Raw genomic sequence first — 57,476 nt, forward strand, 5'->3', positions numbered from 1 at the left:
GGCCATCCACCAGCCGGGCAACGGAGAGACCGGCGGCACGCCGGACGTGACTCTGCTCGAAAGGGTGCTCAGTGGACTTCGCAAGCTCTAGCGGCGGCGCGGCCCGTTCAACCACCAGCGCGAAGATCGTGGTGGCGGGTGGCTTCGGCGTGGGCAAGACCACGTTCGTGGGCGCCGTCTCGGAGATCAACCCGCTGCGTACCGAAGCCGTCATGACGTCGGCCTCGGCGGGCATCGACGACCTCACGCACACCGGTGGCAAGACGACGACGACCGTCGCCATGGACTTCGGCCGCATCACCCTGGACCAGGACCTGATCCTGTACCTGTTCGGTACGCCGGGGCAGGACCGGTTCTGGTTCATGTGGGACGACCTGGTCCGCGGCGCCATCGGCGCCGTCGTCCTCGTCGACACCCGTCGTCTCGCCGACTGCTTCCCGGCGGTCGACTACTTCGAGAACTCGGGCCTGCCCTTCGTCATCGCCCTCAACGGCTTCGACGGGGCCCAGCCGTACCAGCCGGAGGAGGTCCGCGAGGCCCTCCAGATCGGCCCGGACACCCCCATCATCACCACCGACGCCCGCCACCGTGCCGACGCCAAGAGCGCGCTCATCACGCTCGTCGAGCACGCCCTCATGGCCCGGCTCAAGTAGCGGGGTCGGTCCGGGCGGTGTCATATGCCGCTGCCAGGGGCGGTCTGTGTCCTTCGACACGGCCGCCCGGGGGTTCATAACGTTTCGACAGAGAATTGGAGCGTCCTGGACACACGACGCATCCGATCGGTGTCACTGCGCTCACATGAGCCCCGCCATTTGGCGGGGCTCGCTCTTTATGCCCGTTTTATGTGCGGCATGGACCACTGAGGGGGGCCGTATCCCACTGTTTGGAACGGACCCCCATCACGTGCTGCAATTCATGAACTCCCGAGTAGTACGGCCCTGAACGAAACACCGGCACAACGTAGGTGCCGACGCCGAGAGGTTGTTGGTCGAGTGAGGCGAAGCAAGGAAAGCTCCGCGGAGCAGGACACGCGGGGCGCGCGGGGCAACTTCACGCCGCCGTCGCGTACTGCCGTGTCGCCCGCGGACGTGCCCGTGACACCGCCGCCGACCGCGGCCGAGGCCAAGGGAAGCTCCAGCAAGCTGTCGCCCCGCAACTGGCGGGTGCCCACCCGGCTGAACGCGATCCTCCTCATACCCGTGCTCGTCGGCCTCGTCATGGGCGGCTTCCAGGTCAAGGGCGCGATCGACACCTGGCAGGAGGCGCAGGACGCCGAGAAGACGGCGCTCATCGTGCGCGCCGCCTCGGAGTACAGCACCGCCCTGCTCAACGAGCGCGACCTCACCGCCGGTCCGCTGCTCGCCGCGAAGAGCGCCGAGGACCGCAAGAGCGACGAGGTCACGCGGGCGTACGCCGCGACCGACGCCGCCCGGGTCAAGTTCGACGAGGCCGCCAAGAACCTGCCCTCGGGCCAGGGCCTGGAGCGCCGCCTGCGCCTCTTCAAGGACGAGGAGCCGAAGCTCGACGCGCTGCGCAAGGCCGCGTACACCCGCTCCCTCGACCCGGTGAACACCCAGCTCGGGTACACCGGCGTCCAGCACTACCTCACCGAGTTCTCCAACGAGCTCGGTCTCGGCACCGGCAACGTCACGGCCTACGGCCGCAGCGTCTACGCCGTCCAGCTGGCCAAGGGCGCCGAGTCCCTCCAGCGCTCGATCGGCACCCAGCTCCTGGTCCGGCCCAGCCGCCAGGAGGCCGTCTTCGCCCAGCAGTCCGTGGCGTTCAACTCGTACAACTACCTGGAGCAGATCGCCCTCGGCGAGTACGCCTCCGGCGGTATGCCCGAGGACGTCGAACTGCTCAAGAAGGTCATGGCCGGCAAGGCCGCCGAGGGCGCCAAGCAGATGCAGGCCGCCGGCGTCGAACTGCCCAAGGGCAAGGACGGCTCCGTCTACTCCGGCGTGGCCTCCGCGATCGGCACCGCCAAGAACCCCGACGCGCTCGCGGCCCTGAAGTCCAAGGGCATCACGGCCGAGTCCTGGATGGCCGTCGCCACCGCCAAGTTCGAGGGCTACTCCGAGGTCGAGAAGGTCCTCGTCGACAAGGCCGTGAACGAGGCCGTGAAGATCTCCGACGAGGCCAAGACGGACGCCTGGGTCATCGGCGGCATCGTCGTCGTCGCCCTGCTCGCCGCGTTCATCCTCGCCGGGATGATGGCCCGCCAGATGAGCCGCTCGATGCAGCAGCTCCGCACCGCCGCCTTCGGCATCGCCGAGCAGCGCCTGCCGATGCTGGTCGACCAGCTCTCCCGCACCGAGCCGGGCCGCGTCGACACCCGCGTCCAGCCCATCCCGATCGACACGCAGGACGAGATCGGCGAGGTCGCCCGCGCCTTCGACCAGGTCCACCGCGAGGCCGTCCGGCTCGCCGCCGAGCAGGCCATGCTCCGGGGCAACGTCAACGCGATCTTCACCAACCTGTCGCGCCGCAACCAGTCGCTGATCGAGGGCCAGCTGACCCTGATCACGGACCTGGAGAACAACGAGGCCGACCCGGACCAGCTGGAGAACCTCTTCAAGCTGGACCACCTGGCCACCCGTATGCGCCGCAACGGCGAGAACCTCCTCGTCCTCGCCGGCGAGGAGCCCGGCCGCCGCTGGGACCAGCCGGTCCCGCTGGTCGACGTCATGCGCGCCGCCTCCTCCGAGGTGGAGCAGTACGAGCGCATCGAGCTCGCGGGCGTCCCGGAGGCCGAGATCCACGGCCAGGCCGTGACCGACCTCGTCCACCTGCTCGCCGAGCTCCTGGAGAACGCCACCACGTTCTCCTCCCCGCAGACCAAGGTCCGCGTCACCGCGACCCGTCTCCCCGACGGCCGCGTGATGGTCGAGATCCACGACAAGGGCATCGGTCTCACCGCCGAGGACTTCGCGGACATCAACCACAAGCTGGCCAACCCGCCGACCGTCGACGCGGCCGTCTCGCAGCGCATGGGCCTGTTCGTGGTCGGCCGCCTCGCCGACCGCCACGGCATCCGGGTCCAGCTCCGCCCCTCGGGCGAGCAGGCCGGCACCACCTCGCTCGTGATGCTGCCGGACGCGATCACCCACGGCGGTGGCGGCGAGCAGCCGCTCCAGGACGACTTCACCGTCTCCCAGATCATTCCGCAGCAGCAGCAGAACGCGTTCGAGAGCGCGCCGCAGCAGCAGCCGATGCTGACCGCCGCCGACCTCGGCTTCGACGACTCGCGCTACGAGCAGCAGGCCGAGGAGGAGCGCCCGATCGACCCGGTCGACCGCTCGCTGAAGCGCGAGGGGCGGCGTGCCGCCCTGGAGGCCCAGGCGCAGGGCGGCGAGCGCCCGCTCTACCGCGACGAGGCCGAGCAGGCCGAGCAGCCGGAGCAGGCGGACGCGTACGGGCACCAGGGCCAGGAGTACGGCCAGGGCCAGGAGTACGGGCAGCAGCAGGCCCAGGAGTACACGGCCGAGCAGTACGCCCCGGCGCAGGAGTACGGGCAGCAGCAGCCCCAGCAGACGCAGGGGTACGGCCAGGAGTACGCGGGCGGCTACGCCCCGCAGGACCCGGCCGGTCTCCCGCAGCAGGACGGCTACGCGTACCCGCAGCAGGGTTATGAGACGTACCAGCAGCCCGGCTATGCGGAAGCCTCGTACGAGGCCCCGGAGGCCGAACACCAGCAGTACGGCAATACGTTCGATCCCCAGTCCCAGCAGGCGGAGTGGCAGGATCAGAACACTTACGACAACGGCTGGCAGCAGCAGTACGGAGCGGAAACGGAATCTGCTCCGCGCGCTCCCGAACAGGCCCCCGAGCGCGTAGGCTTCGACCGTCCGGGTCCGACCCCGAGTGCCGCCCCGGACGCCGGTCACGCGCTGACCGATGCCGGACTGCCGCGCCGCGGCAGCGTCGCCTCGCAGAGCCAGCAGGTGCCGCAGCAGCAGGCACCGCAGCAGGCGAAGCCCGCGCAGCCGGCGCAGGAGCAGCAGCAGAACGAAGCCGACGGCCCCGAGGCGTGGCGCTCGACCAACGACGAGCGCTGGCAGCGGGCCGGGAAGCTCAAGGACCCGAAGGCGGGCGGGGTCACCTCCTCCGGTCTCCCCCGCCGGGTCCCGAAGGCCAACCTGGTCGAGGGCACGGCTGAGCAGACCCCGCAGGGCGGCCCCCAGGTCTCCCGCGCCCCTGAGGACGTACGGGGCAGGTTGAGCAACCTGCGCCGGGGCGTCCAGCAGGGACGCAGCGCGGGAACGGACACGAACGGATCGGGCCTCGGCCCGGGCAGTACCTACAACCAGGAGCGTTAGTGTGAGCATGAGCCAGGCGGCGCAGAATCTGAACTGGTTGATCACCAACTTCGTGGACAACACCCCCGGGGTGTCGCACACGGTGGTGGTCTCCGCCGACGGACTCCTGCTGGCGATGTCCGAGGGGTTCCCCCGGGACCGCGCCGACCAGCTGGCGGCCGTCGCCTCCGGACTGACCTCGCTGACCGCGGGCGCGTCCCGGATCTTCGAGGGCGGTGCGGTCAACCAGACCGTGGTGGAGATGGAGCGCGGCTTCCTCTTCATCATGTCGATCTCGGACGGCTCCTCGCTGGCCGTGCTGGCCCACCCCGAGGCCGACATCGGTCTCGTGGGCTACGAGATGGCCCTGCTCGTGGACCGCGCGGGCACCGTACTGACTCCTGACCTCCGGGCGGAGCTTCAGGGAAGTCTTCTCAACTAACAGACAGACAGTGCGTTTCGCGCCACCGCCCCGTAGGGTGCGGTGGCGCGGTTCCACGGGACATGGACCGCGAGGCAGTCGAGGAGGAGAACGTGGGAACACCACCGGGCGCAAGCCCCTACAACGGTTATGACGCGCACCAGGCGCCGCTCGGCGACACCGCGCAGAACCGGTTCAACTTTCCCTCCACACCGAGCAGACAGGGTGCGTCGCAGCCCTACCGGCAGCCTCAGGGTCCTTCCGCGGGCGCGCACGGCGCCTCGCGCGCTCCGTCCGCCGCCGCTTCCGGCGGCTCGGGCGGTTCCGGCGGGCACAACCCGCTGGTGCGTCCGTACGCGATGACCGGCGGCCGGACCCGGCCGCGCTACCAGCTCGCCATCGAGGCACTGGTCAGCACGACGGCCGACCCGTCCCGGCTGCAGGGGCAGTTGCCCGAGCACCAGCGGATCTGCCGGCTCTGCTTCGAGATCAAGTCGGTCGCGGAGATCTCGGCCCTTCTCTCCATCCCCCTCGGCGTCGCCCGAATCCTCGTCGCCGACCTGGCCGAGGCCGGACTCGTCGCCATCCACCAGCCGGGCGGCGACGCAGCCGCCGGCGGCCAGCCAGACGTGACACTGCTCGAAAGGGTGCTCAGTGGACTTCGCAAGCTCTAGCGGCGGCGCGGCCCGTTCAACCACCAGCGCGAAGATCGTGGTGGCGGGTGGCTTCGGCGTGGGCAAGACCACGTTCGTAGGCGCCGTCTCGGAGATCAACCCGCTGCGTACCGAAGCCGTCATGACCTCCGCCTCGGCGGGCATCGACGACCTCACGCACACCGGCGACAAGACGACGACGACCGTCGCCATGGACTTCGGCCGCATCACCCTGGACCAGGACCTGATCCTCTACCTGTTCGGCACCCCCGGACAGGACCGGTTCTGGTTCATGTGGGACGACCTGGTCCGCGGCGCCATCGGCGCCGTCGTCCTCGTCGACACCCGTCGTCTCGCCGACTGCTTCCCGGCGGTCGACTACTTCGAGAACTCGGGCCTGCCCTTCGTCATCGCCCTCAACGGCTTCGACGGAAACCAGCCGTACCAGCCGGAGGAGGTCCGCGAGGCCCTCCAGATCGGCCCGGACACCCCCATCATCACCACCGACGCCCGCCACCGCGCGGACGCCAAGAGCGCGCTCATCACGCTCGTCGAGCACGCCCTCATGGCCCGACTGCGGTAGTCCCGGCAGGCGTCCCACGGATGTGACAGGCCCCGCGCACCCCACCGGTGCTCGGGGCCTCGTCGTGCCGCCGGTGCGTTCCCGTGGCGTCCGGGCATGCCGAAGGCCCCCGCTCCGGTGGAGGAGCGGGGGCCTTCGGTACGGGCGGGGTCAGCGCCAGCTGTGCGGGGCGCGGAAGCCGTGCTCGCGCTCCAGGCGGCGCCAGCCGGCCGCGGTGCGGCCGTGGTGCTCGGTCTGCTCGGGCTGGGCGGCCGCGCGGGCGAGCAGCACCGCCGTGATGGCGGCGAGCTCCTCGGGGTCGGCGTGGCCCTTCTCGACGCGGAGAAGGTTGGCAGGGGTGGTCACGTGGATGACTCCTCTTACTGAGGCGGGTTGCCGTGCTTGCGGGACGGCAGGTCGGCGTGCTTGGTGCGGAGCATCGCGAGGGACCGGATGAGCACCTGGCGGGTGTCGGCGGGGTCGATGACGTCATCGACCAGGCCGCGCTCCGCGGCGTAGTACGGGTGCATCAGCTCGGCCTTGTACTCCTTGACCATGCGCGTCCGCATGGCCTCGGGGTCCTCGGCGTCCGCGATCTGCTTGCGGAAGATCACGTTGGCGGCTCCCTCGGCGCCCATGACCGCGATTTCGTTGGTGGGCCAGGCGTACGTCAGGTCGGCGCCGATGGACTGGGAGTCCATGACGATGTACGCGCCGCCGTAGGCCTTGCGCAGGATCAGCGAGATCCGGGGCACGGTCGCGTTGCAGTAGGCGTAGAGCAGCTTGGCGCCGTGCCTGATGATTCCACCGTGCTCCTGGTCGACGCCCGGGAGGAAGCCGGGGACGTCCAGAAGGGTGATGATCGGGATGTTGAAGGCGTCGCACATCTGCACGAAGCGGGCGGCCTTCTCGGAGGCCTCGATGTCGAGGACACCGGCCAGCGTCTGGGGCTGGTTGGCGACGAGACCGACGACCTGGCCGTCGAGCCGGGCGAGGGCGCAGATGATGTTGCGGGCCCAGCGCTCGTGGATCTCCAGGTAGTCGCCGTCGTCGACGAGCTCCTCGATGACCTTGTGCATGTCGTACGGGCGGTTGCCGTCGGCCGGCACCAGGTCCAGCAGGACCTCGGAGCGGCGGTCGGCCGGGTCCTCGGAGGCGACGGACGGCGGGTTCTCGCGGTTGTTCTGCGGGAGCATCGACAGGAGGTAGCGGACCTCCGCGATGCAGGTCTCCTCGTCGTCGTAGGCGAAGTGGGAGACACCGGAGACGCCCGCGTGGACGTCGGCGCCGCCGAGGCCGTTCTGGGTGATCTCCTCGCCGGTGACCGCCTTGACGACGTCGGGGCCGGTGATGAACATCTGCGAGGTCTCGCGGACCATGAAGACGAAGTCGGTCAGCGCCGGGCTGTAGGCGGCGCCGCCCGCGCACGGGCCGAGCATCACCGAGATCTGCGGGATGACACCGGAGGCGCGCGTGTTGCGCTGGAAGATGCCGCCGTAGCCGGCGAGCGCCGAGACGCCCTCCTGGATGCGGGCGCCCGCGCCGTCGTTCAGCGAGACCAGCGGGGCACCGGCCGCGATGGCCATGTCCATGATCTTGTGGATCTTCGTCGCGTGGGCCTCGCCCAGCGCGCCGCCGAAGATCCGGAAGTCGTGCGCGTAGACGAAGACCGTCCGGCCCTCGACCGTGCCCCAGCCGGTGATGACACCGTCGGTGTAGGGCTTCTTCGCCTCCAGGCCGAAGCCGGAGGCGCGGTGGCGGCGGAGCTGCTCCACCTCGCTGAAGGAACCAGGGTCGAGCAGCAGCTCGATGCGCTCGCGCGCGGTCAGCTTGCCCTTCGCGTGCTGGGCCTCGGTCGCGCGGTCGCTCGGGCCGCGGAGAGCCTGCTCGCGCAGGACGTGCAGCTCGGCCACACGGCCTCGGGCGTCAGCGGGCTCGCTCGGGATCTGGTCCACAACGGTCATGTACCGACCCTACGAAGTCGGACAAGAAAACCCCGCCGTCCACTCCGAACAGTCTCCCGTGTCGAATCCTGGCGAGGCTGGACAGAACACGGACCCGTCCAGCCCGAGTCAACAGTGAGACACCCCCCGTGTTTGTAGGGGTTCGACATAGACCTCGCCGGGCCTAGAGGAGGACCTCGCACCGGTGGGTGGCGCACGCCGTCCCCGGGGTGATCCGCAGCCGCAGCGTCCGGCCGGTCCCGAGCACCTCCACCGAGGGGTCGTGCGAGAGCACCCGGCGGACCGGTCCGTTCCAGACCACTTCGAGCGGCTGCCCGGTGCGGAGCGGTTCGGAGACCCTCAGATCGAGGACGGAACGGCGGCGCCGGACGAGGACGCTCACCGGCGCGGAGACGGTGAGGGGTCCCACCGTACCGGCCTGCCAGAGGTTCGCGGCGGTCAGTCCGAGAGACGGGACGGCTATCGCCTGCCGGTCGGCCGTGTTGTCGAGAACGCGCAGCCAGCCGGGGTCGGCGGCGCGGGCCGCGAGGGTACGCCGGGAGGCGCCCGGCATCAGGAGGTACGCGTACGAGGCGGCGACCGGGTCGGTGCCGTGATCCAGCCAGAGGGTCTGGTAGCGGCGGGTGCGGCGTTCGGTGGAGCTGGTCGTGTTGATGTCGCTCCAGGCGCCGGTGCGGTCCTCGCGGAGCGTGCGGAGATCTCCGGTGCCCCGCGGGAAGACCCAGCCGCCGTGCCCCTCCAGGTGGGCCCAGCCCCGGCCGGTGGTGAACGCCTGGGTGCCGCCCTCGCCGAGGAGCCGGTTGTCGACGACCGTCTCGACGGGCACGCCGTCGGTCGCGGTGATCCCGGCCCCGAGGCAGATGACGGCGTCCGCCGCGCAGAACCAGGACTTGCGGGCCTCCAGGGTGGAGCCGAGGCCCTTCAGATGCTGGCCGACGGCCGCGTACTCGCCGTCGGTGGCCCCGCCGACCCAGCGCACCGCCGGCCTGGGCGCCCCCCACTCGCCGCCCGCCCGGTCGGCGAGGCGCCTGGTGGAGACGGTGGTGCCGGGGAGGCGGTACGGGTCGACGGTGGGCCAGAACCAGTCGGTGTACTGGTCGCCGAGGTCCGGGGTCCACCAGGAGAGCATTCCGGCGCCGGTGTGCCAGCCGCGCGGGTTCTCGCCGTTGCCGCACTCGTAGAACGAGATCCGGTCCGAGGCCATGGCGATGCCGGCGGCCCACCCCGGTCGGCGGTGCACGGCCCGGTCCATGGCGGCGAAGAGGCGGTGGCCGGTGGGTTCGGGGGCGGCGGGGACGGGGGCGGCGGCCACGGCGTGCAGCCGGGCGAGGTCGGCGACGCCGAACTGACGGGCGGACAGGATCGGCGAGACGGTGTCGCGTTCGATCCAGCCCTTCACGCGCGCGTGCCAGCGGTCCCGCTCGGCGGCGGAGGCCCCGCCCGCGAGGAGGGCGATGGCGGCGATGACGCCCTGGCCGTGGAAGTGGTCGGAGCGCATGATCCGGCGGTCGTCGTTCCTCAGGTACCCGCGGCTGATGGCGCGGCCGTTGACGCTGTCCATCATCAGGCCGTCGAGGATGAGCGGCGCGTAGGCCTTCTCGACGCTGTCGAGGACGATCTGCCGGTTCGGGTCGGTGACGGCCCAGGTGGATCCGGCGAGGAGCGAGAAGAGCCGGCCGAGGCCGTCGAGCATGACCTGCCCGTAGGTGCCGGAGTAGGCGACCCAGGTGTGCTGGACGAAGGAGCCGTCGGCGTAGAGGCCGTCGCCCTCGGTCACGTACGGGAAGACGGGCGAGAGCGCGTCACGGGCGAGGGCGATCTTGGCCGGGTTCGCACCGACGACTCCGCGCAGGGCGACCGAGCGGCAGAGGTCGACGCGGTTGGCGCCGGTGGAGGTGCCGGTGTACCGCGTGAGCACCGAGTCGGGGACGAAGTGGTCGACGGCGGCGCACGCGGCGGCGATCCGCTCGGCGCCGAGGTGCGGGTGGAGCGCGGCCACGATGTCCATGAGGAGGCGCGGGCTGCCGATCTGCCACTCCCACCAGTTGCCGTACCGCGGGGCGCCGGCCCGGTAGACGGTGGCGGAGAGGTGGTCCAGGCCGCGCAGCACGTCGGCGAGGAGGCCCGCGTCGCCGGTGAGGCCGGTGCCGGGCTGTACGTACGCCTGGGTCATGGTCCACAGGCGGCTGTAGCCCTGGGTGATGCCGGCCGGCGGGTCGAACGGGGCGTCGGGCCAGAGGGAGCCCGCGGCCGGGGCCATGGCCGAGCGGAAGGCACGCGCGAGCGTGCCCGTCTCGGCGAGGCGTGAGGCGTAGGGCTCGGCCCCGGCGTCGAAGCCGGAGCCGAGCTGGAGGTCGAGCCAGCGCAGCCGCAGCGTCTCGAACTCGTTCTCCTCCGCCGCATGGGCGGCGGAGGGAAGTCCGAGGGCGGCCGCGGCTGCGGACGCGGAGATCAGGAAGGAGCGGCGGGACCAGGCGGAGACGGGCACGGGAGCCTCCCGGGGGAAGTGGTGGAGACCGTTCTGCGCCTGGTGTAGCACCGGTTTTCGGACGCAATCAATGAGCACGGCACGGACCCGGTGAAAGCGCTTTCCGCCGGGTCCGCGCGCCGTCAGCCTCCGCAGCGGAAGCGGGCGTCGCCCCAGTCCGCGTGGTCGTTGCCGTTGCCGTCGCCGCCGTCGTCGGCCACCAGGTCGACGTAGGAGGCTCCGGTGACGTCCGCGGTGAGCGACCAGGCCGGGTCCGTGGCCTTGAGGACCGGGGACTTCACCTTCTCGGCACCGTCCGCGAGCACGCTGAACCGGACGCTGCCCCGGGTGGCCTGGACGTCGTCCACACCGACCTGGGCGGTGAGGGTGGTGCAGCGGCCGCCCAGGTAGTAGCGGACCTTGGCGGGGGCGTGGCTGCCGAGACCCTTGGCGTACGTCACGCCCCCGATCCGCAGCGGGGAGCCGTCGCCGGTGCCCGTCTCGCCGTTGGAGAGGTCGCGCTCGACGGGCCCCCAGCCGTTGGTGGCCGAGGTCCAGTCCAGGTCGCTGGCCCAGCTGTCGGCGGTGGGCGGCGGGGGCAGGGTGCGGGCGGTGGTGGCGGCGGTGAGCTTCCGCTCCTCTCCCCCGAGGTCGTACGTGAGGGACGCGCCGAGGGTGTACGGCCGGTAGGGCGCGTCGACCGGCGGGGTCACCTGCCAGGTGGCGGTGGCGCTGCCGCCCGCCGCGACCGTGCCCAGGGTGACGGGGGCGGCCGGTTCGGCGGTCCAGCCCGCCGGGAGGGCGAGGACGGCCCGGGCGCCGGTGACCCCGGCGGTCTCGTCGTTGCCGAAGGTGGCCGTGACCCGGTTCGGGCGGCCGGGCTCCAGGGTGTCGGGCGCGGTGACGGTGAGCGTGCCGCAGGCGGCGCGCTCGGCGGCCGGGCCGAGGTCGGTGACGGTGAAGCCGTCGAGGACGAAGTCGGCGCCGTCGGGGGCGTCCCCGCGCTTGCGCAGTCCGGTCCAGGTGTCGCCGCAGCCCGCGGTGACGGTCTCGGAGAAGTGGCCGCTGGTCCTCTGCTGCCCGAGCGGGGTGCGCCGGGTCTCCACTGAGGTGCCGTCCGCGCGGTCGTAGCCGGTGATCCACTCGTACGCGCCCGCGTGGCTGGACTGGTAGGCGTACTCCACGCGGTAGCTGTGGCCGTCCTTCATCGGGACGGTCCAGGGCGCGGTGCGGTAGACGAGTCCGCTGTTCTCGTCGTGGGACTTGAGGGATTCGGCGCCGCCGATGACGTCGTCGATCAGCTTCCCGTTCCAGCCGGCCTGGGTGTACGGGGCGTGGAGCTGGGCGATGTGGGTGCGCGGGTCGGTCGTACCGCCGGAGTCGCCCTTGAGGAAGGGGCCCCAGCCCTGGTCGACGGCCTCGAAGTCCTCGTACACCAGGGTTCCGGCCTTGGTGGCGGGGGCGTTGGCGACGATCCGCACGTCGTCGATCCGGACGGTGGCGGCGCTGCCGCCCGCGGCCTGGATCCTCAGCGGGGTCGTGCCGCCGGCGGGTGCGGTGAAGGTGACCTTGGCGCGCTGGAAGCGGGTGCCGTGCCAGTCGGAGGCGGCGACCCGGTCCTGGAGCGTGGACCGTTCGACGGTGACGGAACGGCCGCCCGCGGAGAGGGTGGTGGGCCTGCTCGCGCCCGGCTGCACCTCGATCAGGGCGGAGGCGGTGTACCGGGCGCCGGGGGTGAGGCCGGTGATCCACCGGCCCACGGAGGCGGTGGCGGTGCCGGAGAGCTTCGCGCTGTTGCGGCCCTGGGCGTCGGTGTCACGGGTGACGGTGCCGGCCTTGGTCCAGCCGGAGAGCCGCGCGTCGTTGAAGCCGGGGTCCTCGACCGGGGTGCCCTGGCCCCACTGCGGGGCGCGCGGTGCGGGCGCGCGGTCGGGGTGGAGCACGTAGGGCTGGCCGGCGACGGCGTCGAGGGTGATCTTCCCGTCGACGGGCCGCACGGTCGCGGTCCGCACGCGCCCGTTGTCGGTGAGCTTGTACACGGAGTACGAGCCGGAGCCGGCCGGGACGGCCCAACTGGTCCTGCCACCGGACTTGTTGTAGTGGTAGAGCTTCTTTCCGCCGTCCCAGGGCAGCAGGTAGTCCTCGCCGTCGAGGACCTTGCGGCCGTGGTCGTAGAAGGTGCGGCGGCCGTTCTCGACGGTGCCCCGGACCTGGCCGGTGAAGGTGAGGTCGTCACCGTTCCAGCGGGTGATCCGCTGCTGCTGGAGGTACTTGGCGGGGAGGTTCCGCTGCCAGATGTTGGCGGTGAAGTCGTTCCAGTCGGTCTCGCCGGTCCAGCCCTCGAAGTCGACGAGCGCGGTCTGGCCGAGGACCGGGTGGTTGTTCCAGATGTCCTTCTCGCCGTTGCGGATGAAGCGGATGATCTGCGAGTTGAGGCCCTTGTTGGTGGCGCCGCCGTAGTCGAGGTCGTTGGCCCAGTGGGACCAGAGGGAGGACCGCTCGAACTTGTCGGACCACTCGGTGGCGACGTTCCAGCCCTGGGCCCGCACGGCCCGCGCCGTCTCGTCGGCGATCCAGCCGTGGGTGTAGTAGACGTCGATGTAGAGCGTGGAGAGGTTCCGGTCGGTTTCGTCGCGGAGCTGCTGGAAACGGCGGGCGAGGTCACCGCTGTTGATGTCCCGGCGCTGGTCGATGTAGTAGCTCTGGTTGAGCCAGTTCCAGCCGGGCCTGGTCTTGTCGACGAGGGTCTCGCTGAAGTTCTTCGCCTCGGGGTACGCCTCGGTTGCGTTGACGTGGACGCCGAAGTCGGCGCCCCACTTCCCGCCCTCGCGCAGGAGGACGTTGAGATCGGCGAGGCCGCCGGCCCGCTTGTTGTAGTTGCCGCCGTAGTCGGGGTGGGCGGAGTCGTGGCCCTCGGAGCCGTACCCCTTGAGCAGGGCGAACTGGCCGAGTCCGTCGGTGGAGAGCGAGATCCGCTTGACGTCGTCGAGGGTGCGCAGGAAGGGGTGGGTGGCCTGGGAGGCGAAGTTGAACGGGATGTGGGCGACGACCCGGTCGGGGGTCTTCTCGCTGCCGGGGGCCTTGATCCCGATCGTCCGGAAGGCGACGGCGCCGTCCTGCCAGTCGGTGGTGCCGTCGGCGTTGGCGTCGGGGGTGACGACGACCTTGGCCCAGGGCAGGCCGTCGCCGTCGGCGGGCTTCGGCGCGCCCTCGCCGCGGTAGGTCCACTGGCCGGACCAGACGCCGACGCGGGTCTCGGTGCCGTTCGTGCGGGCCTGGTGCCAGAAGCGGGCGCCGTCGCGTGCGGACGCGCCCGAGGGCTTGTCGTAGCTGGAGTTGGACTCGACGGCGGCGGCGAGCCGGCCGGTGTTGACGAGGGCGTAGGTCGCGCCCACGGGGGCGGCCTCGGCCGCGGTCGCGTCGGTGATCCGCGCGAAGACGTCGGCGGTGCGGGTGGAGTCCGGGTCGAGCCGGGTGAAGGCGGTCGCGGCGCCGGGGTCGGAGGATCCGACGGAGACCAGGTCGTGGCCGGGTATGTCGATGGTGCCGACCCGGAAGCCCTCGGTGTCGCGGACCGCGGTCACCCGGAAGGTGGTGGTCCGCCCCTCGACGCCGAGGCGCGCGTCGATCTCGACGCCGGGCAGTTCGGGGAAGGTGAGGGTGTACGCGGCGGAGGTCGCGGTCAGGACGGGGGCGCCCTTGGCCTGGACGGCGCGGGCGGTGCCGTTGAGCACGACCCGTGTGACCGGGGCCGTACTGCCGAGGAGGCGGGCGCCGCTGGCGCGGTCGGTGTACGAGAGGACGCGGGGGAAGTCCTCGGCGACGGCGACGGACAGCTGGGCGGAGGTGATGACCGGGGTGGCGGCCGCGGCGGTCCCGGCGAGCGGCCCGGGGCCCGCGTCGCTCTCCGCCAGGGCGGGCCCGGCCAGGGCGAACACGGCGGACGAGGCTGCGACGAGCGCGCAGGCGGCACGGATTCTTCGCGAACGGGAGAGGGGCATGCGCCTAGTTGGCCCCGCCCCGTCGGCACCGTCAACGAGATCGCGCCGCGCGGGCCCCTCCAGTCCAAGAACCCCCTTCGGTTAGTCCAAGTGACCACCGGAGGGGGCTTCTCGGGCGCGGTGGGCGGTCAGCAGCCGCCGCAGTTGTAGAAGGTCACGTCCCAGTGGTTGCCCTCGTCGGCGTAGACGTTGCCGGCGCCGGACTTCCACTGCGGGGCTCCGTCACCGCGGACCCCGATGTAGGTGAAGGTGTTCTTGATGTAGTTGCCGAGGCACGTGTACTTGCTGAAGTCGAGCTTGTAGCCGTTCCAGTGGGAGTACGTACCGCTCGCGTGACCGGTCTCGGTGCCGCCGGTGATGTTGAGGGCGCAGCCGCTGGCGCTCTTGAGGGTCTGGGCGCCCTGGGCGGTGGCGAGGTTGAGCTGCTCGAAGGACGTGCAGGTGGGGTTGGAGCGGGTGGAGCAGCCGCCGGAGGAGGACCAGGTGATTCCGGAGGACCGGAACATCGAGGTCGCGGTGGCGTGGCTGATCTTGGTGACCGCGTGGGCCTCGCCTGCGGCGGTGAGGGCGCCGAAGCCGGGCGCGAAGAGCGCGCCGAGGACGAGGGCGAGGGCCGTGAGGACGGAGCGGAGCTTCATCGGGAGTGCCTCCTGCTGGTGACCGTGACGGGGGGTGGTCCTGGGGGTGCAGGTGGTTCTGGTGCGCGTCTCGCACCGGGATGATGCCGCAGTTCTACGCGCGTCCGCCAGAGGGCGGGGCGTCCCTCGTGCCACCGCGTGGGTGAACATCTCCCGGAGATGTTGAATGTTGAACGGAATAGGGCTACAGTCATTCTCGTTGAAGCTTCAACAACAGCGCTTCGACCCACACCGACAAGGAGCACGTCATGGGCATCTTCACCCGCAGGAGCAACGAGTCCGCCGTCGCCGTCGCCACCCTCCCGGTCGACCCGGCCCTGGCTGCCCTGACCGGCGACTACACCATCGACCCCGCGCACAGCAGCATCGGCTTCACCGTCCGTCACGCCATGGTCACCAACGTGCGCGGCACGTTCGCCGAGCACGAGGGCGCGCTGCGGCTCGACGGCGCGAACCCGGCCGCCTCCTCCGCCTCCATCGACGTCAGGATCGCCTCCATCGACACGGGCATCGCCGACCGCGACGGCCACCTCCGCAGCGGCGACTTCTTCGACGCCGAGCAGTTCCCGCTGATGAGCTTCCGCTCGACGGAGGCCGAGCAGCTGGGCGGCGACAAGTACCGGATCACCGGCGAACTGACCATCAAGGACGTCACCAAGCCGCTCTCCATCGACCTGGAGTTCAACGGCAGCGCCACGGACGTCTACGGCAACGAGCGCGTCGGCTTCGAGGGCTCCGCCGAGATCCTGCGCTCCGCGTGGGGCCTGACCTGGAACGCGGCCCTGGAGACCGGCGGCGTGATGGTCAGCGACAAGGTCAAGCTGAACTTCGACATCTCCGCGATCAAGAACGCCGCCTGACACCGGCCTCCTCGCGGGAGCATGGGGCCGCCTGGCTTCCGCCCCTCCTTCCGGGACCCTGGGGCCGCCTGACCCCAGCCCCCCTTTCGGGACCCGACGCCGTCCGGCCTCGTCCCTCCCCCGGCACACACGAGCGCGCCCGCCCTCCGCAGCAGCAGCGGAAGGCGGGCGCTCGGCGTTCACGCGGGCGGCGCGGCCGCCGGCGTTCACGCGGGCGGCGCGGCCGGGGACGGCTGGTCGGCCCCGACCCGGCCCCGACCCGGCCCGGCGCGGTCTCAGCGCCCGTTCGCGGCCGCCTCGACGACCACCGGGATCAGCCGGGCGTTCTCGGCGGCGCCGGGGCCGCCGGCGAAGGCGAAGCGACGGCGGGCGTAGCTGTAGGCGAGCCCGGTCGCCGGGTCGGCGAAGGACTGCGTGCCGGGGGCCCCGCTGTGCCCGACGGCGGCCGCGCTCAGGGCCGGGTAGCGGGTGGCGAGCGGGACGAAGCCGAGCCCGAAGGCGTTCTCCTCGCCCGTCACCAGGTCCACGCCCCGGGAGTGGATCCGGGCCACCTCGGCCAGGGTGTCCGGCTTCAGGAGCGGGGCGCGCCCGTCGAGCTCGCCGGCGACCGCCGCGTACATCCGCGAGAGGCCGCGCGCGGAGCCGACGCCACCGGCCGAGACCGGCGCCTGGGCCCGGACCGCCCGCGAGTTGGCGTACGCGACGATGTCGAACGGCGGGTCCGCGTGGAAGTTGAACGCGACGCCCATGAGGCTGTCCGGCGCGATCGGGTTCTCGGCGAGGAGCGCCTGCTCGGCGGGCGTGGGCAGCATCGGCAGGGCCGTACGGAAGCGGGGCTCCAGCTCTTCCGGCAGGCCCAGGTAGTAGTCGAGCGCGTACGGGGCGCGGACCCGCTCCTCGAACAGGTCCCGGATCGTCCGGCCGGTGGCCCGCAGGACCACCTCACCGACCAGGGCGCCGATGACCAGGGCGTGGTAGCCGTGGCCGGTGCCCGGCTCCCAGTAGGGGCGCTGCCCCGCGAGCCGGGCGGCGATGGCCCGGTCGTCCGCGAGTTCCTCGGCGCTGAAGCCGCCGTCGACGCCGATCGCACCGGACCGGTGGGCCAGCAGCTGGCGCAGGGTCACCTCGCCCTTGCCCTCGGCGGCGAACTCGGGCCACCAGGAGGCGACGGTGCGGTCCAGGTCGAGGACGCCGTCCTGGACCAGGAGGGCGGTGACCAGGGCCATGGCGCCCTTGGACGAGGAGTAGAGGCCGAGGAGCGAGTCCCCGTCCACCCCGTCGCCGCCCCAGAGGTCCACGACGAGCCGGCCGTGGTGGTGGACGGCGAGCTGCGCGCCTCCGTCGCGCGCCTCGTTCGCCACGACGGTGGCGAACTCCTCTCGTACGGATTCGAATCCTGGCTCCACCGTGCCGTGGACGTCACTCATGGCGCTACTCCCCCTGCAGGTCTCTGACGCGGTCGGAGACTGGAACGATCAGGCCGTCACTTCCCTTCCCGCACGGGCGAATTCGCCACGGGGCGCCTGGAATCGCTGGTCGACGGCGTTGTCAGTGGCGGCGGCTAGCGTCGGCGGCATGGAATTCCGTATCGACAGCGGCGTGTTGACCGACGCCGTGACCTGGGCCGCGCGCGTCCTTCCGGCCCGCTCCCCCATGCCCGTCCTCGGCGGCCTGCTCCTGGAGGCCGCGGGCGGGCGCCTGCGGGTCTCCGGTCTCGACCACGAGGCCTCCGCCCGCATCGAGGTCGAGGCCGACACGGACGTCGAGGGGCGGGCGCTGGTCCTCGGGCGGCGGCTGCTCGACATCTGCAAGGTGCTGCCCCGGGGCCTCACGGAGCTCGCCGTGGAGGGCGCCCGGCTCTCGGTGACCTCCGGCGACGCCCGCTTCGGCCTCTCCCTGCTGCCGCTCGACGACTACCCGGCCCCGCCCGCGCTGCCCGAGGTCCGCGGCCTGGTGGACGGGGACGCCTTCGCCGCGGCGGTCGGGCAGGTGGCGGTGGCGGCGGGCCGGGACGACTCGCTGCCGGTCCTCACCGGGATACGGCTCGCCCTGGACGGGACGACCATGACGCTGGCGGCCACCGACCGCTACCGCTACGCCGTCCGCACCCTGGAGTGGAAGCCGGAGGCCGCCGCCCCGGGGGAGGACGCGGATGTCGTCGTGCCCGCCCGGCGCCTCACCGAGATCGCCCGCTCCCTCGCGGACGCCGGTCCCGCGCGGCTCGCCCTCGACGGCGGCTCGATCGGCTTCGAGAGCGGCGGCCTGCGCACCACCACCCGACTGCTGGACGGGCGCCTCCCCCGCCACGACAAGCTCTTCGCGCTCGGCGACCCGGCCCTCGCGGTCACCGAACGGGCCCCGCTGGCCGAGGCCGTCAAGCGGGTCGCGGTCGTCGCCGAGGGCGACAGCCCGGTCCAGCTGACCTTCACCCCCACCGCCCTCCACCTCCAGGCGGGGTACGAGGACGACATCGCCTCCCAGCACCTGCCGTCCGCCCTCACGGGCACGGACACCCTGACGGTCGCCTTCAACCCGGGGTACCTCCTGGACGCCCTCGCCTCGCTGGACTCCCCCGAGGTCCACTTCCATCTCCTGGGCCCCGGGCAGCGCGCCCTCCTCACCGACGGGCCGGGAGCGGCCCACCGCCATCTCCTGATGTCGGTGAAGCCGCTGGTCTAGAACCCGCCCCCGCCGTCGAAGCCTCCGCCTCCGCCGAAGTCACCCCCGCCGAAGCCGCCCGAGTCGCCGCCCCCGAAGTCGCTCGATCCGAAGTCGCCGGAGTTGAAGTCGCCGCCCGAGAAGTCACCGCCTCCGAACTCGCCGCCGCCGTACTCGCCGGCGTAGGCCGGGGTGGCGAGCATCGAGCCGAGGAGCGTGCCCATCAGGAGGCCGGGGAGGATGCCGCCGCCGAAGTAGCCGCCGGCCCAGGGGCCGTAGGCCGGGCCCGCCTCCCAGTAGGGGCGGCGCACGCCGTCCGCGTCGACCGTGCGGGCCATCGGGTCGCGGCCGTCGTCGAGGCGGGCCGCGTCGGCGGCGCAGACCGGGACCTGGCGGGCGGCGCCGCCGGCCGGGGTCCAGGTGCGGTCCTCGGTGGAGGGCCCGTGGCGCGGGTCGAAGAAGCAGGGGACGCGGCGCTCGGGGAGCGGGCGGGACTCGCGGCGGGCGGCGAGGACGGCGAGGGAGTAGCGGCCGTCCTCCAGCGCCTGGGTGACCGCGCGGACGTCATGGGGGCGCGCGGCGGCGGCCATGAGGGACTTGGCCTTGTCGTACGAGTCGAGGGCGCGTTCGTAGTCGCCGCGCATGGCGTCGTCGGCGCCGGGCTCGGCGGGGTGGAAGTCGAGACGTTCGAGCTCTTCGCCGAAGGCGGTGATGTCCTCGTCGACGACGACCCGCAGGGCGTCGAGGGCCGCGCGCTCCTCGGCCTCCTTGCGCATCCGGTTGCGGCGGACGACCGCGTAGGCGCCCGCGCCTCCGACCGCGGCGACGGCGCCGAGGGTGACGAGTCCGGCGACGGGGACACCGGAGTCGGTGCCGACGGAGCCCCAGGTCGAGGGGGCGGAACCGCGCAGGGCGGGCAGGGCCTGGTCGACGAAGTTGTCGAGTTCCGTGGCGGCGTCGACGCCCGGCTGCCGTACGGAGGTGACGAGGTCGTCCACGGTGCCGGGGGACATCACGGAGCGGTCCGCCTGGGCGTCGAAGCCGCCGCCGAGCCTGATGGCGTAGAGGCCGGTGATTCCCGTCTGGGCCCGCAGGTCCGGGAAGAGGCGCTCGGGCGGGAAGGCGGCGTTCGCCGGCAGGACCGCGACGAAGAGCGGCTTGTCCGCGTCCTTGATCTTCTGGGCGAGGGCGTCGGCCTGGGCCTTCGACAGCTGGTCGGCGGCGCCCGGATCGACGTACACCGGGCCCTGTTTCAGGGCGGCGGCCGCGTCGGGGATCCCCGTGGCCCTGGCGCCCGAGGAGGGGGCCAGGGCCAGGAGCAGGAGCAGAATCAGCCCGGCGAGGGCCGACAGTACGGAGAGCGGCCTGGTCCTCATGGTTCGACGCTACCCGAACGACGCCGAACAGGACATAGCCGGACCGTTCGGGACCATCCGGGCTTGGCGACCGGTCCGGGGAACCCCTACTCGGACGGGTCGACGCCCGCCCGGAGCACCCCGTACGTGAAGGCGTCCTCCAGGGCCTGCCAGGAGGCGGCGATCACGTTCTCGCCGACGCCGACCGTCGACCACTCGCCGTTGCCGTCGCTGGTGGTGATCAGGACGCGGGTCGTGGACTCGGTGCCGTGACGGCCCTCCAGGATGCGGACCTTGTAGTCGACCAGCTCGAACTTGGCGAGCTGCGGGTAGATCCGCTCCAGGGCGAGCCGCATGGCGCGGTCCAGCGCGTTGACGGGGCCGTTGCCCTCGGCGGTGGCGACGATCCGCTCGCCCTTGGCCCAGAGCTTGACGGTGGCCTCGTTGGCGTGGGTGCCGTCGGGGCGGTCCTCGACGATCGCGCGCCAGGACTCCGTACGGAAGTAGCGGCGGGCGCGGCCCTCGACCTCCTCGCGCAGGAGCAGCTCGAAGGAGGCGTCGGCCGCCTCGTACGTGTAGCCCTGGAGCTCGCGCTCCTTGACCCGCTCGACGACCCGCGCGACGAGCTCGCGGTCGCCGCCGAGGTCGACGCCGAGTTCCTTCCCCTTGAGCTCGATGGAGGCGCGGCCGGCCATGTCGGAGACGAGCATCCGCATGGTGTTGCCGACCAGCTCGGGGTCGATGTGCTGGTAGAGGTCGGGGTCGACCTTGATCGCGGAGGCGTGGAGCCCGGCCTTGTGGGCGAAGGCGGAGACACCGACGTACGGCTGGTGGGTGGAGGGGGTGAGGTTGACGACCTCGGCGATGGCGTGCGAGATGCGGGTCATCTCGGCCAGGGCGCCGTCGGGCAGCACCTTCTTGCCGTACTTGAGCTCCAGGGCCGCGACGACGGGGAAGAGGTTGGCGTTGCCGACCCGCTCGCCGTAGCCGTTGGCTGTGCACTGGACGTGGGTGGCGCCGGCGTCGACGGCGGCGAGGGTGTTGGCGACGGCGCAGCCGGTGTCGTCCTGGGCGTGGATGCCGAGGCGGGCGCCGGTGTCGGCGAGGACGGTGGCGACGACGGCCTGGATCTGGGCGGGCAGCATGCCGCCGTTGGTGTCGCAGAGGATGACGACGTCGGCGCCGGCCTCGTGCGCGGCGCGGACGACGGCCTTGGCGTAGTCGGGGTTGGCCTTGTAGCCGTCGAAGAAGTGCTCGCAGTCGACGAAGACGCGGCGGCCCTGGGAGCGCAGATGGGCGACGGTGTCGCGGACCATCTCCAGGTTCTCGTCGAGGGTGGTGCGCAGGGCGAGCTCGACGTGCCGGTCGTGCGACTTGGCGACCAGCGTGATGACCGGGGCGCCGGAGTCCAGGAGGGCCTTGACCTGCGGGTCCTCGGCGGCGTCGCCGCCCGCCCTGCGGGTGGCGCCGAACGCGACGAGCTGCGCGTTCTTGAACGCGATCTCCTGCGTGGCGCGGGCGAAGAACTCCGTGTCGCGGGGGTTGGCGCCGGGCCAGCCGCCCTCGATGAAGCCCACACCGAACTCGTCGAGGTGCCGGGCGATGGTCAGCTTGTCCGCGACGGTGAGGTTGATGCCTTCACGCTGCGCCCCGTCGCGCAGCGTCGTGTCGAAGACATGGAAGCTGTCGTCGAGGCGCGAGCTCTCGGCGTTCTCCGTGGTCATGACTGTGATGGCTCCTGTCGGATGTGGCTCCGGAAGGTCTGGATCCACTTGCCCCCATTCTCACGCGTCGTCCGCTTCCGCCATGGGTGGGGCCGGAAAACGAAAAAACCCCTCGCGGGTGCGAGAGGTCTGCGCGCGGGTCTGGGGCACGGTGTCCACTGCCGCGGGGGTTGTGCCGCGGTTCAGTGGCCACTGCGGACCGGCGCGCTGCTGCCGATAATCATCGTGGTAGCAAGCACGCCGGAAGTCTGACACAGCCGCGCGAGTGACAGCAGCACAGTCTCAGGATGCGGGCGGTGCGCCGGTGGTACGGATCATCCGCGTGACCACACCACCGCCTGCCGGGCCGCCTTCGGGACCGCCTTCCGGACCTCCCTCGGGCCCGCCGTCCGGACCGCTCCGCCCGCCCTCGCCGGAACCCGACCCCGAGCGCGGCCCCGGGTCCGGGTCCGGGGCCGGCCGCGGCACGCCCCCGGGCTCCGGCTCCACCGCGCAGCCCCCGCCCTCCCCCGGAGGGGACGGCCGCCGCCGCGTCGTCCTGATCGCCGTCGGCGGAGTGCTGGTGGCGGCGGCGCTGGGCATCGGTCTGGTCGCCCTCCTCGGCGGCGACGACGACAGCCCCACGACGGCGAGCCCGACGAGCCCCGCGGCGTCCAGCCCGCCCGCCGACTCCTCGTCCTCCCGGGCACGGGCGCACGCCCTCGCCGAGCGCGTGGCCATGGCGCCGGAGGACTGGGGGCCCGGCTACACGAAGGGCGACCCGTACGAGCGGGACCCGGCGGGCGAGTACGAGGTGGGGCAGGACTGCAAGGGCTTCGAGCAGGCGGCCAGGTCGGGCACCCTTGCCTCGGTCAGCCGTACCGTGAACAGCACCGGGTCGCATCTCCCCTCGACGACCGAGGTCCGGGTCTTCGCGGACGCGGAGACGGCCCAGGCGTTCGTCGAAAGCTCCGAGGACACCACGCGCCGCTGCCCGACACAGCAGTCGGGCGAGCTGCGCTGGTCCTCGGTCCGCCAGGCCGCGGCGCCGGATGTGACCGGACTCGATCAGGTGATGGCCGAGGAGGGCACCCAGACGGCGGACGCCGCCGGCACCAGAACCGATTACCCCTACGTCCTGTACACCGGCCGGACCGGCGACACCGTGGTGAGCGTGTTGGCCTACGAGACCCGTGCCGACGTCGCGGCCCTGGGCCCGCGCGCCCGGGGCGTCCTCCAGAAGCTCCAGCAGCGGGTGGAGAGCGCCCGCGCGAGCGCGCGCCCGTGAGCGGGGGCGGTCAGACGGCGGGGGCCGATGTCTTCTCCGGTTCGCCGGCCCGTTCCGGCCCGCCCGTGCCGCCCACCCGGCGCAGGTCGATGTCCCGGGTCTCGCGCATCGTGAGGTAGACGACCAGGGAGACGGCCGCGCAGCCCGCCACGTACCAGAAGAAGCCCGACTCGATGCCGGCGTCCTTGAACCACAGCGCCACGTACTCGGCGGTGCCGCCGAAGAGGGCGTTGGCGACGGCGTACGGCAGCGCGACGCCGAGGGCCCGGATGCCGGTGGGGAAGAGCTCGGCCTTCACGCAGGCGTTGATCGAGGTGTAGCCGGTGATCACGACCAGCGCCAGCAGGGAGAGCCCGAGCGCCGGCCAGAAGGAGCCCGCGTGCCGCAGCATCGTCATGATCGGCACGGTGAGCAGCGTCGACCCCACGGCGAAGGTGATGAGGAGCGGTCGGCGGCCGATCCGGTCGGAGAGGTGCCCGGCCAGCGGCTGGAGGCAGGCGAAGACGATCAGGGCGCAGAAGGAGACCAGGGTCGCGGTCTGCTTGGGGAGTCCGGCGGAGTTGGAAAGGTACTTGGTGAGGTAGGTCGTGTACGTGTAGTAGGCCACGGTCCCGCCCATGGTGAGCGCGACGACGAGGAAGGCCTCGCGCCGGTGCGCCCAGAGCGCCGTGAGGGTGCCCTTCCGGTCGCCCGCGACCGCGTCGTCGGCGGTCTCCTCGTACACCTCGGTCTCCAGCATGGTGCGGCGCAGGTAGAAGACGACGGCCGCGCCGAGGGCGCCGATGACGAAGGGGATGCGCCAGCCCCAGTCGTGCAGGGCCTCGGTGGTGAGGGTGTGCTGGAGGACGAGCAGCAGGCCGAGGCCGAGGATCTGGCCCGCGGTCATCGAGACGTACTGGAAGCTGGAGGCGAAGCCGCGGTGCTCGGGGTCGGAGGCCTCGGTGAGGTAGGTGGCGCTGGCGGCGTACTCGCCGCCGACGGAGAGTCCCTGGAGGAGGCGGGCGACCAGGAGGACGGCGGCGCCGCCGTATCCCGCGACGGCGTAGGTGGGCGCGACCGCGATGAGGAGCGCGGACGCGGACATCAGGGTGACGGTGAGGGTGAGGGCGGCCTTGCGCCCCTTGCGGTCACCGACGCGGCCGAGGAGCCAGCCGCCGACGGGCCGCATGAAGAACCCGACGGCGAAGATGCCGGCGGTGTTCATGAGTTTGGCGGTGTCGTTGCCCTCGGGGAAGAACGCGCCCGCGAAGTAGGTGGCGAAGCTCGCGTACACGAACCAGTCGAACCACTCGACCATGTTGCCGGCCGAGCCTACCCAGATCTTCTTCCAGTGCTCTCGTCCCATGGTCCGGAACCGTGCCCGAGGGACGGTGCAGGACTCAAGGCCGCAGGCCGCAACGATCCTGTGTACTTACGTGCGTTGCGGTCGCGGCCCCCGCACGTCAGTCGCGCGGCAGCAGGTCCTGGTCGATGAACTCCCGCACGTGCTCCAGGACCTGCTCCCGCCCGGTGCCCGGGATGCCGACGGCGACGTGCACGCTGAAGCCGTCGAGCAGGGCCCGCATCCGGGCCGCGAACCGGTCGGGGTCGACCGGCCGGAACTCCCCGCGCGAGACGCCCTCGGCGAGGATGGCGACCAGGTCCCGGTGCCAGGCGCCCTCGATGGCGGCCTGCCGGGCGCGGGCGTCGTCGTCGGCGTTCTGCGACCGGTTCCAGACCTCCAGCCACAGCGTCCAGTGCGGGTCGCGCGGCCCGTCGGGCACGTACACGTCGACGTACCCGTCGAGCCGCTCGCGCGCGGTCCCCGGGCCGGAGAGCAGGGCGCTCCGCTCGGCCCCGAGCCGCCCCTCGCTCCACTCCAGGGTCCGGAGCAGCAGCTCGTCCTTGGTGCGGAAGTAGTAGAGGAGGTGGCCGCTGCTCATGCCGACCTGCCGCCCGAGGCCGGCCATCGTCAGCCCGTCGAGCCCCCGCTCGGCGATGGTGCCCATGGCGGCGGCGAGCACGTCCTCGCGGGGCGGGGCGGCCTGGTTGCGCCGGCGGGGGTGGGGCGGTGGGCTGCTGCTCTGACTCACTCGTACGTTCTACCGTATGACCGCCGGCGCTCAGACCCTCGGCTGCTGCTGGGTGATGCAGTGGATGCCGCCCCCACCTGCGAAGATCGTCCGCGCGTCGACGAGGACGACCTCGCGCTCGGGGAAGAGGCGGCGGAAGATCTCGGCGGCGAGCTCGTCGTGGGGGTCGTCGAAGGCGCAGAGGACCACGCCGTCGTTGCACAGGTAGTGGTTGATGTACGAGTAGTCGACCCAGTCGCCCTCCTCGTCCGTGAGGACGGTCGGGGCGGGGATCTCGACGACCTCCAGCGGGCGGCCCTGGGCGTCCGTCTGCCCGCGCAGGATGTTCACGTACATCCGGGACCGCTCGTAGTCGGGGTGGGCCGGGTCCTGCTGGCTGTGGACGAGGACGGTGCCGGGGCGGGCGAAGGCGGCGACGATGTCGACGTGGCCCTGGGTGCCGTAGAGGCCGTAGTCGCCGGTGAGGCCGTTGGGGAGCCAGATCGCCTTGGTGGTGCCGAGCTTGGCGTGGATCTCGTTCTCGACCTGCTCGCGGGTCCACCCGGGGTTGCGGCCGGGACCGAGCTGGACGGTGTCGGTGAGGAGGACCGTGCCCTCGCCGTCCACGTGGATCGCACCGCCCTCGTTGACGAGCGGGGACGGCAGTACGGGGACCCCGGCGAGGTCCGCGACATGGCGGGCGATCTTGGAGTCGTGCTCCCAGCGGGCCCAGTCCTGGGCGCCCCAGCCGTTGAACACCCAGTCCACGGCGCCGAGTTCGGTGCCGTTCGTGACGAAGGTGGGGCCGATGTCCCGCATCCAGGCATCGTCGAGGTCCCGCTCGACCAGGTCGACGTCGGGGCCGACGAGGGCGCGGGCCGACTCCGCGTCGCCGGGGGCGACGACCAGCGTGACCGGTTCGAAGCGGCGGACGGCGCGGGCCACCGACGCCCAGGCGGCGCGGGCCTCGGCGAGTTCGCCCTCGTTCGTGAAGGTGGGGTTGGGGCTGGGCCAGGCCATCCAGGTGCGCTCGTGCGGCATCCACTCGGCGGGCATGCGGTAGGTCATCGAGGAGTCCTAGGGAAGGTCAGAGGAAGTAGAGGCGGTTGAGGGAGACGGATTCGACCGCCTCGGAGCGGATCGGTGAGCCGTCGAGGGAGACGAGACCGGTACGGTCGTCGACCTGGACGTCTCCGACCCGGGAGTTCAGGAGCAGGTCCGCGGGGCCGATGCCGCGGGTGCCGCGTACGGGCACGCGGCGGCGCCGGGTCGGCATCCGGTCGGCGCCGAGGTCGACGGCGGCCTGGGCGACGAAGGCGACCGAGAGGTCGGCGGCCGTGGCGCCGTGCCCGCCGAACAAGGGCCCGAGGACGAGCGGTTCGCAGGTGTCGGTGGCGGCGTTGGGATCGCCCACGACCCCCCACGCGGGGAAGCCGGACTTCAGCACCAGCTGCGGCTTGGCGCCGAAGAACTCCGGCCGCCACAGCACGATGTCGGCCAGCTTGCCAGTCTCGATCGAGCCGATCTCGTGGGCGAGGCCGTGGGCGAGCGCCGGGTTGATGGTGAGCTTGGCCAGGTAGCGCATCACGCGCGCGTTGTCGTCGTGCGCGCCGTCGCCCTCCATGGGTCCGAGCTCGGCCTTCATCTTCCCGGCCATGGCGAAGGTCCGGCGTACGGTCTCGCCGGCCCTTCCCATCCCCTGCGCGTCGGAGGAGGTGATCCCGATCGCGCCGAGGTCGTGCAGGACGTCCTCCGCGCCCATCGTCCCGGCCCGGATCCGGTCGCGCGCCATGGCGGCGTCGCCGGGGAGGTCGGTCTTCAGGTCGTGGACGGAGACGATCATCCCGTAGTGCTCGGCGACCGCGTCGCGGCCGAAGGGCAGGGTGGGGTTGGTGGAGGAGCCGATGACGTTCGGCACGCCCGCCATCTTGAGGACGTTGGGCACGTGTCCGCCGCCGCAGCCCTCGATGTGGAAGGCGTGGATCGTACGGCCGTCCAGGACGCGGAGGGTGTCCTCCACGGAGAGGCACTCGTTGAGGCCGTCGCTGTGCAGGGCGACCTGGACGTCGTGCTCCTCGGCGACCCGGAGCGCGGTGTCGAGGGCGCGGGTGTGGGCGCCCATGTCCTCGTGGACCTTGAAGCCGGAGGCCCCGCCCTCGGCGAGGGCCTCGACCAGCGGGGCCGGGTCGGAGGACGAACCGCGGGCGAGGAAGCCGATGTTGACGGGCCAGGCGTCGAAGGAGTTGAAGGCGTGCCGCAGGGCCCAGGGCGAGTTGACGCCGACGCCCCACACGGGGCCGAACTCCTGCCCGATGATCGTGGTGACGCCGCTGGCGAGCGAGGCCTCCATGATCCGGGGCGAGAGCAGGTGGACGTGGGTGTCGACGGCTCCGGCGGTGGCGATGAGGCCCTCGCCGGAGACGATCGAGGTGCCGGTGCCGACGACGACGTCGACGCCGTCGAGGGTGTCGGGGTTGCCGGCCCGTCCGATCGCGTGGATCCGGCCCTCGCGGATGCCGATGGAGACCTTGCGGATGCCGAGGACGGCGTCGATCACCAGGACGTTGCTGATGACGACGTCGCAGGTCTCGCGGACGGCGGCGGCCTTCAGGTGCAGTCCGTCGCGGGCGGTCTTGCCGAAGCCGGCGAGGAACTCGTCGCCGGGCTTCTGGGAGTCCGACTCGACCCGGACGACGAGCCCGGAGTCGCCCAGGACGACACGGTCGCCGGCGCGCGGGCCGTGCACGGATGCGTACTCGTACGGGTCCATCAGTTGCCCTCCTCGTCGGACGGGACGCCCAGGTAGCCGCAGGCCGCCGCGCGCCTCAGTGCCTCTTCCCTCGCGCCCGGCGCGTCCAGCGGGCCGTCGACCAGGCCCGCGAAGCCGATGGCGACGCGGGCGCCGCCGATCGGGACGAGCCCGACCTCGGCCTCGCCGCCCGGGTCGAAGCGGAAGGAGGCGCCGGCCGGGATGGCGAGCCGCATGCCGTAGGTGGCCGCCCGGTCGAAGTCGAGGCGCGGGTTGACCTCGAAGAAGTGGAAGTGGGAGGTGACGCTCACCGGGACGGTGGCCGTGTTGCGCACGCGGAGGGTGAGCGCGGGCTCGGTCTCCGGGTGTCCGGGGCCGGGCAGCAGCGCGCCGGGCGCCCCTTCCCCGAGGCCGCCGCCGCCGATCGGGTCGGAGACGACCGCGAGCCGTGAGCCGTCGTCGAACACCGCCTCGACATGGACCTCGGTGACCACGTCGGCGACGCCGGGGAGCACGTCGTCGGGGCCGAGGACCGAGCGGGCGGCGTCGATCGCCTCGGCGAGTCGCTTGCCGTCGCGGGCCGCCTCGCAGACCGTGTCCGCGATGAGCGCGGTGGCCTCGGGGACATTGAGTCGCAGGCCCCGGGCCCGGCGGGCACGGGCGAGCTCGGCGGCGCCGAAGAGCAGCAGCCGGTCGCGTTCCGTGGGGGTCAGTCGCACGTCCGAAACACCTCCTGTTTGAGCGACACTCTAAATGCTGAGACGCTCGGTTCCAAGCATTGACGTGAGGTACAGCCACGGGTCACATTGAGCGCCACTCTAAATCTTCCGCCGCTCCCGTCCCCAGGAGTCCCCATGCCGATAGAACAGCGCGGAGTCGACACCATCCCCGAGGCCGAACGCACCAGCGGCCCCCGCGACCTCGTGGCGATCCTGCTCGGATCCAACCTGTGCCTGGGGGTGATCGTCTTCGGCTGGCTGCCGGTCTCCTTCGGCCTCGACCTCTGGGGCTCGGTGACCTCCGTCGTGGCCGGCACCCTCCTCGGAGTCGCCGTCACCGCGCCGCTCGCGCTCGTGTCGCTCCGGACCGCGACCAACCTCTCCACCTCGTCCGGCGCCTTCTTCGGCGTACGCGGCCGACTCGTCGGCTCGGTGGTCGGCCTGCTGCTCTCGCTCGGCTACACGGCGCTGACCCTCTGGATCGGCGGAGACGTCATGGTGGGCACGCTCGCCCGCCTGGTCGGCCTGCCGACCGGCGGCGCCGCCCACGCCGCCGTCTACGCGCTGCTCGCCGCCTGCACGGCGGTCGCCGCGGTGTACGGCTACCGGCTGCTGCTCAGGCTGAGCAAGGCCCTCGCCCTCGGCATGACCGTGCTCCTCGCCGTGGGCCTCGTCGCCTACGCCGGGGACTTCACGACGGCGGCGGTACCGGACACCCCGTACCTGCTCGGCTCGTTCTGGCCGACCTGGCTGCTCTCCGCGGTGGCCGCCGGGCTCAGCGGCCCGGTCGCCTTCATCACCCTGCTCGGCGACTACACCCGGTACGTCTCCCCCGTGCGCCACAGCGCGGCGAAGGTCTGGCGGGCCACCTGTCTCGGCCTGGTCGTGGGACTGCTCGTGCCTCAGCTCTTCGGTACGTACACGGCGCTCGCCGCCCGTGGCGCGCTGGACTACGCGGGGCCGCTCGTCGCCGCCTCACCCACCTGGTACCTGGTCCCGCTGCTCGTCGCGGCCACGGCCGGGTCCGTCGGCAACGCCGGACTGATGCTGTACTCGATGGGGCTCGACCTCGACGCGATCCTGCCGAAGGCCACCCGGGCCCGCGCCACCCTGGTGGTCGCGGCGGTGGCGACCGCCTTCGTCTTCCTCGGCCACTTCGCGTCCGACGCGCAGACGGCGATGACCTCGTTCGTGCTGCTCCTCACGGCCATCGGCACGCCGTGGGCGGTGATCACGCTGATCGGCCACGCCCGATGCGGCGGGACGTACGACCCGGAGGCGCTCCAGGTCTACAACCGCCGGGCGCGCGGCGGGATCTACTGGTACGCGGCGGGCTGGCAGCCGCGCGCCACCGCCTCCTGGGCGATCGGCGCGGCGACCGGCCTCGCCTCGGTGTCGACACCCCTCTACGAGGGACCGCTGCTCGCCCTGACGGGCGGGATCGACTGCAGCTTCGTCCTGTCGGGAATCGTGGGCGGCGCGCTGTACGCCGTCCTGACACCGCACAGGGCTCCCGGGACCGTGACGGCCCCGGAAGCCCTGACACAGGCGGAGTGAGCGACTAGCCCAGCTCGTGCATCCAGCCGTGGACGTCCTCGGCCTTGCCGGTCTGGACGGCGAGCAGTGCCTCGCGCAGCTTCATGGTGACCGCGCCGGGCTCGCCGCCCGACTGCTGCCATTCGCCCCGCTCGCACTTGACGGTGCCGACCGGGGTGATCACGGCGGCGGTTCCGCAGGCGAAGACCTCGGTCAGGGTGCCGTTCTCGGAGTCGGCCTGCCACTGGTCGATCGAGACACGGCCCTCCTCCGGCTCCAGGCCGAGGTCCGCCGCCAGCTTGAGCAGCGAGTCACGGGTGATGCCGGCCAGCAGCGAACCGGTGAGGGTGGGGGTGATCAGCTTGTTCCCGTACACGAAGTACAGGTTCATGCCGCCGAGCTCCTCGACCCACTTGTGCTCCACGGCGTCGAGGTAGGCGACCTGGTCGCAGCCCTTCGCGATGGCCTCGGCCTGCGCGAGCAGGGAGGCCGCGTAGTTGCCGCCGGTCTTGGCGTCGCCCATGCCGCCGGGGACGGCGCGGACGCGGTTCTCGGAGAGCCAGATGGAGACGGGCTTCACGCCGCCGGGGAAGTACGGGCCCGCCGGGGAGGCGATGACCACGAAGAGGTACTCGTTGGCCGGACGGACCCCGAGCCCGACCTCGGTCGCGATCATGAACGGACGCAGGTAGAGCGAGCCCTCGCCGCCGTGCTCCGGGACCCACGCCTTGTCCTGCCGGACGAGCACGTCACAGGCCTCGACGAAGGTCTCGACGGGCAGCTCCGGCATGGCCAGGCGGTGCGCGGAGGCCTGGAAGCGGCGTGCGTTGGCGTCCGGGCGGAAGCTGGCGACCGAGCCGTCGGGACGGCGGTAGGCCTTGAGGCCCTCGAAGATCTCCTGCGCGTAGTGCAGGACGTTCGTCGCCGGGTCCAGGTGCAGCGGGCCGTAGGGCACCAGCTGGCCGTCGTGCCATCCCCGGCCCTCGGTCCACCGGATGGTGACCATGTGGTCGGTGAAGTGGCGGCCGAATCCGGGGTCGGCCAGGATCGCTTCGCGCTCCGCGTCGGACAGCGGGCTGGAGGAGGGCTTGAGCTCGATCGTGGGCGTCGTCATGAGTGCGTGTCCTTCACCGGTTGTGTGGGGAGGACCGCGCTCACGCCTCAGTCACGGACCGAAGTCCATGACTGTGTGGACGTCCGAGCATGCCCGCATGCCGCGGCCCCACGTCCGATTATCGCTCGCGGGAACCGGTGCACGAAACGGGTGAACACGGTCCAGGGTTCGATGGTGGCACCCCACGACCGCACAGGTACAGCCGCCGGGTGCAGGTGCGACCCGGCGGCTGCTGTCGTATGGCAGTCGGCGCGGGTCAGCTCGCTACGCGCGCGGCGAGCGCGTCGCCGATCTCGTCCGTCGTACGGACGGCCGCGCCGCGCTCGGTGAGGTCGGCGGCGACGGCGGCCTCGACCCGGGCGGCCTCGGTCTCGTAGCCGAGGTGGCGCAGCAGGAGGGCGACGGAGAGGACGGTGGCCGTGGGGTCGGCCTTGCCCTGGCCCGCGATGTCCGGCGCGGAGCCGTGGACCGGCTCGAACATCGACGGGAACTCGCCGCTCGGGTTGATGTTGCCGGAGGCGGCGACGCCGATGCCGCCGGAGACGGCCGCGGCGAGGTCGGTGATGATGTCGCCGAAGAGGTTGTCGGTGACGATCACGTCGAAGCGGGCCGGGTCGGTGACGAGGAAGATCGTCGCGGCGTCGACGTGCAGGTAGTCGGTGGTGACCTCGGGGAACTCCCCGGCGACCTTCTGGAAGATGTCCGTCCAGAGGTGCCCGGCGAAGGTCAGCACGTTGTTCTTGTGGACCAGCGTCAGCTTCTTGCGCGGGCGGGCCTGGGCGCGGGCGAAGGCGTCCCGGACGACCCGCTCCACACCGAAGGCGGTGTTGACCGAGACCTCGGTGGCGACCTCGTGCGGGGTGCCCTTGCGGATGGTGCCGCCGTTGCCGGTGTACGGGCCCTCGGTGCCCTCGCGGACCACGACGAAGTCGATCTCCGGCTGCCCGGCGAGCGGGGTCGCGACGCCGGGGAGCAGCTTCGAGGGACGCAGGTTCACGTGGTGGTCGAAGGCGAAGCGGAGCTTCAGCAGGAAGCCGCGCTCCAGGACGCCGGAGGGCACCGACGGGTCGCCGATGGCGCCGAGCAGGATGGCGTCGTGCTTCTTGAGGGAGGCGAGATCGGCGTCGGTGAGGGTCTCACCGGTGGCGTGGTAGCGCTTGGCGCCGAAGTCGTACTCCTCGGTCTCCAGCTTCACGTCCTGGGGAAGGACGGCCGCGAGGATCTTGAGGCCTTGGGCCACGACCTCCTGGCCGATGCCGTCGCCGGGGATGACTGCGAGATCGATGCTGTGAGACATGTCGGCACCCTACTCTTCGTCCCATCGTCTGACACGCTACGTCCACCATGTGGACGAACCGCCATGTCGACGCGGGCGGGCCTCAGTGGCCGGTGGAGCCGCCGTTGTCACGGCGGTCGAGGGCGCGCTGGAGGGCTGCGGCGGCGTTCTGGCGGGCCTCGTCGCTGGGACGGTTGGCGGAGTGGCGGACGCGGCGGGCGGTCTGAGTGGCCATGAGAGATCGACTCCTTGAGATCAGTGGTGATCCACGGGATCAGCGGTGATCCGCATGTGCGGAGATCAGTGGTGATCGAAGGCGCCGGCAGGGGCGGGGAGCGCCGCCGCAGGGGTTACCTGCACAGGGCATCGCGCTCTCGGCCGCCATTCGCTGATGAAGCGAGACGTTCGGCTCCTACAACGCTAGGACAGGCAGCCGCATCTGTCTCCACAATTACTCGGACTTCCTACTATCTGAGACGGCACCCTCCCCCGGCGTTTCTATCTAGCTTGCATACCTACCTAGCTGGTGATGCAATGAGGCCATGGCCGCAGACCGCAGATCCAGCTGGCTCAAGGGAGTCCTCGACCTGCTCGTCCTCTCCCGCCTGACCGACGGAGAGAACTACGGGTACGAGATCGCCAAGGCGCTCGCCGAGGCGGGACTCGGCGAGATCAAGGGGGGGACGCTCTATCCCGTACTGAACCGCCTGGAGGAGGCCGGCCTGGTGGAGGCCGAGTTCCGCGCCGCCGAGCGCGGCCCGGGACGCCGCTACTACCGGCTCACCGGGGCCGGCCGCGAGCTGCTCGCCGCGGAGAGCGGCGCCTGGCTGGACTTCCACCGCACCGTACGCGCCATGCTCACTCCAGGGGGAACGACACCATGACCACCGACGCCTACTTCACCGATCTCTCCGGCGCGCTGCGTGCCGCCGGCGTACCGGACGAGCAGATCACCGCCACCGTCGAGGACCTGCGCGCCCACCTCGCGGAGACGGGGGCGGACCCGCGGGAGGAGTTCGGTCCCGCGGACGGGTTCGCCGCACGGCTCGGCGGGCTCGCCCCGGCACCCGGCGAGCCGGACGAGCGGGCGGAGTCCTGGACCTGGACCGCCGACCTCTTCAACGACCGCCGGATGCTCGCCGTCCACGGCGACCAGGGCTGGGAGGTGGAGTCGCTCGACGCGCTCGGCCGCTTCGTCTGCCGCCGCCCCGCGACGGCGACGCTGCGGTGGGAGTACCGCCGCGAGGTCATCGGCGCCCGGCGCCGCGCGAAGGTCCTGGCCGAGCTTGAGCCCGAGGGCTGGGAACTGTGCGGCGAGTGGCTGGTGTACGGCTACTTCAAGCGGCCGCGCGCGGCGACGACGGGCCCGGCGGGCGCCCTGGAGGCTCCGCCGGCCGCGCCGGGCCGGTGGCTGTTCCTGAGCCGCCGCGGCAAGGCGGCGGTCGCGGTGTGGCTCGTGCTGGTCGGCGGCGCGACGACGGCGTGCTTCATGGGGACGCTCGGCACGGGCGGGCTGGCGATCTCCATCGCCCTCGTCTCCATGTTCTCCGCCCTGTACACGGCCCACCTGGAGGCGGCCAAGGGCCGCGAGGCGCAGAGCCCGCCCGCGCCCTGAAGCGGCCTCACATCACGTCGCCGTCCCGCCAGTCGAAGACGAGGGCGGCGGCGGGATCGGGCAGCTCCCGGCCGGCCGCCGGGCGCAGATAGACGAACCCCTCCTCCTCGGCGAGCCGGACGACCCCCTCGGGCCCCATGGCCTCCAGACGCCCCTCCCAGACCTGCCAGCCGCGCGCCCGGTAGAGCGCGGCCCCGTCGTCCGTGGCACCGAGGGCCCCGAAGAGGTACGCCCCGTCGATGACCCGCTCCAGCTCGGCCATCACCGCCCCGCCGAGCCCCTGACGCCTGCGGTCGGCGCGGACGGCGACCCCTTCGACGTACCCGACGCGGTACGAGCGGCCGCGGTGGAGGGCCCGGCGCATCACGACGGCGCCATGGGCGGTGATGCCCCGCTCGTCCTCGGTCCAGGCGTGGACGCCGCCGAGGGTGTGGTCCCAGTCGTCGTCGGTGAAGTCACCCTCGAAGGCGGAGTCGAGCAGCTCGCGTACGGAGCGGAGCCGGTCGGCCCCGACGTCATGGGTGGGCGCGATCCTCACGGTCATGGGCCCAGACTCGCACAGCGGCCCGGGGCGCCCGGCCGGTACATGAGAACCGCCCCCGTCTCCGGTTGGGGGACCGGGGAGGGGGGCGGTGATCAGGGGGTGCCGCGGGCGGGTCAGCCCATGTGCGGGTAGCCGTACTCGGTCGGCGGGACCAGCGTCTCCTTGATGGCGCGGGTCAGCGTCCAGCGCATCAGGTTCTGCGGGGCGCCGGCCTTGTCGTTCGTGCCCGAGGCGCGGCCGCCGCCGAAGGGCTGCTGGCCGACGACGGCGCCGGTCGACTTGTCGTTGATGTAGAAGTTGCCCGCGGCGAAGCGGAGCTTCTCCATCGTGTACGCGGTCGCCGCGCGGTCACCGGAGATGACCGAGCCGGTGAGGGCGTAGTCCGAGGCCGACTCCATCTGGGTCAGCATCTCGTCGTACTTGTCGTCCTCGTAGACGTGGATCGCGAGGATCGGGCCGAAGTACTCGGTCGTGAAGACCTCGTTCTCCGGGTCGGTGCACTCGATGACGGTCGGGCGGACGAAGTAGCCCTCCGAGTCGTCGTAGGTGCCACCGGCGACGATCGTGCAGGTCTCGTCGGCCTTCGCACGGTCGATCGCGGCCTTGTTCTTGGCGAACGAACGCTCGTCGATGACGGCGCCGATGAAGTTCGTCAGGTCGGTGACGTCACCCATCTTGATGCCGTCGACCTCGGCCGCGAACTCCTCCTTGAAGCCGTCGTTCCAGATGGACGCCGGGACGTAGGCGCGGGAGGACGCGGAGCACTTCTGGCCCTGGAACTCGAAGGAGCCACGGGTCAGCGCGGTCTTCAGGATCGCGCGGTCGGCGCTCGGGTGGGCGACGACGAAGTCCTTGCCGCCGGTCTCGCCGACGATCCGCGGGTACGAGCGGTACTTCTCGATGTTGTTGCCGACCGTCTTCCACAGGTGCTGGAAGGTCTTGGTCGAGCCGGTGAAGTGGATGCCGGCCAGGTCGCGGTGGTTCAGGGCCACCTCGGAGACGGCGATGCCGTCGCCGGTCACCAGGTTGATGACGCCCTTCGGCAGGCCGGCCTCCTCCAGGAGCTCCATGAGGAGCACGGCGGAGTGGGTCTGCGTCGGGGACGGCTTCCAGACCACCACGTTGCCCATGAGGGCGGGGGCGGTGGGCAGGTTGCCGGCGATGGCCGTGAAGTTGAACGGCGTGATCGCGTAGACGAAGCCCTCCAGCGGGCGGTGGTCCAGACGGTTCCACACACCCGGGGAGTTGGCCGGCGGCTGCTCGGCCAGGATCTGGCGGGCGTACGCCACGTTGAAGCGCCAGAAGTCGACGAGCTCGCAGGGGGTGTCGATCTCGGCCTGCTGGGCGGTCTTCGACTGGCCGAGCATCGTGGACGCGGCCAGCGTCTCGCGCCACGGGCCGGCGAGCAGCTCGGCGGCGCGCAGGATGATCGCGGCGCGGTCGTCGAAGGCCATCGCGCGCCAGGCCGGGGCGGCGGCCAGGGCCGCGTCGATCGCGTCCTGGGCGTCCTGCTCCGTGGCGCCGCGGAAGGTGCCGATGACGGCCTTGTGGTTGTGCGGCTGGACGACCTTGAACTCCTCGCCGCCGCCGAGGCGCTTCACACCGCCGATGGTCATCGGCAGCTCGCGCGGGTTCTCGGACAGCTCCTTGAGCTTGGCCTCGAGGCGGGCGCGCTCGGCGGAGCCGGGGGCGTAGCTGTGCACCGGCTCGTTGACCGGAGCGGGGACCTGGGTGACAGCGTCCATGGGTCTCGATACTCCTAGTGAGAGGTGGGCTCAGCCCTTGGTGAGGATGGAGCGGACGAAGAAGAGGAGGTTGGCCGGCTTCTCCGCGAGGCGGCGCATGAAGTAGCCGTACCAGTCGGTGCCGTAGGCGGTGTACACGCGCATGCGGTGTCCCTCGGCGGCGAGGCGGGTCTGCTCCTCGCCGCGGATGCCGTACAGCATCTGGAACTCGTACTCGTCCAGCTTGCGCCCGGCGCGGCGGGCGAGCTCCTGGCCGATGGAGATCAGGCGCGGGTCGTGGGACCCGATCATCGGGTAGCCCTCGCCGTCCATGAGGATCTTCATGATCCGGACGTACGCCCTGTCGATCCCGGGCTTGTCCTGGATGGCGACGGAGGCGGGCTCCTTGTAGGCGCCCTTCACGATCCGGACGCGGGAGCCGTTCTCGGCCAGGCGGCGGGCGTCGTCCTCGGTGCGGAAGAGGTAGGCCTGGATGACGCAGCCGGTCTGCGGGAAGTCCTTCCGGAGCTCCTCGTGGATGGCGAACATCGAGTCGAGGGTGGTGTGGTCCTCGGCGTCCAGGGTGACGGTGGTGCCGATCTCGGCGGCGGCCTCGACGACGGTCCGGACGTTCGCGAGGGCCAGCTCGTGGCCGTTCTCCAGCGACTGGCCGAACATCGACAGCTTGACGGACATCTCGGCGCGCTCGCCGAGGCCCAGCTCCTTGAGGCGGCTGATGAGCTCCAGGTAGGCGTCCCGGGCGGCGTACGACTGCTCGACGGTGGTGATGTCCTCGCCGACGACGTCGAGGGTGACCTCCAGGCCGCGGTCGCTCAGCTCCTGGACGATCGGGACGACGTCGTCGACCGACTCCCCGGCGATGAAGCGGGCGACGACCTGCTTGGTCCCGGGGGCGGCCGACACGAAACGGCGCATCTTGTCGCTGCGCGACGCGGCGAGGATCACGGGACCCAGCACGGGGACCTCCAGAAGGACAGGGTGACGAAGGATGCTGTACCCGATGTTTCGGAAGAAACCGGGAACAGCACGAAGAACCACCGTGAAACCTAAGGATCGCTCCGATCGTCCGCCATCTACAGCTGTCACGCATCCGTGCGCGGCGTCTCATACACATGTCTGAGAGGGTGCGAGAATGGCGCTGTGAAGGGCGATTACCAAGAACTGGTGGACGAGATCTCCGCGCTGCTGGGAGCCCCGGCGACCCTGGAGAACCGCGATTTCGGGCTGATCGCCTTCGGTGCCCACGACAGCGACGACGACACCGCGATGGACCCCGTCCGGACCCGGTCGATCCTGACCCGGAAGTCGACCCCGGCGGTCCGCGCCTGGTTCGAAGGCTTCGGCATCACCCGGGCGACGGGCCCGATCCGCATCCCGGCCGCCCCCGACGCCGGGGTGTTCCGGGACCGCCTGTGCCTGCCCGTACGGCATCGGGGCGTCGTCCTCGGGTACGTCTGGCTCCTCGACGCCGAGCCCGGCCCCACGCCCGCCCAGCTCACGGCCGCGATGGAGGTCGCCACCCGGATCGGCGACCTCATCGCCGACGAGGAGCGCGCGGACGCCGACCTCTCGCGCGAGTTCGCCGCGGTCCTCACCGCCGGGCGCGGCTGGCAGAGCGACATGGCCGTCGCGGCCCTCCGGGCCGCCCTGGGGCCCAGCGCGGACGGTCTGCACACCGTCGTCTGCGTGACCCCCTGGCCGGGCGAGGCCCCGTCGATCCGGGCGGTCCCCGGCGCGGCGGCGGTCGCCACGATCCCGGAGGGCGAGTCCCTCGCCGTCCTCGTACGGCTGCGCACGGCCGAGGACCTCTCCCCCGCCCACGCGGCCGCCGACCGGTTGCGCGCCGCCGCACCGGCCGGCATCGCGACCCCCCGCCGGGGGCTCACGGAGCTCGCGGCGGCCTGGCGGGAGGCCAACACGGCGGCCCGTGCCGCCACGGCGCAGCCGACGCTCGGGCCCGTCGCGGAGTGGGCCGGGATCGGCCCGTACCGGCTGCTCGCGGCGCTCTACCACCCCGAGGTCGACCCCGCCGTCGCCCCGCTGCTCGCCCCCGCCCACGCCGAACTGGCCCGCACCGCCGAGGTGTTCCTCGACAACGCGGGCCAGGCCGGGCGCACGGCGGCCGCCCTGGGCATTCACCGCCAGACCCTGTACTACCGGCTGTCCCGGGTCGAACAGCTCACGGGTCTGGACCTGGACGACGGCGAGGACCGCCTCCTCCTCCACATGTCCCTGAAGTCGGCCCGGCTCTGAACACCCGCCCCTCCAGGCCTGTTTCCGTACGGGCCGGTTTATAGGATCTCCCCGTGATCACGGGGAACTGGGCGCCGCCGACGCACACGGAACGGCTGCTGTACGAGGCCGGGACGCGCGGCGACCGGGCCGCCGCCCTGGACGCCCTCGGGCGGACCCGGCTCTACGTCCTGCAGGCACGGGTGCACGCGGACGCTCCGGGCCACACCCCGCCCCTCCCCGCCCGGCGCGACAAGGCCGCCCGGCGCACCGTCGTACCGGTGCTGACCGAGGGCATGCTGCCGGCGTGGCACCCCGACTGGGTGTTCGAGCAGACCACCCTCGCCAGACTCGCCGCGGCCTGGCCGAACGACCGGTGGTGGCTCGCGGTCAACCCGGACACCCCGTTCGGGGCCGCGCTCCCGGCCCGGGCCGCCGACCGGCGGACCTGGGAGGAGGCGGGCATCCGGGGCGGCGGACCGGCGCGGCTCCGCCTGCTCACCCACGCCGGTGGGCCGCTGCACGGACCGGTCGCGCACGCCCTGGCGCTCGGCGCGCACCTCGCCGTGCTCAACGGCCTGGTGTGGAACGGGCTCGGCGCCCAGTACGAGGACTACCCCACCGATGTCGCCCGGTTGCGCCGGCCCTGGGCCGTCCACCACCGGGCGGACTTCCGGGACAAGCTGCGGACCCTCATCGCCACCCGGCTCGTCGGCCGGGTCCCCGAGGCCGTCCTGGGGATGCGGCGCCGCCTCGCCGCACGCCTCGGCCACCCGCCTACCGACGCCCAGTGGGCCTCGATGGTCACCGTGAACTTCGAGCGGGACGACCCCTACGGGGAGGACCTGGCCGAGGCCGAGCGGTTCCTGCGCCGGATCACCCACTACGAGGAGCGGTTCCGCGCCGACGGCCTCCTCGCCCCCGACGGCCGGATCGACACCCTCGCCGCCTTCGACCACGGCCGGGCCGTGAACGTCGTACGGCTCGCGCTCGGCGCGCGGTACTGCGACCCGCAGGAGGCGGAGCAGTCCCTCCTGAGGATCCTCGAACCCGCCCGGCAGGCGTACGACTCCTGGGAGGCGTTCTCCCTCGGCTATCTCCTCGCCCGGCTGATCCACTTCGACGAGGGCGACCCCGAGCCGATGTACCGGGAGTCCGTGGCCGTCCACCGCATCCTCACCCAGGACCCTTCGAGCCCCTACCGGAACATCCCGTGGTCATGAACCCCCGCCCCGATGCCCGCGCCGTCCCGTGGATCCCGCCGTCCGAGACCGAGCACCTGCTGCGGGAGGCGGCACTCCGCGGCGACTTCGCGGAACAGGTCCGGGTCCTCGCCGGGGCCGAGCTCTTCATCGGCGCCCCCAAGGCCGAGGTGGACGCCGAGCCGGACGACGTCTACTGGCGACCCCAGCAGGTCGCGAAGGGGCTCGTCGTCCGGCAGGTCCTCACCCGGGGGATGCTGCCGCCGTGGCACCCCGACTGGGTCTTCCACCAGATCACCCTGAGATGGGCCGCGCAGTTCCGGTGGAGCGACCCCCGGGTGCTCCTCGCGGTCAACGGCGGCACCCCGGCCCAGCTGCTGCTGCCCGCCACCCCCGAGCACCGGGCGGGGTGGCTGCGGGTGTACGCCGAGCACGGCCGGGGGCGTGACGGCCGTTTCACCGCCCTCCGCCACGGGCCCCTGCACGGCCCGCTCGCCTTCGGCCTCGCCTGCGGCGCCCCTCTCGCGTTCGGCAACGGCGTCCCGTGGAACGACGTCGGTACGGCCTACATGGGATACACCACCATCCTCGACACCCTCCGCGACGGCTGGGACGTCACGGACGGGGCGGGCTGGCGCAAGGAGCTGGACGCGCTGCTCGACGGCCGCAACAGCCCGCCGGAGCCGGACTTCGTCCTCCGGGTCCGCGAGGAACTGCGGACCGGCCGGGCCGGGATGCCGTCGGCCGAAGAGTGGCGCGAGACGGCCGCCGGGCATGCCCAGGACCTGGGCGCGGGCCCGGCGTCGGTGCGGCACATCGAGGAACTGGTGCGCCGGGTCCTGCGCTACGAGGCCCGGTTCCGCGCCGAGGGGCTGCTCCCGCCGGAGGGACGGGTGCGGAAGACCGTCGCGTACGACTACGGCCGTGCCGTGAACATGGCCCGCTGGGGTCTCTCGGCCCGGTTCTGCACGCCCCCCGAGGCCGAACAGGCGATCGTCCACGCGGGGGCGCTGGCCCGGGCGGCCTACGGATCGTGGCAGGACTACTCGGTGGGGTATGCGCTGGGGCGGGTGCTGCGGTTCGACGGGGAGGAGTACGGCCCGTACCACGAGGAGAACGTGGCCGCGCACCGCGTCCTGACGGAGCACGAGGGCAGCCCCTGGCGGAACGTCCCGTGGCGCTGAGCCGGGGCGTGGACACCCCGTCCCGGCCGACGTGCCGTCAGTCGCCCTCGCCCATCAGGACCTTGAGCCCCGCCGTGAGGTCGTCGGCGCTCGGGGCCGTGTCCGGGTCGACCATCCACTGGATCATCACCCCGGTCGCCAGGGCCTGACAGAGCAGCCCGGCCACCCGGGCCTTCTCCGGGTCCGCCTCCGGGTCGAGGCCCAGGAAGCCCTCGGCCATGCCGAGCCGGCCCTCCCGCTGCGGCTCCTTGATCGCCTCACGCAGCTTCTCGTCGTCGTCGAGCCGGGTGACGATCTCCGTCTGAAGCTTCCACAGCGGCCTGCTCGCCCCGGCGGCGGCGATCACCTGCTCCCAGACCGTGTGGAAGCGCGCGTACGGCTCGGCCGGCAGCGCCCGCCCCTCCTCGCCGGTGCCCGCCGGGCCGACCCGGTCGCCCCACTCCTCGGTGAGCGCGAGGAAGGCCTGCTGGAGGAGGGCGTCCTTGGAGCCGTAGTGGTAGCCGATGGAGGCGAGGTTGGTGCCGGACGCGGCGACGATGTCGCGGGCCGTGGTGCGCCCGTACCCCTTCTCCAGGAGGCAGCGCTTGGCACCTTCGAGGAGGTCTTCCCTGTGTCCCATGACAGCACCGTACCCGGCCCTTAGACACCTGTGTAAGACGAGCGTCTAGGGACCGGGTACGAGGTGACGGGCCTGCGTCAGATCAGGTTGACGGAGCGGGCCGACGTGGCGCCGATCTCCTCCGCGATCTCCGCGAGCACCGGCGCCGGGAGCGTGTCGTCGACGGTGAGCACGACGAGCGCCTCGCCGCCCTCCTCCGCGCGGGAGACCTGCATGCCGGCGATGTTCAGACCGGCCTCGCCGAGGATCCGGCCGACCGTGCCCACGACACCCGGACGGTCCTCGTACCGCAGCACGACCATGTGGTCGGCCAGCGCCAGGTCCACGTCGTAGTCACCGACCGCGACGATCTTCTGGAGGTGCTTCGGGCCGGCCAGCGTGCCGGAGACCGCGACCTCCTCGCCGCTGGAGAGGGTGCCGCGCACGGTGACGACGTTGCGGTGGTCGGGCGACTCGGAGCTCGTCGTCAGCCGGACCTCGACACCGCGCTCCTGCGCGAACAGCGGGGCGTTGACGTACGACACGGTCTCGTCGACCACGTCCTCGAACACGCCCTTGAGCGCGGAGAGTTCGAGCACCTTGACGTCGTGCTGGGTAATCTCGCCGTACACCTCGACGTCGAGACGGGCCGCGACCTCGCCCGCGAGCGCGGTGAAGATCCGGCCGAGCTTCTCGGCGAGCGGCAGACCCGGCTTGACGTCCTCGGCGATGACACCACCCTGGACGTTGACCGCGTCCGGGACGAGCTCACCGGCGAGCGCGAGGCGCACCGAGCGGGCGACGGCGATGCCGGCCTTCTCCTGGGCCTCGTCCGTGGAGGCGCCGAGGTGCGGGGTGCAGACGACCTGGTCGAGCTCGAACAGCGGGGAGTCCGTGCAGGGCTCCTTCGCGTACACGTCGAGGCCCGCGCCGGCGACCCGGCCCTCCTTGAGGGCGGTGTACAGCGCCGCCTCGTCGACGATCCCGCCGCGCGCGGCGTTCACGATCCGGACGGAGGGCTTGACCTTGTGCAGCGCCTCGTCGCCGATGAGACCGAGGGTCTCCGGGGTCTTCGGCAGGTGGACGGTGATGAAGTCGGCGACCTCGAGGAGCTCGTCCAGGGCCAGCAGCTTCACGCCCATCTGGGCGGCGCGGGCGGGCTGCACGTAGGGGTCGTACGCGACGATCTTCATGCCGAAGGCGGACATGCGCTGGGCGACCAGGACACCGATGCGGCCGAGGCCGACGACGCCGAGGGTCTTCTCGCTCAGCTCGACACCCGTGTACTTGGAGCGCTTCCACTCGCCGTTCTTCAGCGCCGTGTTGGCCTGCGGGATGTTGCGCGCGGTCGCGACGAGCAGACCGCAGGCGAGTTCCGCGGCGGTGACGATGTTGGACGTCGGGGCGTTGACGACCATCACGCCGGCCTTGGTGGCGGCGGAGACGTCCACGTTGTCCAGACCGACACCGGCACGGGCGACGACCCGCAGCTTGCCGGCGGCGGCGATGGCCTCGGCGTCGACCTTGGTCGCGGAACGGACCAGGATCGCGTCCACGTCGGCGATGGCCGGGATCAGCTCGGCGCGGTCGGCGCCGTTGCAGTGCCGGATCTCGAAGTCCGGGCCCAGCGCGTCGACGGTGGCGGGCGACAGCTCTTCAGCGATGAGTACGACAGGTTTCGAGCTCACGTGAGTCCTCACAGATCCAGTGCGGACGGCCGTCCCGACGGCCGCAGGCGGTGGAGGGGGCTTGCCGCGTGAAAGCGCACGACGCTGTGGGCCTGAACGCGAATGTTGTTGAGAAGTGTAGTGGTGCACCGGCGCGGTTCATGCGCCTCGTTGGAAGGATCACCCGTCCGTGGTTGGACGGGGTGTCCAACGATGCGGGAAGGGGCCGGACACAGTGCCCGGCCCTCCCCCACGCCCCAGGGGGCGTGGGGGGATCCCCAGCCCGGGAAGGCTTACGCCTCCTCGTCGTTCACCCAGCTCATGAGCTTGCGCAGCTCCTTGCCGGTGGTCTCCAGGAGGTGGTTCTCGTCCTGGGTCTTGTACTCGTTGTACTTCTTCAGACCGCCGTGGTACTCGGCCATCCACTCCTTGGCGAAGGTGCCGTCCTGGATCTCCGCGAGGACCTTCTTCATCTCGGCCTTGGTGGCGTCCGTGATGATCCGCGGGCCGGTGACGTAGTCGCCCCACTCGGCGGTCTCGGAGACCGACCAGCGCATCTTCTCCAGGCCGCCCTCGTACATGAGGTCGACGATGAGCTTCAGCTCGTGCAGGCACTCGAAGTACGCGATCTCCGGCTGGTAGCCGGCCTCGGTCAGGGTCTCGAAGCCCGCCTTGACCAGCGCCGCGGTGCCACCGCAGAGGACGGCCTGCTCGCCGAAGAGGTCGGTCTCGGTCTCCTCGGTGAAGGTCGTCTTGATGACGCCGGCGCGGGTGCCGCCGATGCCCTTGGCGTACGAGAGCGCCAGCGCGAAGGCGTTGCCCGTCGCGTCCTGCTCGACGGCGGCGATGCACGGAACGCCGCGGCCCTCCTCGTACTGACGGCGGACCAGGTGGCCCGGGCCCTTCGGGGCGACCAGGGCGACGTCGATGCCCTCGGGCACCTTGATGAAGCCGTAGCGCACGTTGAGGCCGTGACCGAAGAAGAGCGCGTCGCCCTCCTTCAGGTGGTCCTTGATGGACTCCTCGTAGACCTGGGCCTGGATCGGGTCCGGCGTCAGGATCATGATCAGGTCGGCCTCGGCCGCGGCCTCGGCCACGGAGACGACGCGCAGACCCTGCTCCTCGGCCTTGGCCTTGGACTTCGAGCCCTCCTGCAGACCGACGCGGACGTCGACACCGGAGTCACGGAGCGACAGCGCGTGGGCGTGGCCCTGGCTGCCGTATCCGATCACCGCGACCTTGCGGCCCTGGATGATGGACAGGTCGGCGTCGTCGTCGTAGAACAGCTCGGCCACTGGGAATCTCCTTGAGGTGCTGGTGTTGCGTCCCACCGTACGGCGGGGAGCGGGAGGAAGGTTTTCGGGTCTCGTCAGTCGGACCGCCGGGTGGACCGGCCGTCCGCCTCCGATGACTCTCAGGCGCTGCGGTCGAGGGCCCGCAGGGACCGGTCCGTGATGGACCGGGAACCACGCCCTATGGCGATCGTGCCCGACTGGACGAGCTCCTTGACGCCGAACTGCTCCAGCATCTTGAGCATCGCGTCGAGCTTGTCACTCGAACCGGTGGCCTCGATGGTGACCGCCTCGGGCGAGACGTCCACGGTCTTGGCGCGGAACAGCTGCACGATCTCGACGATCTGGGAGCGGGTCTCGTTGTCGGCGCGGACCTTCACCAGGACGAGCTCGCGCTGGATCGCGGCGCTGGGCTCGAGTTCGACGATCTTCAGGACGTTGACCAGCTTGTTGAGCTGCTTGGTCACCTGCTCGAGGGGCAGGTCCTCGACATTGACCACGATGGTGATGCGGGAGATGTCGGGGTGCTCGGTGACGCCGACGGCGAGGGAGTCGATGTTGAAGCCGCGGCGGGAGAACAGGGCGGCGATCCGGGCGAGGATGCCGGGCGTGTTCTCGACGAGAACGGAGAGCGTGTGCTTGGTGGACATGGTCTGGGTCTCTTCCTTTTCGCTCTGCTTCGTTCCGCGCTTCAGTCGTCTTCGCCGTCGCCGAAGTCGGGGCGGACGCCCCGGGCGGCCATGACCTCGTCGTTCGAGGTGCCGGCGGCGACCATCGGCCAGACCTGGGCGTCCTCGTGGACGATGAAGTCGACGACGACCGGCCGGTCGTTGATGGCGTTCGCCTCGGCGATGACCTTGTCCAGGTCGGCCGGGTCCTCACAGCGGAGGGCGACGCAGCCCATGGCCTCGGACAGCTTGACGAAGTCGGGGACGCGGGTGCCCTTGTTCGCCTGGACGTCGTCCGGTCCGGAGTGCAGGACGGTGTTGGAATACCGCTGGTTGTAGAAGAGGGTCTGCCACTGGCGGACCATCCCGAGGGCGCCGTTGTTGATGATGGCGACCTTGATCGGGATGTTGTTCAGGGCGCAGGTGGTGAGCTCCTGATTGGTCATCTGGAAGCAGCCGTCGCCGTCGATCGCCCAGACCGGGCGGTCGGGCAGACCGGCCTTGGCGCCCATGGCGGCGGGGACCGCGTACCCCATCGTCCCGGCGCCGCCGGAGTTCAGCCAGGTGGCCGGCTGCTCGTAGTCGATGAAGTGGGCGGCCCACATCTGGTGCTGGCCGACACCGGCGGCGAAGATGGTGCCCTCGGGGGCGAGCTGCCCGATGCGCTGGATGACCTGCTGCGGCGACAGGCTGCCGTCCTCCGGCAGGTCGTAGCCGAGCGGGTAGGTCTCGCGCCAGCGGCTCAGGTCGCTCCACCAGGCGCTGTAGTCGCCCGTGTTCCCCTCGCTGTGCTCGGCCTGGACGGCCTGGATCAGGTCGGCGATGACCTCGCGGGCGTCCCCGACGATCGGGACGTCGGCGGCACGGTTCTTGCCGATCTCGGCCGGGTCGATGTCCGCGTGGACGATCTTGGCGTACGGGGCGAAGCTGTCGAGCTTGCCGGTGACGCGGTCGTCGAAGCGGGCGCCGAGGGCGACGATCAGGTCGGCCTTCTGCAGCGCGGTGACGGCGGTGACCGCACCGTGCATGCCGGGCATGCCCACGTGCAGCGGGTGGCTGTCGGGGAAGGCGCCCAGGGCCATCAGCGTGGTGGTGACGGGGGCGCCGGTCAGCTCGGCCAGGATCTTCAGCTCGCCGGTGGCGCCGGCCTTGAGGACACCGCCGCCGACGTACAGGACGGGGCGCTTGGCCGCGCTGATCAGCTTGGCGGCCTCGCGGATCTGCTTGGCGTGCGGCTTGGTCACCGGGCGGTAGCCGGGCAGGTCGGTCTGCGGCGGCCAGCTGAAGGTGGTCTTCGCCTGGAGGGCGTCCTTGGCGATGTCGACCAGGACCGGGCCGGGGCGGCCGGTGGAGGCGATGTGGAAGGCCTCCGCGATCGTCCGCGGGATGTCCTCGGCCTTGGTGACGAGGAAGTTGTGCTTGGTGATCGGCATCGTGATGCCGCAGATGTCCGCCTCCTGGAAGGCGTCCGTGCCGATCGCCTTCGAGGCGACCTGGCCGGTGATCGCGACCAGCGGGACGGAGTCCATGTGCGCGTCGGCGATCGGGGTGACGAGGTTGGTCGCACCGGGTCCCGAGGTCGCCATGCAGACGCCGACCTTGCCGGTCGCCTGGGCGTAGCCGGTGGCCGCGTGGCCCGCGCCCTGCTCGTGGCGGACCAGGATGTGGCGCACCCGCTTCGAGTCCATCATCGGGTCGTAGGCCGGGAGGATCGCCCCGCCGGGGATGCCGAAGACGGTGTCGGCGCCCACTTCCTCGAGAGAACGGATGAGGGACTGCGCACCCGTGACGTGCTCGACGGTGATGGCGGGCTGCGCGCCGCTACGGGGCCGCGGCTGCGGATGGTGCCCGGTGGCCTGGTCGGTCATCAGCATCTCTTCTCGAAGCAGAGGGTTTTTGCGAGGTGTTCTACGAGGGTTTGCGGCGACTTTGGAGGGAGCCGGTGCAACAAAAAACCCCTCGTGCCGTGAGGCAAGCGAGGGGAGCGCGTCGGGTGCGTATTGAGCGGGGTCCAGTGGGTCCCTGCTTCAGCCGACGCGCTTTCCAAGTACGAGAATTCGGGTGCGCATGGCACTGACCCTCCCTCTCAGCCCTCACCACTGTCAAGTGGGTGGGACAGGCGTCTCATTATTTGAGCGGATCGGGGGACGGTTTCCGACCCGGACGGGGACCGGGCCGGGCAGCGGGTACTCGTCCCGCACCAGGGCTCTGCGCAGCCGGTACTCGTCGAGCGGGCCCGAGAAGGCCATGCCCTGGGCGTGACCGCAGCCCATCGCCCGCAGGGCGATGACCTGCTCCGGTACGTCGACGCCCTCGGCGACGGTCTGCACGCCGAGCTCCCCGGCGATACGGAGCACCCCGCGGGTGATCTTGCGCAGCCGCGCCGACTCGACCACGCCCTCGACGAGGGCCCGGTCCAGCTTCAGTATGTCGACGGGGAGGCGTCGGAGCGCGTTGATCGCGACATGTCCGCTGCCGAATCCGTCGAGCGCGATCCGCACCCCGAGGCGGCGCAGGGTGATCAGGCGCTGTTCCAGCTCGTCGAGGGAGATCCTGGGGTCGCTGTCGCCCACCTCGACGATCAGCGAACCGGACGGCAGGCCGTGCCGGGTGAGCAGGGACTCGATCGAGCCGAGCGGGAGCGAGCGGTCCAGGAGCCGACTGGCCGAGAGCCGGATGGACACGGGTGTGCGGTGGCCGATTCCCGCCCGCTCGGCGGCCTGCTCGACGGCCGCTTCGAGCAGCCAGCGGCCGATCTCGGCGGTGCGCTCGCCGTCGTCGGTGACCCGGAGGTACTCGGCGGGGGTGAAGAGGATGCCCTGGGCGGATCTCCAGCGCGCCTGGGCGCTGACGGCGGAGATCCGGCCGGTGGCGAGGTCGACGACCGGCTGGTGGAGGAGGGCGAACTCGCCGTCGTGGAGGGCGGTCCGCAGCCGGGCTGCCAGTTCCGTCCGGCGTACCACCTCGGCCTGCATCTGGGGCGCGTAGAGCTCGACGCGGTCCTTGCCGGCCGCCTTGGCCCGGTACATGGCGAGGTCGGCGTTGCGCAGGAGGTCTCCGGCCTCCATGCCCGGCTCGGCGAAGGCGACCCCGATGGAGGCGGCGACCCGCACCTCGTTACCGCCGTCGAGGCGGTACGGCCGGGAGAGGGTGAGCCGCAGCCGGTCGGCGATCTCCTCGACCTGGCTCCGGCGGGCCGCCTGGTCGCGGCCGCCGTCCCCGAGGATGAGGGCGGCGAACTCGTCGCCGCCGAGCCGGGCGGCCGTGTCCCCGGCCCGTACGGAGTCGTGGAGGCGCCGGGCGGCCTGGACGAGGAGGTCGTCGCCCGCCTGGTGGCCGAGGCGGTCGTTGACCGCCTTGAAGCCGTCGAGGTCGATGAAGAGCACCGCGGTGCCGGGGTCGGAGGCGCGACGGCCGCCGAGGGCCTGGCGGACGCGCCGGGTGAAGAGCGCCCGGTTGGGCAGGTCGGTCAGCGGGTCGTGCTCGGCGTTGTGCTGGAGCTGGGCCTGGAGGCGTACCCGCTCGGTGACGTCCCGGCTGTTGAAGATCAGACCGCCCTGGTGCCGGTTGACCGTCGACTCGACGTGGAGCCAGTCGCCGCGGCCCGAGCGGAAACGGCACTCGATCCGGGTGGTGGGCTCCTCGGCGGGCGAGGCGGCCAGAAAACGCCGTACCTCGTGGACGACGGCGCCGAGGTCCTCGGGATGGATGAGCGAGGCCAGCTCGGAACCGATCAGCTCCTCGGCGTCCCGTCCGTACACACCGGAGGCCGCGGGGCTGACGTAGCGCAGGATCCCGGTCGGCGCGGCGATCATGATGACGTCGCTCGATCCCTGGACGAGCGACCTGAAGTGGTTCTCCTTGTGGGCGAGTTCCTGGGTGAGGGCGATGTTGTCGAGGAGCATGATGCCCTGCCGTACGACCAGGGCGAGGACGACCGCGCAGCCGGTGAGGACGACGACACGGTCGACCCGGCGTCCCTCGACGACGTTGTAGAGGATGCCGAGGGTGCAGACCGCCGCGGCGAGGTACGGCGTGAGGGCCGCGAGCGATCCGGCGACCGGACGGCTGTGGAGCCACGGTCCGCGCGCGGGCGCGGCGCTGTCCGGGAGCCGGCGCACTCCCCAGGGCGCGTAGGCGAGCAGCAGGGAGCCGGCGAACCAGCCGGCGTCGAGCAGCTGGCCCGAGGCGTAGTTCTCGCGCAGCAGCGGCGAGGTGAACAGGGCGTCGCACAGGACGGTCAGGGCGAGCGCGGCGATCGCGGTGTTGGTCGCCGAGCGGTTCGCCTGGGAGCGCCGGAAGTGCAGGACCAGGACCATGCTCACGAGGACGATGTCGAGCAGCGGGTACGCCAGCGACAGCGCCGACTGGGCGACGGACTCGTCCTGGACGTGGGCGGTACGGGCGAGGGCGAGGCTCCAGGAGAGCGTGAGCAGGGAGCCGCCGATGAGCCAGGCGTCGAGCCCGAGGCAGACCCAGCCGGCCCGGGTGACGGGCTTCTTGGCGAGGACGAGGAGGCCGACGATGGCCGGCGGTGCGAACAGTAAGAAGAAGAGGTCGGCGACGGAGGAGTCGGGCACTTCCGTGCGGAGCACGACCTCGTACCACCCCCACACGGCGTTGCCCGCGGCGGCCATGAAGGAGGAGAAGGCGAAGAGCAGCCAGGCGGGGCGGGCGCTGCCCCGGTGGGTGCGGGCGTAGAGGAAGCAGGAGACCGCGGCGGTGAGGGCGGCGGCGCTGAGTCCGAAGTCGCCCATGAAGAGGGCGACTTCCGGTGAGCCCCAGCCGAGCGAGGCGCCGGTCGTGTAGCCCGCGCAGATCAGCCCCAGGGCGATCTGGGCGACGACCCCTCCGGTGCCGGGGCGACCGGGGGCGGGGCGGCCGGAGTCGTCGCCGACGGCACGGCGCGCGAGGACCGCCCCGGGCGCGTTCACCGGGCCCTCCGGGATCGCACCGGCGCACCCGGCCGCGTCGTGCGGGCGCGCCGGCGGCTCGTCGGCCCGCCCGGAGGCGTGCCCGTCGCGGTCGTCGGTGTCCGGTCCGGAGTCCCGTGCGGTGTCCGGCGGTGCGGCGGGGCGGGGCGCGCGGTGGGGCGCGGTCTGGTCCGGGACGGCTCGGGTGAGGCCGGTGGCGAGGCGCGGAAGGCTCGCCGGTGGCGGCGTCGCCCCGTCGGATCGTCGGTCCTCCGGCCGTGCCTCACCCGTCGCCCCCCTCGGAATCTGATGTCCCGTCACGTCGCTCCCCAGCGTCAGCCCGTACTCGACGCAGTCCCCCGCTCCGGGACGATACACCAGGACCGTCACTCAGGGACAGGGTCGCAGTACTCTGCGTGACGGCCTGGGGCTTGTACGCAGCGCGTGTCGGGGGCGCTCACCACCCGACCGGCCCAACCGGGGCTCCTCCCGGGCGCCTTCCCCGCGGCGCTCCCGCCACACCCGCGACGGCGGGTCGCGGCGCGGACCGACGCGGCTCAGCCGGTGGTGAGGAGGACGTTCACCAGTTCCTCGCCCGCCACGAACCGCCGCAGCTGCCCCGCCACGAGCCGCTTCGCGCGCGGCATGAAGGCCGAGGTCGAACCCCCCACGTGAGGACTGATCAGGACACCGGGAGCGTGCCACAACGGGTGCCCGGCGGGCAGCGGTTCCGGATCGGTGACGTCGAGCGCCGCCGTGATCCGTCGGCTCTCGACCTCCTTGAGCAGGGCGGCCGTGTCCACGACCGGTCCGCGGGCGACGTTCACGAGGAGCGCCCCGTCCTTCATCCGGGCCAGGAAGCCGGCGTCGGCGAGATGCCTGGTCCCGGGCGTGAGCGGCGTGGAGAGCACGACGACGTCCGCCTCCGGGAGCAGTGAGGGCAACTCCGTCAGGGCGTGGACCCGACCGCGCGCTGTGGTGCGCGCGGAGCGTGCGACGCGCGCCACCCGCGCGCACTCGAAGGGCGCGAGCCGGTCCTCGATGGCGGCGCCGATGGATCCGTACCCGACGATCAGGACGGACTTGTCGGCGAGCGCCGGGTAGAAGCCGGCCCGCCACTCCTCGGCGTCCTGGCCGCGGACGAAGCCCGGGATGTCGCGGAGCGAGGCCAGGATCAGCGCGAGCGTGAGTTCGGCGGTGCTGGCCTCGTGGACGCCCTTCGCGTTGCAGAGAGCGACGCCGGGCGGCAGCGAGGGGATGCCGGGCGTGACGTGGTCGATGCCGGCGGACAGCGTCTGCACGGCCCGGACCGAGGTCATCGCGGCCAGCGGCCGGACGGCGATCTCCGTGCCCTTCATGTACGGGACGACGTAGAAGGCGCAGTGCGCCGGGTCGGCGGGGAAGTCCGGTCCCCCGTCCCAGAAGCGGTAGTTCAGGCCCGACGTACCCGGTTCGGGGAGGCCCTCGATCTCGTCCGCGGGAATCGGAAGCCACACGTCAGCGGTCATGTCTTCGCGTCTCATGACCGGGAGGCTATGCGAAGAATCCCGGGCCCCATTGGTTACTTTGGGGGACGGCACAGGGAGGGGTACCGGCAGGTGGAGCGCAGGACTATCGGGGCGACGGCGCTCGACGTGGGTGCGATCGGCCTGGGGTGCATGCCGATGAGCTGGGCGTACAGCCGTTCGGAACAGCGGGGGGACCGCTCGCTGCGGACGGTGCACGCGGCGCTGGACGCCGGGGTGAGCCTGCTCGACACCGCCGACATGTACGGGCCGTTCACCAACGAGCTGCTCGTGGGGCGGGCGTTGAAGGAGCGACGGGCGGACGCCTTCGTCTCGACGAAGTGCGGACTGCTCGTCGGCGACCAGCACGTGGTCGCCAACGGCAGGCCGGGGTACGTGCGTCGGGCCTGCGACGCCTCCCTGCGGCGGCTCCAGACCGATGTGATCGACCTGTACCAGCTGCACCGCGCCGACCCCGAGGTGCCGGTCGAGGAGACCTGGGGCGCGATGGCCGAGCTGGTCTCGGCGGGCAAGGTGCGGGCGCTCGGTCTGTGCGCGGTCGGCGCGCGGTCGGCCCGCCGGGGTGCGGCGGGCGCCGGCCGTGACGGGTACGAGGGAACGATCCGCCAGTTGGAGCGGGTCCAGCAGGTGTTCCCGGTGGCGGCGGTGGAGGCCGAGCTGTCGGTGTGGTCGCAGGAGGCGCTGGTGCGGCTGCTGCCGTGGTGCGCCGCGCGGGGCGTCGGCTTCCTGGCGGCGATGCCGCTGGGGAACGGTTACCTGACGGGGACGCTCACCCCGGGCAGCGGCTTCGAGCGGGACGATCCGCGGGCCCGGCACCCCCGGTTCACCGCCGAGATGATGGCGGCGAACCAGCCGCTCGTGGCGGGGCTGCGGCGGGTGGCCGCGCGGCACGGGGCGGACGTCACGCCGGCGCAGGTGGCGCTGGCGTGGGTGCTCGGCCGGGGGCCGCACGTCGTGCCGGTGCCGGGGGCGAAGCGGGAGCGGTGGGCGGTGGAGAACGCCCGGGCGGCCGGGCTGCGGCTGACCGCGGAGGACCTGGCGGAGATCGCGGGGCTTCCGGCGCCCCGGGGGTCCTGGGACTGAGGTGCGGCGATCTTCGACGGCGGGAGGGAACCTGATAGCGGCGAGCGGTGTATCAAGGGTGAAGGGATGCCGCTCGACTCGTCGAAGGGGACCGTGCCATGAGCCGTCCTGCTGTTGTGAAGGCCCTGTGGGGCGCCGCCGTGCTGGTCCTGGTGGCGGGCTGCTCCTCGGGGGGTGCGGAGGACCCCCCGGGTACGGCCCCGCCGACGTCCGTCACGGCGACCGCGACCGTGAGCGCGGCCCCGTCCGGGTCCCCGGCCCCGGGGACGGCTCCCGCGAAGGGCGGGGCGGCGGCGAAGGGCACCCACACGGAGGGGCTGAAGTCGCCCTGGGGACTCGCGGCGCTGCCGGGCGGGGACCTGCTCGTCTCCTCGCGGGACGAGCGGACGATCACCCGGGTCGACGGGCGGACCGGGGCGAAGACCCCGCTCGGCGTGGTGCCGGGCGTGGTCCCGGGCGGCGAGGGCGGCCTCATGGGCCTCGCGGTCCGGGACGGCTGGGTGTACGCGTATCTGACGGCGGAGTCCGACAACCGCATCGTGCGCATGCGGTACGGGGACGGGGACCGGCTCGGCGCTCCGGAGCCGGTGCTGACGGGCATCCCGAAGGGGGTCGTGCACAACGGCGGGCGGATCGCGTTCGGGCCTGACGGCATGCTGTACGCGGGGACGGGCGAGACGGGCAGGACCGGTCTCGCCCAGGACCGGGCCTCGCTCGGCGGGAAGATCCTGCGGATGACACCGGAGGGCGCGCCGGCGCCGGGCAACCCGTCCGCCGGATCGGTGGTCTATTCGTACGGGCACCGCAATGTGCAGGGAATCGCCTGGGACACGGCAGGGCGCCTGTGGGCCGCCGAGTTCGGGCAGAACACCTGGGACGAGCTGAACCTGATCGAGTCCGGCAGGAACTACGGCTGGCCGGAGGTCGAGGGACGTGCCGGGCGGGCCGGCTTCGTGGACCCGGTGGCCCAGTGGCCGACCTCGGAGGCCTCCCCCAGCGGGATCGCGTACGCGCGGGGCGCGATCTGGATGGCCGGGCTCAGAGGGGAGCGGCTGTGGCGGGTCCCGCTCTCCGGCACGAAGCTCGCGGCGGACCCCGAGGCGTTCCTGACCGAGGAGTACGGGCGCCTGCGCACGGTCCTGGCTGAGGGCGGCGGGCGGCTCTGGCTGGTGACCAGCGAGACCGACACCCGGGGCACGCCCGAGGAGGGGGACGACAGGATCCTCCGGCTGGAGGTGAGCTGAGGGCCGGAGCCGGGCTCGGACCGGGCGGCGAGCGGCGCGCAGGGGGCGCGGGCGTCAGAGGGCCGGGTCGAGGAGGTGGAGGCGGTGGGCCAGGGCGGCGGCCTCGCCGCGGCCGGCGACGCCGAGCTTCGCCAGGATGTTGGAGACGTGGACGCTGGCCGTCTTGGGGGAGATGAACAGCTCCTCGGCGATCTGGCGGTTGGTGCGGCCGGCCGCGACCAGGCCCAGGACGTCCTGTTCCCGGGGAGTCAGACCGAAGGTGTCGTCCGCGGCCTCCGCCGGCTCCTGAGACGGCTTCTCGGGGGTCAGGGAGAGGCGGGCGCGGGCGGCCAGGAGTTCCACGTCCTCGCGGAGCGGGCGGGCGCCGAGGCGAATGGCGGTGGCGTGGGCCTCCCGGAGCAGGGCCGTGGCCTCCTCACGGTGGCCTCCTTCGACCAGCAGGGCGTCGGCGAGGCGGTGGCGGGCTCGGGCCAGCTGGGCGGGGCGCTCCAGCGGTTCCCAGGCAGCGACGACCTCGGCCCAGCGGGCGGCGGACTCGCGGCCCTCGGCGCGGGCGAGCTCCTCGGAGACCTGGCGGGCGTAGGCGGCCCAGACGGGGGCCGGGGCGGCGAGGCCGCGGAGGCAGCGGCGGATCGCGTCGAGCGCCTCGGCGCGGCCCTCGTCGGCGGCGGGAAGCCCCCGGGTGTCGGCCTCGGCGGTGACGGCGGTGAGGACGAGCGGCCAGCCGTAGCGGTGGGTGCTGGGCGGGAAACCGCCCTGTTCGGCGGCGGCGAGCCGGGGCCGCACGTCGGCGACGCGCCCCTCGGCGGCGGCCACGGCGATCTCGACCTGGCTCATGGGCAGGGTGTACTGGGGGATGGGGTCGCGGGTGCCGTAGACGGTGCGGGCGTCGGCGAGGTGGCCGCCGGCCGCGTCGAGTTCGCCCCGGTCGACGGCGAGCTGGGCGAGGCGGAGGGAGGCGGAGCCGCGGGGCTTGGTGCTGGTCGCCGAGCGGAGCAGCCGTTCGGCGGCCTCCCGGGTCTCGTCCCAGCGGCCGAGGGAGTAGAGCGACTCGGCCCGGTTGGCCTCGATCCACCCGACGCTGTCGACGAGGCCGTAGGAGCGGGCGAGACGGATGCCGGTGTCGCAGAGTTCGACGGCCTCCTGGGAGCGGCCGAGGGACTCCAGGGAGGAGGCGATGTTGATGTGGGCGCGGGCCGTCTCGGTGTAGTGGCCGAGGGCCTTGGTCCGTTTCCGTACCTCGTGCATCTCGGCGAGACCCGCCTCGACGTCACCCGCGCCGGCCATGAGGGTGCCGAGGGTGAGCCGGGCGTTGAGTTCGATGGACTCGGCCTTGACGAGCCGGGCGTACTCGACGGCGCGTTCCGCGGCGGTGATGGCCTCGGGTCCGGGGTTGCGGAGCATGCCCCAGCCCGCGGCGCCGACGAGGACCACGGCGTGGACGGCCGAGGGCGGCAGGCCCTTGACGAGTTCCTGGGCGCGGGCGATCTCCTGCCGGCCGTCGCCCCGGCCGAGGTTGGACTGGAGGCGGGCCTTCTCGGTCCAGAACCAGGCGGCGCGCAGGGGGTCCTTCTCCTCCGGGTTGTCGAGGAGGCGGAGTGCCATCTTGCCGATCTTCAGAGCGCGTTCGCGGTCGCCGCTGAGGCGGGCGGCGACGGCCGCCTCGGCGAGCAGGTCGACGTAGCTGAGGGCGCTGGTCTCGGGGTCGCAGCCGCAGGGCGGGTAGGCCTCGGCGTAGTCGATGGGCCGGAGCGAGCGCCGGGCCTCGACGGGGACCTCGTCCCAGAGTTCCATGGCCCGTTCGAGGAGCCGGAGCTGCTCGGCGTAGGCGTGGCGCTTGCGGGTCTCGACGGAGGCGCGGAGGACGGCGGGCAGGGCCTTGGCCGGGTCGTGCGCGTGGTACCAGTACGTGGCGAGCCGGGTGGCCCGCTCGTCGGCCCGGACGAGCCCGGGGTCGGCCTCCAGGGCTTCGGCGTAGCGCCGGTTGAGGCGGGAGCGTTCGCCGGGCAGCAGGTCGTCGCTGACGGCCTCGCGGACGAGGGAGTGGCGGAAGCGGTAGCCGTCGCCGTCGGGGACGGCGAGCAGGATGTTGGCGCCGACGGCGGCCCGCAGCGCTTCGATGAGTTCGTCCTCGGTGAGCCGGGACACGGCGGCGAGCAGGCCGTACTCGACGGTGGAGCCGCCCTCGGCGACGATCCTGGCGACCTGCTGGGCGTCCTCGGGGAGCGTCTCGACCCGGACGAGCAGGAGGTCGCGCAGGGAGTCGCTGAGCTGGCCGGGCGCGCAGCCGGCCTCGTGGGAGACGACGAGCTCCTCCACGAAGAAGGCGTTGCCGTCGGAGCGCTCGAAGACCTCTTCGACGAGACCGGGGTCGGGTTCGGCGGCGAGGATGCCGGTGAGCTGGCGGTGCACCTCGACGCGGGTGAAGCGGGCGAGTTCGATGCGGCGGATGGTGCGGAGCCGGTCGAGTTCGGCGAGGAGGGGGCGCAGGGGGTGGCGGCGGTGGATGTCGTCGGCGCGGTAGCTGGCGACGACCACGATCCGGCCGCGGCGGAGGGTCCGCAGGAGATAGGTGAGGAGGTGCCGGGTGGAGGCGTCGGCCCAGTGCAGGTCCTCGAGGACGAGCACGATCGTACGGTCGGCGGCGAGGCGTTCCAGGAGCCGTACGGTCAGTTCGAAGAGGCGGGCGGTGGAGTCCTCGTCGGAGGAGTCGTGGTGTCCGGGGTCGCCCAGTTCGGGCAGCAGGCGGGCGAGTTCGCCCTCCTGGCCGTCGGCGGCCTCGGTGAGTTCACCGGGGAGCCGGCGGCGGAGCGAGCGCAGCGCGGTGGCGAAGGGGGCGAAGGGCAGTCCGTCGGCGCCGAGTTCGACGCAGCCGCCGAGCGCGACGACGGCGCCCCGGCCGCAGGCCGTGTCGAGGAACTCCTCGATCAGCCGGGTCTTGCCGACCCCCGCCTCACCGCCGACGAGCAGGGCCTGGGGCTCTCCCGCGTCCGCACGGGAGAGCGCCTCGGTGAGGGCGGTGAGTTCGCCGGCGCGGCCGACGAACACGGGGCTGACTGACCTGGTCTCCACGGCGCCGAGCATCGCACAGACGTCCGTGCCCTGGTTCATACGGGTGTCACGCGGCCCGGACGAAGCGGCCGCGTCCGTCGCCGCTCACCCGCCCCTCCGAGTCCTGGCTCCCGCTGCTGCGGCCGAGGCGGCGCAGGCCCCGGGTGGTGCCGCCCGACTCGGCGGCCGCGTGGGACAGCCGCTGGGCGGCGGCCTCGCGGACGAGCTGGGCGTGGTTCATGCGGTGGAGTTCGTACTCGAACATCGGGGTGCTCCCTGGTCTTCCGCGGTGTCGGTATCGCTTCCTGCGATGCCTCTACTGTCGTGTCCCAGGGGCTGCGGCCACATCGGGCGTGTTCCGCATGTTCGGCGTACGGGGGTCCTTAGGCGGGCCTCAGGAGGGCCTTAGGCGGTCTCAGGATCCGGCGCTGGGGAGGCTCAGGAACAGGTCGAAGTAGGTACCGGCGGACAGGAGCAGTCCGATGCCGCCCAGGACGGCGCCCGCGACGGCGACCGCGCGGACCCAGGCGGGGCGCCCGGGGAGGACGAGGACGAGGACGGCGACGAACAGGGCGACGAAGGCGAAGACGCCGTTCACC

At 72.1% G+C, this 57,476-nt stretch carries 46 protein-coding genes (2 of these 46 only partly in view); 17 read left to right on the forward strand and 29 right to left on the reverse strand.

The features are described from left to right. The 6 genes from AMK29_RS30500 to AMK29_RS30525 all read left to right on the forward strand — a co-directional run. A protein-coding gene (locus tag AMK29_RS30500; protein ID WP_024756254.1) for a DUF742 domain-containing protein crosses the window boundary here: on the forward strand, nucleotides 1–91 show its 3' end. The gene continues 314 nt to the left of window position 1, outside the view; 91 of the gene's 405 nt are visible here — the last part of the coding sequence; its start codon lies beyond the left edge, outside the window; its stop codon occupies nucleotides 89–91. Continuing rightward, nucleotides 72–653 (forward strand): GTP-binding protein, encoded by a 582-nt coding sequence (locus AMK29_RS30505; RefSeq protein WP_017235981.1) that lies wholly within the window; start codon nucleotides 72–74, stop codon nucleotides 651–653. Before AMK29_RS30500 ends, AMK29_RS30505 begins: the two co-directional genes overlap by 20 nt. 339 nt (nucleotides 654–992) lie before the next feature. After that, on the forward strand, nucleotides 993–4,319 hold the full coding sequence (locus tag AMK29_RS30510; RefSeq protein ID WP_073819099.1) for a sensor histidine kinase: 3,327 nt from the start codon (nucleotides 993–995) through the stop codon (nucleotides 4,317–4,319). A gap of 7 nt (nucleotides 4,320–4,326) precedes the next feature. Continuing rightward, nucleotides 4,327–4,740: a roadblock/LC7 domain-containing protein gene (locus tag AMK29_RS30515; protein WP_026057603.1), complete on the forward strand. Its 414-nt coding sequence runs from the start codon at nucleotides 4,327–4,329 to the stop codon at nucleotides 4,738–4,740. 92 nt (nucleotides 4,741–4,832) lie between these two features. After that, nucleotides 4,833–5,393, forward strand: a complete 561-nt coding sequence (locus AMK29_RS30520) for a DUF742 domain-containing protein (protein ID WP_073819243.1) — start codon at nucleotides 4,833–4,835, stop codon at nucleotides 5,391–5,393. After that, nucleotides 5,374–5,955 carry a GTP-binding protein gene (locus AMK29_RS30525; RefSeq protein WP_015036414.1) on the forward strand — a complete coding sequence of 194 codons (582 nt, stop codon included), beginning with the start codon at nucleotides 5,374–5,376 and terminating at the stop codon, nucleotides 5,953–5,955. Before AMK29_RS30520 ends, AMK29_RS30525 begins: the two co-directional genes overlap by 20 nt. Before the next feature lie 150 nt (nucleotides 5,956–6,105). Here the strand turns inward: AMK29_RS30525 and AMK29_RS30530 are convergent, their stop codons facing one another. The 5 genes from AMK29_RS30530 to AMK29_RS30550 all read right to left on the reverse strand — a co-directional run bounded on the left by AMK29_RS30530 (nucleotide 6,106) and on the right by AMK29_RS30550 (nucleotide 15,004). Beyond that, complete coding sequence (locus AMK29_RS30530) at nucleotides 6,106–6,300, reverse strand: acyl-CoA carboxylase subunit epsilon (RefSeq protein ID WP_073819101.1); 195 nt, start codon at nucleotides 6,298–6,300, stop codon at nucleotides 6,106–6,108. Between the two features lie 14 nt (nucleotides 6,301–6,314). Continuing rightward, entirely contained in the window at nucleotides 6,315–7,898 is a 1,584-nt protein-coding gene (locus AMK29_RS30535; protein ID WP_073819102.1) for an acyl-CoA carboxylase subunit beta, read from the reverse strand. Nucleotides 7,899–8,061: 163 nt separating this feature from the next. Next, complete coding sequence (locus AMK29_RS30540; protein WP_073819104.1) at nucleotides 8,062–10,386, reverse strand: polysaccharide lyase 8 family protein; 2,325 nt, start codon at nucleotides 10,384–10,386, stop codon at nucleotides 8,062–8,064. Nucleotides 10,387–10,508: 122 nt separating this feature from the next. Beyond that, nucleotides 10,509–14,366, reverse strand: coding sequence for an endo-alpha-N-acetylgalactosaminidase family protein (locus AMK29_RS30545; protein WP_073819106.1), 3,858 nt, complete (start codon nucleotides 14,364–14,366; stop codon nucleotides 10,509–10,511). 128 nt (nucleotides 14,367–14,494) lie between these two features. After that, nucleotides 14,495–15,004, reverse strand: a complete 510-nt coding sequence (locus AMK29_RS30550; protein ID WP_073819108.1) for a hypothetical protein — start codon at nucleotides 15,002–15,004, stop codon at nucleotides 14,495–14,497. A 248-nt stretch (nucleotides 15,005–15,252) separates the two neighbouring features. On the opposite strand from AMK29_RS30550, the gene AMK29_RS30555 reads away from it, so the two are divergent. Then, entirely contained in the window at nucleotides 15,253–15,864 is a 612-nt protein-coding gene (locus AMK29_RS30555; RefSeq protein ID WP_073819110.1) for a YceI family protein, read from the forward strand. Nucleotides 15,865–16,139: 275 nt separating this feature from the next. On the opposite strand, the gene AMK29_RS30560 is transcribed toward AMK29_RS30555, so the two are convergent. Then, a complete protein-coding gene (locus AMK29_RS30560) occupies nucleotides 16,140–17,291 on the reverse strand; it encodes a serine hydrolase domain-containing protein (RefSeq protein ID WP_073819112.1) in 1,152 nt (383 codons plus the stop codon). 148 nt (nucleotides 17,292–17,439) lie between these two features. On the opposite strand from AMK29_RS30560, the gene dnaN reads away from it, so the two are divergent. Continuing rightward, complete coding sequence (gene dnaN / locus AMK29_RS30565) at nucleotides 17,440–18,543, forward strand: DNA polymerase III subunit beta (protein ID WP_073819114.1); 1,104 nt, start codon at nucleotides 17,440–17,442, stop codon at nucleotides 18,541–18,543. Here dnaN and AMK29_RS30570 read toward each other — a convergent pair. Beyond that, nucleotides 18,540–19,898, reverse strand: coding sequence for a hypothetical protein (locus tag AMK29_RS30570; protein WP_073819116.1), 1,359 nt, complete (start codon nucleotides 19,896–19,898; stop codon nucleotides 18,540–18,542). The genes dnaN and AMK29_RS30570 overlap by 4 nt on opposite strands. An 86-nt stretch (nucleotides 19,899–19,984) precedes the next feature. Further along, entirely contained in the window at nucleotides 19,985–21,601 is a 1,617-nt protein-coding gene (cimA, locus tag AMK29_RS30575) for a citramalate synthase (protein ID WP_073819118.1), read from the reverse strand. A gap of 562 nt (nucleotides 21,602–22,163) precedes the next feature. Here cimA and AMK29_RS30585 point away from each other — a divergent pair. Then, the gene (locus AMK29_RS30585; protein ID WP_079197190.1) at nucleotides 22,164–22,868 is read left to right on the forward strand and encodes a hypothetical protein; all 705 of its coding nucleotides are present in this window, start codon (nucleotides 22,164–22,166) and stop codon (nucleotides 22,866–22,868) included. A gap of 10 nt (nucleotides 22,869–22,878) precedes the next feature. Here the strand turns inward: AMK29_RS30585 and AMK29_RS30590 are convergent, their stop codons facing one another. The 5 genes from AMK29_RS30590 to ureA form a co-directional block, all read right to left on the reverse strand. Further along, nucleotides 22,879–24,213, reverse strand: coding sequence for an MFS transporter (locus tag AMK29_RS30590; RefSeq protein ID WP_073819120.1), 1,335 nt, complete (start codon nucleotides 24,211–24,213; stop codon nucleotides 22,879–22,881). 97 nt (nucleotides 24,214–24,310) lie between these two features. Beyond that, nucleotides 24,311–24,856, reverse strand: coding sequence for a TetR/AcrR family transcriptional regulator (locus AMK29_RS30595; protein WP_241845760.1), 546 nt, complete (start codon nucleotides 24,854–24,856; stop codon nucleotides 24,311–24,313). Nucleotides 24,857–24,970: 114 nt separating this feature from the next. Further along, nucleotides 24,971–25,987 carry an agmatine deiminase family protein gene (locus AMK29_RS30600; RefSeq protein ID WP_073819124.1) on the reverse strand — a complete coding sequence of 339 codons (1,017 nt, stop codon included), beginning with the start codon at nucleotides 25,985–25,987 and terminating at the stop codon, nucleotides 24,971–24,973. Nucleotides 25,988–26,006: 19 nt separating this feature from the next. Then, nucleotides 26,007–27,689: an urease subunit alpha gene (locus tag AMK29_RS30605; RefSeq protein ID WP_073819126.1), complete on the reverse strand. Its 1,683-nt coding sequence runs from the start codon at nucleotides 27,687–27,689 to the stop codon at nucleotides 26,007–26,009. Continuing rightward, complete coding sequence (gene ureA / locus AMK29_RS30610; RefSeq protein ID WP_073819128.1) at nucleotides 27,689–28,387, reverse strand: urease subunit gamma; 699 nt, start codon at nucleotides 28,385–28,387, stop codon at nucleotides 27,689–27,691. Before ureA ends, AMK29_RS30605 begins: the two co-directional genes overlap by 1 nt. A gap of 135 nt (nucleotides 28,388–28,522) precedes the next feature. Here ureA and AMK29_RS30615 point away from each other — a divergent pair, with 135 nt between their 5' ends. Then, nucleotides 28,523–29,944, forward strand: coding sequence for a cytosine permease (locus tag AMK29_RS30615; RefSeq protein ID WP_073819130.1), 1,422 nt, complete (start codon nucleotides 28,523–28,525; stop codon nucleotides 29,942–29,944). Nucleotides 29,945–29,948: 4 nt separating this feature from the next. Here the strand turns inward: AMK29_RS30615 and AMK29_RS30620 are convergent, their stop codons facing one another. The 3 genes from AMK29_RS30620 to AMK29_RS37710 all read right to left on the reverse strand — a co-directional run bounded on the left by AMK29_RS30620 (nucleotide 29,949) and on the right by AMK29_RS37710 (nucleotide 32,548). Continuing rightward, entirely contained in the window at nucleotides 29,949–31,037 is a 1,089-nt protein-coding gene (locus AMK29_RS30620; protein WP_073819132.1) for a branched-chain amino acid aminotransferase, read from the reverse strand. A 256-nt stretch (nucleotides 31,038–31,293) separates the two neighbouring features. Then, entirely contained in the window at nucleotides 31,294–32,334 is a 1,041-nt protein-coding gene (locus tag AMK29_RS30625) for a 3-isopropylmalate dehydrogenase (protein ID WP_073819134.1), read from the reverse strand. An 82-nt stretch (nucleotides 32,335–32,416) separates the two neighbouring features. Continuing rightward, the gene (locus AMK29_RS37710) at nucleotides 32,417–32,548 is read right to left on the reverse strand and encodes a hypothetical protein (RefSeq protein WP_260461862.1); all 132 of its coding nucleotides are present in this window, start codon (nucleotides 32,546–32,548) and stop codon (nucleotides 32,417–32,419) included. Between the two features lie 307 nt (nucleotides 32,549–32,855). Here AMK29_RS37710 and AMK29_RS30630 point away from each other — a divergent pair, with 307 nt between their 5' ends. Both AMK29_RS30630 and AMK29_RS30635 read left to right on the forward strand, forming a co-directional pair. Beyond that, the gene (locus AMK29_RS30630; RefSeq protein ID WP_073819136.1) at nucleotides 32,856–33,197 is read left to right on the forward strand and encodes a PadR family transcriptional regulator; all 342 of its coding nucleotides are present in this window, start codon (nucleotides 32,856–32,858) and stop codon (nucleotides 33,195–33,197) included. Next, a complete protein-coding gene (locus tag AMK29_RS30635; protein WP_073819138.1) occupies nucleotides 33,194–33,928 on the forward strand; it encodes a hypothetical protein in 735 nt (244 codons plus the stop codon). Before AMK29_RS30630 ends, AMK29_RS30635 begins: the two co-directional genes overlap by 4 nt. Nucleotides 33,929–33,935: 7 nt before the next feature. On the opposite strand, the gene AMK29_RS30640 is transcribed toward AMK29_RS30635, so the two are convergent. The 3 genes from AMK29_RS30640 to AMK29_RS30650 all read right to left on the reverse strand — a co-directional run bounded on the left by AMK29_RS30640 (nucleotide 33,936) and on the right by AMK29_RS30650 (nucleotide 37,174). After that, entirely contained in the window at nucleotides 33,936–34,472 is a 537-nt protein-coding gene (locus AMK29_RS30640; RefSeq protein WP_073819140.1) for a GNAT family N-acetyltransferase, read from the reverse strand. A 113-nt stretch (nucleotides 34,473–34,585) separates the two neighbouring features. Further along, nucleotides 34,586–36,217, reverse strand: coding sequence for an L-glutamate gamma-semialdehyde dehydrogenase (pruA, locus tag AMK29_RS30645; protein WP_073819141.1), 1,632 nt, complete (start codon nucleotides 36,215–36,217; stop codon nucleotides 34,586–34,588). A gap of 30 nt (nucleotides 36,218–36,247) precedes the next feature. Beyond that, nucleotides 36,248–37,174, reverse strand: coding sequence for a proline dehydrogenase family protein (locus AMK29_RS30650; RefSeq protein ID WP_073819143.1), 927 nt, complete (start codon nucleotides 37,172–37,174; stop codon nucleotides 36,248–36,250). A 183-nt stretch (nucleotides 37,175–37,357) separates the two neighbouring features. On the opposite strand from AMK29_RS30650, the gene AMK29_RS30655 reads away from it, so the two are divergent. From AMK29_RS30655 to AMK29_RS30665, 3 genes are read left to right on the forward strand one after another with little or no spacing between them, the layout of a single operon-like run. Continuing rightward, a complete protein-coding gene (locus AMK29_RS30655; protein ID WP_073819145.1) occupies nucleotides 37,358–38,470 on the forward strand; it encodes a PucR family transcriptional regulator in 1,113 nt (370 codons plus the stop codon). Nucleotides 38,471–38,523: 53 nt separating this feature from the next. Continuing rightward, complete coding sequence (locus tag AMK29_RS30660) at nucleotides 38,524–39,672, forward strand: DUF1266 domain-containing protein (protein WP_073819148.1); 1,149 nt, start codon at nucleotides 38,524–38,526, stop codon at nucleotides 39,670–39,672. Next, nucleotides 39,669–40,835, forward strand: coding sequence for a DUF1266 domain-containing protein (locus tag AMK29_RS30665; protein ID WP_073819250.1), 1,167 nt, complete (start codon nucleotides 39,669–39,671; stop codon nucleotides 40,833–40,835). The genes AMK29_RS30660 and AMK29_RS30665 overlap by 4 nt, the downstream gene beginning before the upstream one ends. 37 nt (nucleotides 40,836–40,872) lie before the next feature. On the opposite strand, the gene AMK29_RS30670 is transcribed toward AMK29_RS30665, so the two are convergent. The 7 genes from AMK29_RS30670 to AMK29_RS30700 form a co-directional block, all read right to left on the reverse strand. Continuing rightward, nucleotides 40,873–41,454 carry a TetR/AcrR family transcriptional regulator gene (locus AMK29_RS30670; RefSeq protein WP_073819150.1) on the reverse strand — a complete coding sequence of 194 codons (582 nt, stop codon included), beginning with the start codon at nucleotides 41,452–41,454 and terminating at the stop codon, nucleotides 40,873–40,875. Between the two features lie 77 nt (nucleotides 41,455–41,531). Next, complete coding sequence (gene serA, locus AMK29_RS30675) at nucleotides 41,532–43,121, reverse strand: phosphoglycerate dehydrogenase (protein ID WP_073819152.1); 1,590 nt, start codon at nucleotides 43,119–43,121, stop codon at nucleotides 41,532–41,534. Between the two features lie 272 nt (nucleotides 43,122–43,393). Further along, nucleotides 43,394–44,395 (reverse strand): ketol-acid reductoisomerase, encoded by a 1,002-nt coding sequence (gene ilvC, locus AMK29_RS30680; protein WP_073819154.1) that lies wholly within the window; start codon nucleotides 44,393–44,395, stop codon nucleotides 43,394–43,396. Nucleotides 44,396–44,514: 119 nt separating this feature from the next. Continuing rightward, nucleotides 44,515–45,042 carry an acetolactate synthase small subunit gene (ilvN, locus tag AMK29_RS30685; RefSeq protein WP_024756291.1) on the reverse strand — a complete coding sequence of 176 codons (528 nt, stop codon included), beginning with the start codon at nucleotides 45,040–45,042 and terminating at the stop codon, nucleotides 44,515–44,517. A 41-nt stretch (nucleotides 45,043–45,083) separates the two neighbouring features. Then, nucleotides 45,084–46,934, reverse strand: coding sequence for an acetolactate synthase large subunit (locus tag AMK29_RS30690; RefSeq protein WP_073819155.1), 1,851 nt, complete (start codon nucleotides 46,932–46,934; stop codon nucleotides 45,084–45,086). A 228-nt stretch (nucleotides 46,935–47,162) separates the two neighbouring features. Continuing rightward, complete coding sequence (locus AMK29_RS30695; protein WP_079197192.1) at nucleotides 47,163–49,994, reverse strand: EAL domain-containing protein; 2,832 nt, start codon at nucleotides 49,992–49,994, stop codon at nucleotides 47,163–47,165. A 536-nt stretch (nucleotides 49,995–50,530) separates the two neighbouring features. Then, nucleotides 50,531–51,496 carry a 2-hydroxyacid dehydrogenase gene (locus AMK29_RS30700; protein WP_073819157.1) on the reverse strand — a complete coding sequence of 322 codons (966 nt, stop codon included), beginning with the start codon at nucleotides 51,494–51,496 and terminating at the stop codon, nucleotides 50,531–50,533. 75 nt (nucleotides 51,497–51,571) lie between these two features. Here AMK29_RS30700 and AMK29_RS30705 point away from each other — a divergent pair, with 75 nt between their 5' ends. Continuing rightward, entirely contained in the window at nucleotides 51,572–52,582 is a 1,011-nt protein-coding gene (locus tag AMK29_RS30705; RefSeq protein ID WP_073819159.1) for an aldo/keto reductase, read from the forward strand. 98 nt (nucleotides 52,583–52,680) lie between these two features. Further along, nucleotides 52,681–53,826, forward strand: coding sequence for a PQQ-dependent sugar dehydrogenase (locus AMK29_RS30710; RefSeq protein ID WP_073819161.1), 1,146 nt, complete (start codon nucleotides 52,681–52,683; stop codon nucleotides 53,824–53,826). A 54-nt stretch (nucleotides 53,827–53,880) separates the two neighbouring features. Here the strand turns inward: AMK29_RS30710 and AMK29_RS30715 are convergent, their stop codons facing one another. The 3 genes from AMK29_RS30715 to AMK29_RS30725 form a co-directional block, all read right to left on the reverse strand. Beyond that, nucleotides 53,881–56,937, reverse strand: coding sequence for a helix-turn-helix transcriptional regulator (locus AMK29_RS30715; protein ID WP_073819162.1), 3,057 nt, complete (start codon nucleotides 56,935–56,937; stop codon nucleotides 53,881–53,883). Between the two features lie 7 nt (nucleotides 56,938–56,944). After that, a complete protein-coding gene (locus AMK29_RS30720) occupies nucleotides 56,945–57,142 on the reverse strand; it encodes a hypothetical protein (protein ID WP_073819164.1) in 198 nt (65 codons plus the stop codon). A gap of 150 nt (nucleotides 57,143–57,292) precedes the next feature. Next, nucleotides 57,293–57,476, reverse strand: the 3' portion of a protein-coding gene (locus AMK29_RS30725; protein WP_073819166.1) for a hypothetical protein. 392 nt of this gene lie beyond the right edge of the window; 184 of the gene's 576 nt are visible here — the last part of the coding sequence; its start codon lies beyond the right edge, outside the window — the gene reads right to left on this strand; the stop codon is at nucleotides 57,293–57,295.

Source organism: Streptomyces sp. CB02261 (genome assembly GCF_001905665.1).
Taxonomy (GTDB): domain Bacteria; phylum Actinomycetota; class Actinomycetes; order Streptomycetales; family Streptomycetaceae; genus Streptomyces.

Excerpts from the sequence above, each read along its gene's own strand:
- AMK29_RS30700 (WP_073819157.1), bottom strand. The coding sequence starts at position 51,496 with ATGAGACGCGAAGACATGACCGCTGACGTGTGGCTTCCGATTCCCGCG.
- AMK29_RS30670 (WP_073819150.1), bottom strand. The coding sequence starts at position 41,454 with ATGGGACACAGGGAAGACCTCCTCGAAGGTGCCAAGCGCTGCCTCCTG.
- AMK29_RS30560 (WP_073819112.1), bottom strand. The coding sequence starts at position 17,291 with ATGAGTGACGTCCACGGCACGGTGGAGCCAGGATTCGAATCCGTACGA.
- dnaN (WP_073819114.1), top strand. The coding sequence starts at position 17,440 with ATGGAATTCCGTATCGACAGCGGCGTGTTGACCGACGCCGTGACCTGG.
- AMK29_RS30545 (WP_073819106.1), bottom strand. The coding sequence starts at position 14,366 with ATGCCCCTCTCCCGTTCGCGAAGAATCCGTGCCGCCTGCGCGCTCGTC.
- AMK29_RS30620 (WP_073819132.1), bottom strand. The coding sequence starts at position 31,037 with ATGACGACGCCCACGATCGAGCTCAAGCCCTCCTCCAGCCCGCTGTCC.
- AMK29_RS30605 (WP_073819126.1), bottom strand. The coding sequence starts at position 27,689 with ATGGACCCGTACGAGTACGCATCCGTGCACGGCCCGCGCGCCGGCGAC.
- AMK29_RS30720 (WP_073819164.1), bottom strand. The coding sequence starts at position 57,142 with ATGTTCGAGTACGAACTCCACCGCATGAACCACGCCCAGCTCGTCCGC.
- AMK29_RS30715 (WP_073819162.1), bottom strand. The coding sequence starts at position 56,937 with ATGAACCAGGGCACGGACGTCTGTGCGATGCTCGGCGCCGTGGAGACC.
- AMK29_RS30590 (WP_073819120.1), bottom strand. The coding sequence starts at position 24,213 with ATGGGACGAGAGCACTGGAAGAAGATCTGGGTAGGCTCGGCCGGCAAC.
- AMK29_RS30630 (WP_073819136.1), top strand. The coding sequence starts at position 32,856 with ATGGCCGCAGACCGCAGATCCAGCTGGCTCAAGGGAGTCCTCGACCTG.
- AMK29_RS30665 (WP_073819250.1), top strand. The coding sequence starts at position 39,669 with ATGAACCCCCGCCCCGATGCCCGCGCCGTCCCGTGGATCCCGCCGTCC.
- AMK29_RS37710 (WP_260461862.1), bottom strand. The coding sequence starts at position 32,548 with ATGGCCACTCAGACCGCCCGCCGCGTCCGCCACTCCGCCAACCGTCCC.
- AMK29_RS30600 (WP_073819124.1), bottom strand. The coding sequence starts at position 25,987 with ATGACCTACCGCATGCCCGCCGAGTGGATGCCGCACGAGCGCACCTGG.
- AMK29_RS30625 (WP_073819134.1), bottom strand. The coding sequence starts at position 32,334 with ATGTCTCACAGCATCGATCTCGCAGTCATCCCCGGCGACGGCATCGGC.
- cimA (WP_073819118.1), bottom strand. The coding sequence starts at position 21,601 with ATGACCACGGAGAACGCCGAGAGCTCGCGCCTCGACGACAGCTTCCAT.
- AMK29_RS30515 (WP_026057603.1), top strand. The coding sequence starts at position 4,327 with ATGAGCCAGGCGGCGCAGAATCTGAACTGGTTGATCACCAACTTCGTG.
- AMK29_RS30615 (WP_073819130.1), top strand. The coding sequence starts at position 28,523 with ATGCCGATAGAACAGCGCGGAGTCGACACCATCCCCGAGGCCGAACGC.
- AMK29_RS30635 (WP_073819138.1), top strand. The coding sequence starts at position 33,194 with ATGACCACCGACGCCTACTTCACCGATCTCTCCGGCGCGCTGCGTGCC.
- pruA (WP_073819141.1), bottom strand. The coding sequence starts at position 36,217 with ATGGACGCTGTCACCCAGGTCCCCGCTCCGGTCAACGAGCCGGTGCAC.
- AMK29_RS30710 (WP_073819161.1), top strand. The coding sequence starts at position 52,681 with ATGAGCCGTCCTGCTGTTGTGAAGGCCCTGTGGGGCGCCGCCGTGCTG.
- AMK29_RS30550 (WP_073819108.1), bottom strand. The coding sequence starts at position 15,004 with ATGAAGCTCCGCTCCGTCCTCACGGCCCTCGCCCTCGTCCTCGGCGCG.
- AMK29_RS30640 (WP_073819140.1), bottom strand. The coding sequence starts at position 34,472 with ATGACCGTGAGGATCGCGCCCACCCATGACGTCGGGGCCGACCGGCTC.
- ilvN (WP_024756291.1), bottom strand. The coding sequence starts at position 45,042 with ATGTCCACCAAGCACACGCTCTCCGTTCTCGTCGAGAACACGCCCGGC.
- AMK29_RS30570 (WP_073819116.1), bottom strand. The coding sequence starts at position 19,898 with ATGAGGACCAGGCCGCTCTCCGTACTGTCGGCCCTCGCCGGGCTGATT.
- AMK29_RS30595 (WP_241845760.1), bottom strand. The coding sequence starts at position 24,856 with ATGGGCACCATCGCCGAGCGGGGGCTCGACGGGCTGACGATGGCCGGC.
- AMK29_RS30535 (WP_073819102.1), bottom strand. The coding sequence starts at position 7,898 with ATGACCGTTGTGGACCAGATCCCGAGCGAGCCCGCTGACGCCCGAGGC.
- AMK29_RS30555 (WP_073819110.1), top strand. The coding sequence starts at position 15,253 with ATGGGCATCTTCACCCGCAGGAGCAACGAGTCCGCCGTCGCCGTCGCC.
- AMK29_RS30690 (WP_073819155.1), bottom strand. The coding sequence starts at position 46,934 with ATGCTGATGACCGACCAGGCCACCGGGCACCATCCGCAGCCGCGGCCC.